Annotated in this window: 54 protein-coding genes, 1 pseudogene, 1 CRISPR repeat array and 1 riboswitch (2 of these 57 cut by a window edge); of the genes and pseudogenes, 19 read left to right on the forward strand and 36 right to left on the reverse strand. The window is 64.1% G+C overall.

Annotation, left to right across the window (positions count from 1 at the left end):
* From U4Y90_RS08495 to U4Y90_RS08510, 5 genes and pseudogenes are all read left to right on the forward strand, one after another.
* Positions 1-864 carry the 3' portion of a methyl-accepting chemotaxis protein gene (locus U4Y90_RS08495; protein ID WP_321794132.1) on the forward strand. It extends 696 nt beyond the left edge of the window, so only the last 864 of its 1,560 coding nucleotides appear in the window; its start codon lies off the left edge, out of view; it ends in the stop codon at positions 862-864.
* Between the two features lie 160 nt (positions 865-1,024).
* Positions 1,025-2,326, forward strand: a complete 1,302-nt coding sequence (locus tag U4Y90_RS08500; RefSeq protein ID WP_321794133.1) for a solute carrier family 23 protein — start codon at positions 1,025-1,027, stop codon at positions 2,324-2,326.
* Positions 2,327-2,830: 504 nt separating this feature from the next.
* A pseudogene (locus U4Y90_RS36085) lies at positions 2,831-3,040 on the forward strand (hypothetical protein); the annotation flags it as partial.
* Positions 3,032-3,217, forward strand: coding sequence for a hypothetical protein (locus tag U4Y90_RS08505; protein WP_415749318.1), 186 nt, complete (start codon positions 3,032-3,034; stop codon positions 3,215-3,217). The pseudogene U4Y90_RS36085 and the gene U4Y90_RS08505, both read left to right, overlap by 9 nt.
* A 78-nt stretch (positions 3,218-3,295) precedes the next feature.
* The gene (locus U4Y90_RS08510) at positions 3,296-3,508 is read left to right on the forward strand and encodes a hypothetical protein (protein WP_321794134.1); all 213 of its coding nucleotides are present in this window, start codon (positions 3,296-3,298) and stop codon (positions 3,506-3,508) included.
* 48 nt (positions 3,509-3,556) lie between these two features.
* Here U4Y90_RS08510 and U4Y90_RS08515 read toward each other — a convergent pair whose 3' ends face one another.
* Positions 3,557-5,206: a Na+/H+ antiporter gene (locus tag U4Y90_RS08515; RefSeq protein ID WP_321794135.1), complete on the reverse strand. Its 1,650-nt coding sequence runs from the start codon at positions 5,204-5,206 to the stop codon at positions 3,557-3,559.
* 381 nt (positions 5,207-5,587) lie between these two features.
* Here U4Y90_RS08515 and U4Y90_RS08520 point away from each other — a divergent pair, with 381 nt between their 5' ends.
* On the forward strand, positions 5,588-6,907 hold the full coding sequence (locus tag U4Y90_RS08520; protein WP_321794136.1) for an EAL domain-containing protein: 1,320 nt from the start codon (positions 5,588-5,590) through the stop codon (positions 6,905-6,907).
* Here U4Y90_RS08520 and U4Y90_RS08525 read toward each other — a convergent pair whose 3' ends face one another.
* Positions 6,908-10,474: an indolepyruvate ferredoxin oxidoreductase family protein gene (locus U4Y90_RS08525; RefSeq protein ID WP_321794137.1), complete on the reverse strand. Its 3,567-nt coding sequence runs from the start codon at positions 10,472-10,474 to the stop codon at positions 6,908-6,910.
* 294 nt (positions 10,475-10,768) lie between these two features.
* Here U4Y90_RS08525 and U4Y90_RS08530 point away from each other — a divergent pair, with 294 nt between their 5' ends.
* The gene (locus U4Y90_RS08530; RefSeq protein WP_321794138.1) at positions 10,769-11,419 is read left to right on the forward strand and encodes a glutathione S-transferase family protein; all 651 of its coding nucleotides are present in this window, start codon (positions 10,769-10,771) and stop codon (positions 11,417-11,419) included.
* On the opposite strand, the gene U4Y90_RS08535 is transcribed toward U4Y90_RS08530, so the two are convergent.
* The 9 genes from U4Y90_RS08535 to U4Y90_RS08575 form a co-directional block, all read right to left on the reverse strand.
* Complete coding sequence (locus U4Y90_RS08535) at positions 11,416-11,661, reverse strand: hypothetical protein (protein ID WP_061174257.1); 246 nt, start codon at positions 11,659-11,661, stop codon at positions 11,416-11,418. The two genes, U4Y90_RS08530 and U4Y90_RS08535, sit on opposite strands and share 4 nt — an antisense overlap.
* A 66-nt stretch (positions 11,662-11,727) precedes the next feature.
* Positions 11,728-11,949 carry a hypothetical protein gene (locus tag U4Y90_RS08540; protein WP_321794139.1) on the reverse strand — a complete coding sequence of 74 codons (222 nt, stop codon included), beginning with the start codon at positions 11,947-11,949 and terminating at the stop codon, positions 11,728-11,730.
* A 65-nt stretch (positions 11,950-12,014) separates the two neighbouring features.
* Positions 12,015-12,926, reverse strand: a complete 912-nt coding sequence (locus U4Y90_RS08545; protein ID WP_321794140.1) for a carbohydrate kinase — start codon at positions 12,924-12,926, stop codon at positions 12,015-12,017.
* 5 nt (positions 12,927-12,931) lie between these two features.
* Positions 12,932-14,185, reverse strand: coding sequence for an AGE family epimerase/isomerase (locus tag U4Y90_RS08550; RefSeq protein WP_321794141.1), 1,254 nt, complete (start codon positions 14,183-14,185; stop codon positions 12,932-12,934).
* On the reverse strand, positions 14,182-15,201 hold the full coding sequence (locus U4Y90_RS08555; protein ID WP_321794142.1) for a LacI family DNA-binding transcriptional regulator: 1,020 nt from the start codon (positions 15,199-15,201) through the stop codon (positions 14,182-14,184). The genes U4Y90_RS08550 and U4Y90_RS08555 overlap by 4 nt, the downstream gene beginning before the upstream one ends.
* Before the next feature lie 201 nt (positions 15,202-15,402).
* Positions 15,403-16,014, reverse strand: coding sequence for a class I SAM-dependent methyltransferase (locus tag U4Y90_RS08560; protein WP_321794143.1), 612 nt, complete (start codon positions 16,012-16,014; stop codon positions 15,403-15,405).
* Positions 16,011-16,802 (reverse strand): PIG-L family deacetylase, encoded by a 792-nt coding sequence (locus U4Y90_RS08565; RefSeq protein ID WP_321794144.1) that lies wholly within the window; start codon positions 16,800-16,802, stop codon positions 16,011-16,013. The genes U4Y90_RS08560 and U4Y90_RS08565 overlap by 4 nt, the downstream gene beginning before the upstream one ends.
* On the reverse strand, positions 16,790-17,827 hold the full coding sequence (locus U4Y90_RS08570) for an acyl-CoA dehydrogenase (protein ID WP_321794145.1): 1,038 nt from the start codon (positions 17,825-17,827) through the stop codon (positions 16,790-16,792). The genes U4Y90_RS08565 and U4Y90_RS08570 overlap by 13 nt, the downstream gene beginning before the upstream one ends.
* 323 nt (positions 17,828-18,150) lie before the next feature.
* Positions 18,151-19,170 (reverse strand): bile acid:sodium symporter family protein, encoded by a 1,020-nt coding sequence (locus U4Y90_RS08575; protein ID WP_321794146.1) that lies wholly within the window; start codon positions 19,168-19,170, stop codon positions 18,151-18,153.
* A 515-nt stretch (positions 19,171-19,685) separates the two neighbouring features.
* On the opposite strand from U4Y90_RS08575, the gene U4Y90_RS08580 reads away from it, so the two are divergent.
* Positions 19,686-20,054, forward strand: a complete 369-nt coding sequence (locus tag U4Y90_RS08580; RefSeq protein ID WP_321794147.1) for a hypothetical protein — start codon at positions 19,686-19,688, stop codon at positions 20,052-20,054.
* A gap of 502 nt (positions 20,055-20,556) precedes the next feature.
* Positions 20,557-21,669, forward strand: a complete 1,113-nt coding sequence (locus U4Y90_RS08585) for a porin (protein ID WP_321794148.1) — start codon at positions 20,557-20,559, stop codon at positions 21,667-21,669.
* A gap of 70 nt (positions 21,670-21,739) precedes the next feature.
* Here the strand turns inward: U4Y90_RS08585 and U4Y90_RS08590 are convergent, their stop codons facing one another.
* Positions 21,740-22,702 (reverse strand): nitronate monooxygenase family protein, encoded by a 963-nt coding sequence (locus U4Y90_RS08590; protein WP_321794149.1) that lies wholly within the window; start codon positions 22,700-22,702, stop codon positions 21,740-21,742.
* Between the two features lie 263 nt (positions 22,703-22,965).
* Between U4Y90_RS08590 and U4Y90_RS08595 the strand changes: the two genes are divergently transcribed.
* On the forward strand, positions 22,966-23,856 hold the full coding sequence (locus tag U4Y90_RS08595) for an alpha/beta hydrolase (RefSeq protein ID WP_321794150.1): 891 nt from the start codon (positions 22,966-22,968) through the stop codon (positions 23,854-23,856).
* Between the two features lie 177 nt (positions 23,857-24,033).
* On the opposite strand, the gene U4Y90_RS08600 is transcribed toward U4Y90_RS08595, so the two are convergent.
* From U4Y90_RS08600 to U4Y90_RS08660, 13 genes are all read right to left on the reverse strand, one after another.
* Positions 24,034-24,945: an MBL fold metallo-hydrolase gene (locus U4Y90_RS08600; protein ID WP_321794151.1), complete on the reverse strand. Its 912-nt coding sequence runs from the start codon at positions 24,943-24,945 to the stop codon at positions 24,034-24,036.
* Entirely contained in the window at positions 24,942-25,538 is a 597-nt protein-coding gene (locus U4Y90_RS08605; RefSeq protein WP_321794152.1) for a DUF1289 domain-containing protein, read from the reverse strand. The genes U4Y90_RS08600 and U4Y90_RS08605 overlap by 4 nt, the downstream gene beginning before the upstream one ends.
* Positions 25,535-26,032, reverse strand: a complete 498-nt coding sequence (locus U4Y90_RS08610) for a YbaK/EbsC family protein (protein ID WP_321794153.1) — start codon at positions 26,030-26,032, stop codon at positions 25,535-25,537. The genes U4Y90_RS08605 and U4Y90_RS08610 overlap by 4 nt, the downstream gene beginning before the upstream one ends.
* A gap of 14 nt (positions 26,033-26,046) precedes the next feature.
* A complete protein-coding gene (locus U4Y90_RS08615) occupies positions 26,047-26,970 on the reverse strand; it encodes a hydroxymethylglutaryl-CoA lyase (RefSeq protein WP_321794154.1) in 924 nt (307 codons plus the stop codon).
* Positions 26,971-27,003: 33 nt separating this feature from the next.
* Positions 27,004-27,945, reverse strand: a complete 942-nt coding sequence (locus U4Y90_RS08620) for a glyoxylate/hydroxypyruvate reductase A (RefSeq protein ID WP_321794155.1) — start codon at positions 27,943-27,945, stop codon at positions 27,004-27,006.
* Between the two features lie 12 nt (positions 27,946-27,957).
* Positions 27,958-29,001 carry a biotin synthase BioB gene (gene bioB, locus U4Y90_RS08625; RefSeq protein WP_321794156.1) on the reverse strand — a complete coding sequence of 348 codons (1,044 nt, stop codon included), beginning with the start codon at positions 28,999-29,001 and terminating at the stop codon, positions 27,958-27,960.
* Positions 29,002-29,005: 4 nt separating this feature from the next.
* Positions 29,006-29,707, reverse strand: a complete 702-nt coding sequence (gene bioD / locus U4Y90_RS08630; RefSeq protein WP_321794157.1) for a dethiobiotin synthase — start codon at positions 29,705-29,707, stop codon at positions 29,006-29,008.
* Complete coding sequence (bioF, locus tag U4Y90_RS08635) at positions 29,704-30,894, reverse strand: 8-amino-7-oxononanoate synthase (protein WP_321794158.1); 1,191 nt, start codon at positions 30,892-30,894, stop codon at positions 29,704-29,706. The genes bioD and bioF overlap by 4 nt, the downstream gene beginning before the upstream one ends.
* Complete coding sequence (locus U4Y90_RS08640; RefSeq protein WP_321794159.1) at positions 30,891-32,207, reverse strand: adenosylmethionine--8-amino-7-oxononanoate transaminase; 1,317 nt, start codon at positions 32,205-32,207, stop codon at positions 30,891-30,893. The genes bioF and U4Y90_RS08640 overlap by 4 nt, the downstream gene beginning before the upstream one ends.
* A gap of 285 nt (positions 32,208-32,492) precedes the next feature.
* Complete coding sequence (locus tag U4Y90_RS08645) at positions 32,493-33,749, reverse strand: dienelactone hydrolase family protein (RefSeq protein WP_321794160.1); 1,257 nt, start codon at positions 33,747-33,749, stop codon at positions 32,493-32,495.
* 331 nt (positions 33,750-34,080) lie between these two features.
* Complete coding sequence (locus U4Y90_RS08650; protein ID WP_321794161.1) at positions 34,081-34,500, reverse strand: YchJ family protein; 420 nt, start codon at positions 34,498-34,500, stop codon at positions 34,081-34,083.
* The gene (locus U4Y90_RS08655; RefSeq protein ID WP_321794162.1) at positions 34,497-35,105 is read right to left on the reverse strand and encodes a glutathione S-transferase family protein; all 609 of its coding nucleotides are present in this window, start codon (positions 35,103-35,105) and stop codon (positions 34,497-34,499) included. The genes U4Y90_RS08650 and U4Y90_RS08655 overlap by 4 nt, the downstream gene beginning before the upstream one ends.
* 13 nt (positions 35,106-35,118) lie before the next feature.
* Positions 35,119-35,796: an SDR family oxidoreductase gene (locus U4Y90_RS08660; RefSeq protein ID WP_321794163.1), complete on the reverse strand. Its 678-nt coding sequence runs from the start codon at positions 35,794-35,796 to the stop codon at positions 35,119-35,121.
* A gap of 118 nt (positions 35,797-35,914) precedes the next feature.
* Here U4Y90_RS08660 and ubiM point away from each other — a divergent pair, with 118 nt between their 5' ends.
* The 3 genes from ubiM (at position 35,915) to U4Y90_RS08675 (ending at position 37,858) form a co-directional block, all read left to right on the forward strand.
* On the forward strand, positions 35,915-37,117 hold the full coding sequence (gene ubiM, locus U4Y90_RS08665) for a 5-demethoxyubiquinol-8 5-hydroxylase UbiM (RefSeq protein WP_321794164.1): 1,203 nt from the start codon (positions 35,915-35,917) through the stop codon (positions 37,115-37,117).
* Between the two features lie 98 nt (positions 37,118-37,215).
* Positions 37,216-37,455, forward strand: a complete 240-nt coding sequence (locus U4Y90_RS08670; RefSeq protein WP_321794165.1) for a hypothetical protein — start codon at positions 37,216-37,218, stop codon at positions 37,453-37,455.
* Positions 37,442-37,858, forward strand: a complete 417-nt coding sequence (locus U4Y90_RS08675; protein WP_321794166.1) for a type II toxin-antitoxin system VapC family toxin — start codon at positions 37,442-37,444, stop codon at positions 37,856-37,858. The genes U4Y90_RS08670 and U4Y90_RS08675 overlap by 14 nt, the downstream gene beginning before the upstream one ends.
* Before the next feature lie 46 nt (positions 37,859-37,904).
* Here U4Y90_RS08675 and U4Y90_RS08680 read toward each other — a convergent pair whose 3' ends face one another.
* From U4Y90_RS08680 to U4Y90_RS08695, 4 genes are read right to left on the reverse strand one after another with little or no spacing between them, the layout of a single operon-like run.
* A complete protein-coding gene (locus U4Y90_RS08680) occupies positions 37,905-39,098 on the reverse strand; it encodes an acetyl-CoA C-acetyltransferase (protein ID WP_321794167.1) in 1,194 nt (397 codons plus the stop codon).
* Positions 39,091-39,873, reverse strand: a complete 783-nt coding sequence (gene can, locus U4Y90_RS08685) for a carbonate dehydratase (RefSeq protein ID WP_321794168.1) — start codon at positions 39,871-39,873, stop codon at positions 39,091-39,093. Before can ends, U4Y90_RS08680 begins: the two co-directional genes overlap by 8 nt.
* 29 nt (positions 39,874-39,902) lie before the next feature.
* The gene (gene aceK, locus U4Y90_RS08690; RefSeq protein WP_321794169.1) at positions 39,903-41,705 is read right to left on the reverse strand and encodes a bifunctional isocitrate dehydrogenase kinase/phosphatase; all 1,803 of its coding nucleotides are present in this window, start codon (positions 41,703-41,705) and stop codon (positions 39,903-39,905) included.
* A 32-nt stretch (positions 41,706-41,737) separates the two neighbouring features.
* A complete protein-coding gene (locus U4Y90_RS08695; RefSeq protein WP_321794170.1) occupies positions 41,738-42,160 on the reverse strand; it encodes a MerR family DNA-binding transcriptional regulator in 423 nt (140 codons plus the stop codon).
* A 105-nt stretch (positions 42,161-42,265) separates the two neighbouring features.
* Between U4Y90_RS08695 and U4Y90_RS08700 the strand changes: the two genes are divergently transcribed.
* Positions 42,266-43,342, forward strand: coding sequence for an MBL fold metallo-hydrolase (locus tag U4Y90_RS08700; RefSeq protein WP_321794171.1), 1,077 nt, complete (start codon positions 42,266-42,268; stop codon positions 43,340-43,342).
* 8 nt (positions 43,343-43,350) lie between these two features.
* Here U4Y90_RS08700 and U4Y90_RS08705 read toward each other — a convergent pair whose 3' ends face one another.
* Positions 43,351-44,946, reverse strand: a complete 1,596-nt coding sequence (locus U4Y90_RS08705) for an ABC transporter substrate-binding protein (protein WP_321794339.1) — start codon at positions 44,944-44,946, stop codon at positions 43,351-43,353.
* A 166-nt stretch (positions 44,947-45,112) separates the two neighbouring features.
* A riboswitch (yybP-ykoY riboswitch) is annotated at positions 45,113-45,285 on the forward strand.
* 88 nt (positions 45,286-45,373) lie between these two features.
* On the opposite strand from U4Y90_RS08705, the gene U4Y90_RS08710 reads away from it, so the two are divergent.
* Positions 45,374-46,384, forward strand: a complete 1,011-nt coding sequence (locus U4Y90_RS08710) for a sodium:calcium antiporter (RefSeq protein WP_321794172.1) — start codon at positions 45,374-45,376, stop codon at positions 46,382-46,384.
* A gap of 74 nt (positions 46,385-46,458) precedes the next feature.
* Positions 46,459-46,791: a CRISPR direct-repeat array (repeat unit 28 nt; unit sequence GGTTGCTCCGCGTGCGCGGAGATGGACC).
* A gap of 294 nt (positions 46,792-47,085) precedes the next feature.
* Here U4Y90_RS08710 and U4Y90_RS08715 read toward each other — a convergent pair.
* The 3 genes from U4Y90_RS08715 to U4Y90_RS08725 form a co-directional block, all read right to left on the reverse strand.
* Positions 47,086-47,385: a flagellar protein FliT gene (locus U4Y90_RS08715; protein WP_321794173.1), complete on the reverse strand. Its 300-nt coding sequence runs from the start codon at positions 47,383-47,385 to the stop codon at positions 47,086-47,088.
* A gap of 14 nt (positions 47,386-47,399) precedes the next feature.
* Complete coding sequence (gene fliD / locus U4Y90_RS08720) at positions 47,400-48,926, reverse strand: flagellar filament capping protein FliD (RefSeq protein WP_321794174.1); 1,527 nt, start codon at positions 48,924-48,926, stop codon at positions 47,400-47,402.
* 184 nt (positions 48,927-49,110) lie between these two features.
* A complete protein-coding gene (locus U4Y90_RS08725; RefSeq protein WP_321794175.1) occupies positions 49,111-50,619 on the reverse strand; it encodes a flagellin in 1,509 nt (502 codons plus the stop codon).
* 245 nt (positions 50,620-50,864) lie between these two features.
* Between U4Y90_RS08725 and U4Y90_RS08730 the strand changes: the two genes are divergently transcribed.
* Both U4Y90_RS08730 and rpsU read left to right on the forward strand, forming a co-directional pair.
* Positions 50,865-51,815 carry an aldo/keto reductase gene (locus tag U4Y90_RS08730; RefSeq protein ID WP_321794176.1) on the forward strand — a complete coding sequence of 317 codons (951 nt, stop codon included), beginning with the start codon at positions 50,865-50,867 and terminating at the stop codon, positions 51,813-51,815.
* A 348-nt stretch (positions 51,816-52,163) separates the two neighbouring features.
* Complete coding sequence (rpsU, locus tag U4Y90_RS08735; RefSeq protein ID WP_008351904.1) at positions 52,164-52,376, forward strand: 30S ribosomal protein S21; 213 nt, start codon at positions 52,164-52,166, stop codon at positions 52,374-52,376.
* A gap of 114 nt (positions 52,377-52,490) precedes the next feature.
* On the opposite strand, the gene U4Y90_RS08740 is transcribed toward rpsU, so the two are convergent.
* From U4Y90_RS08740 to U4Y90_RS08750, 3 genes are all read right to left on the reverse strand, one after another.
* Entirely contained in the window at positions 52,491-52,868 is a 378-nt protein-coding gene (locus tag U4Y90_RS08740) for a hypothetical protein (RefSeq protein WP_321794177.1), read from the reverse strand.
* 16 nt (positions 52,869-52,884) lie between these two features.
* Positions 52,885-53,310 (reverse strand): hypothetical protein, encoded by a 426-nt coding sequence (locus U4Y90_RS08745; protein ID WP_321794340.1) that lies wholly within the window; start codon positions 53,308-53,310, stop codon positions 52,885-52,887.
* Positions 53,311-53,773: 463 nt separating this feature from the next.
* Positions 53,774-54,379: a DNA-3-methyladenine glycosylase I gene (locus tag U4Y90_RS08750; protein ID WP_321794178.1), complete on the reverse strand. Its 606-nt coding sequence runs from the start codon at positions 54,377-54,379 to the stop codon at positions 53,774-53,776.
* Positions 54,380-54,493: 114 nt separating this feature from the next.
* On the opposite strand from U4Y90_RS08750, the gene U4Y90_RS08755 reads away from it, so the two are divergent.
* Together U4Y90_RS08755 and U4Y90_RS08760 are read left to right on the forward strand one after the other, a co-directional pair.
* Positions 54,494-55,411: a BadF/BadG/BcrA/BcrD ATPase family protein gene (locus U4Y90_RS08755; protein WP_321794179.1), complete on the forward strand. Its 918-nt coding sequence runs from the start codon at positions 54,494-54,496 to the stop codon at positions 55,409-55,411.
* Positions 55,412-55,444: 33 nt separating this feature from the next.
* Positions 55,445-55,945, forward strand: partial view of a Cof-type HAD-IIB family hydrolase gene (locus U4Y90_RS08760; RefSeq protein ID WP_321794180.1) — the 5' portion only. Its footprint extends 336 nt past the window's final position; only the first 501 of its 837 coding nucleotides appear in the window; the start codon lies at positions 55,445-55,447; its stop codon lies beyond the right edge, outside the window.

The raw sequence follows: 55,945 nt of genomic DNA on the forward strand, positions 1-55,945 counted from the left end.
CGCGGCGACCTGACGGCGCGCGTCGCTACGCGCCCCGGCGACGACAGCAGCATGCTCGCGAGCCTCGGCAACATGAGCGCGAAGCTCGCGGATATCGTCGGCGGGATCCGTCATTCGAGCGATTCGATCCTGTACGCATCGCGAGAAATCGCGCAGGGCAACACCGATCTGTCGCAGCGCACGGAGGAGCAGGCGGCGTCGCTGGAAGAAACCGCGTCGAGCATGGAGCAGCTCACGCAGACCGTGCGCCAGAACGCGAGCAACGCCGACGAGGCGAGCGGGCTCGCGCGCGGCGCGTCGGACGTATCGGCGCGCGGCAGCGAGCTCGTCGGCGAAGTCGTCGACAACATGCGCGAGCTGGCCTCCGGCAGCAAGCGCATGACGGACATCATCGCCGTGATCGAGGGCATCGCGTTCCAGACCAATATCCTCGCGCTGAACGCGGCCGTGGAAGCGGCGCGCGCCGGCGAGGAAGGGCGGGGCTTCGCCGTGGTCGCCGGCGAAGTGCGCTCGCTCGCGCAGCGCAGCGCGATGTCGGCGAAGGAAATCAAGGAGCTGATCGAAGCGTCGACGGCGCGCGTGGACAGCGGCGCGGCGCTCGCCGAGCGCGCCGGCGCGACGATGGCCGAAGTCACGCAGGCCGTGCAGCGGGTGACGGACATCATGGCGCAGATTTCGTCGGCCTCGCACGAGCAGAGCACGGGCATCGAGCAGGTGAATCGCGCGGTCGCCCAGATGGACGAGGTGACGCAGCAGAACGCGGCGCTCGTCGAGCAGGCCGCCGCCGCCGCGGGCGCGATGGCCGATCAGGCCGAGCAGCTGAAGACCGCGGTCGCGGTTTTCGAACTGGAGCGCAACGTCTGACACGGCGCGGGACGTGACACGTCGCGGGCAAGCGACGGTCAAACGGTCGTAATATCGGCTCGCTTGCCACCCGAGAGCCCGCTCCGTACACTCGCGCCTGATTTTTTCAGATCAGGCGCGCCGCCCGGACGGCGCCTCAACGCCGACAAGGAGCCCGCAGATGTCCGATTCCTATTTCCCGCGCTGGCCCGTCCAGCCGGACGCCCAGGAGGGGCGCGTCGTCGCCCCCGACGAGCGCCTCGCCTGGCCGCAGATGATCGCGATGGGCATTCAGCACGTCGTCGCGATGTTCGGCTCGACCGTGCTCGCGCCGCTCCTGATGGGCTTCGATCCCAATCTGTGCATCTTCATGTCGGGCATCGGCACCTTGCTGTTCTTCGTGCTGGTCGGCGGGCGCGTGCCGAGCTATCTCGGCTCGAGCTTCGCGTTCATCGGCCTCGTGATCGCGGTCACAGGTTACGGCGGCCACGGCCCGAACATGAACATTCCGGTCGCGCTCGGCGGAATCATCGCGTGCGGCGTGGCGTACACGATCATCGGACTGATCGTTGCGGCGGTCGGCACGAAGTGGATCGAAACGATGATGCCGCCGGTCGTCACGGGCGCGATCGTCTGCGTGATCGGGCTGAACCTCGCGCCGATCGCCGTGAAGGGCGTGATGGGCAGCAGCTTCGAATCGTGGATGGCGCTCGTCACCGTGCTGTGCGTGGGCGGCGTCGCGGTGTTCGCGCGCGGCATGGCGCAGCGGCTGCTGATTCTCATCGGGCTCGCGATCGCGTACATCGTCTATGCGGTGCTGACCAACGGCATGGGCATGGGCAAGCCGGTCGATTTTTCGATCGTCGCGAACGCCGCGTGGTTCGGCATGCCGCATTTCACCGCGCCCGTGTTCGAAGCCCCGGCGATGACGCTGATCGCGCCGGTCGCGATCATTCTCGTCGCGGAGAACCTCGGGCACATCAAGGCCGTCGGCGCAATGACGGGCAAGAGCCTCGATCGATACATCGGGCGTGCGTTCGTCGGCGACGGCCTGGCCACCATCGCCTCGGGTTTCGCGGGCGGCACGGGCGTGACGACGTATGCCGAGAATATCGGCGTGATGGCCGTCACGAAGATCTATTCGACGCTCGTTTTCGTGATCGCGGCGCTGTTCGCGATCGTGCTCGGCTTTTCGCCGAAGTTCGGCGCGCTCATTCAGACGATTCCGGGGCCGGTGCTCGGCGGCGTGTCGATCGTCGTGTTCGGGCTGATCGCGGTGACGGGCGCGCGGATCTGGGTCGTCAACAAGGTGAACTTCTCCGATAACCGCAATCTGATCGTCGCGGCCGTGACGCTCGTGCTCGGCACCGGCGACTTCACGCTGAAGCTCGGCGGCTTCGCGCTCGGCGGCATCGGGACGGCCACGTTCGGCGCGATCATCTTCTACGCGTTGTTGCGGCGGCGCGGGTCGGGCGTCGTTTGACGACTTGCGGCAAGCGCTTTCGAATATCGCTGTCCGCGCAGCAAACACTTCCAGGCAGCGACTGACGCGGCGCATCGAAGCGCCGCGCGTTGCAAGCACGCATCCGCATTTCAGACAAGCCATTCGGACTTACCTAGTGTGGCGCATCAATAGGGCTGGCTACAGTCCTTGAGGGCGCCAGACAGGGATTTGATTCGGGCGTCTTCTAAAGAAATTAATCAGGAATGCGTCTGAAAAAAATATGCGGAAGCGAGCTGCCCGATGGGGTTCGGACGGATCGCTGCGAACTTCAGCGGAGCGTGGCGCTCGATTGCTTCAGACGCGTGCAGGCAGAATCCCGCGCGTTCTGATGATGCTCTTCGCCGCGGCGAGTCTGGGCTTCGGGGCCAACAGTTATGGTCAGGCGTACATCGGTGGCGCGACCGCGCATGCCAACAATCTTCCGGCGGCGTCGACAATAACGTGGCGATAGGTTAGGAAGCGAACGCCGATACGACCGTTCCAAGCGGCGCATCTTCGATAGCAATCGGACCCGGCGCGAAAGCGGCCGGTTCGGGCTCCCAGGTTGCGATCGGCGAGGGCGCGGTCGCGAGTGGCGAAAACGCTGTTTCCATAGGCGGTCATCCGTATTCCGATGCCACGGTCGCATCGGGCAATTACTCGCTCGCGTTCGGCTCATCGGCGCAGGCGACCGGCGACGGTGCGATGGCCTTCGGCGGAGACAGCACGCCGGCGTCGGGCGCCAAGGCGTCGGGGCAATATGCGATCGCATTCGGAGCATTGTCGAACGCGGCCGGAATGCATGCCCAGGCGTTCGGCGTCAACGCGAGCGCAGCCGCCGATTACGCGCAGGCATTCGGCATGGGCGCGAAGGCGCTCGGCGTGTCGTAAGTCGCGTTCGGCGCGAACTCCAACGCGGCCAACGCATTCGATGTCGCGCTCGGCAGCGGAAGCATCACCTCGACTGCGGTGGGAACGTCGTCCGTCACGATCGACAATGTCAGTTACGGTTTCGCGGGACAGGTTCCCAACGGTACGGTCAGCATCGGCTCCGCGGGTAACGAGCGCACGCTGACCAACCTTGCCGCCGGTCGAGTCGTGAACGGCGGCCTCACGATGTCGCCGACGCTATCGTCGCCGGACGTCGGCGGCGTGGTCGGCGTCACGTACACGTTCAACTGATCGAACGTCGGGCGCGCGCGAAAGCCAGCGCGCCCGAAGTCGCTGCGCTCACGCCGTCGTCCCGCGTTTCCGGTTCACGATCGCCGTCTCGGAAAGATCCACTTCGCGCATCAGCTTGTTCAGCGTCTCATCGTTGATGTGCTGCAAGGAACGCAGCCTCAGCAATTCGGCCCGCTCGGCGCGCAGCGCAGCCATCTTCAGCCGCGTCTCGACCATCTCGCTCTTCTTCGCCGCCTTGCGCGGCGCTTCTTCGTCGCCTAGCGATTCCAGCCGTCTGCGATACATGCCCATCACGCGCGCGGTCGAATCGGCGCAGCGCGCGGATGCCGCTTCACTCATCTGCTCGATGAGTTCGTCGTGCGTGTCGTCGATCGCGCGGATCGCCGCCTGCGCCGCGCGCCGTCGCGCCATGCGTTCCTCCGCCGCATGCGGATTCTTCTCGCGCTCGATACCGCGCAGCATCAGCGGCAAGCCGACGACGGCGATCAGCAGCGACACCAGAATGACCGCGGAGGCGATGAAGATCGCCAGATCCCGTCCGGCGAGCGTCACGGGCAGCGACAGCACGCCCGCGAGCGTCACGGCGCCGCGCACCCCGCCGATCGTGGTCAGCGCGAGGGTCCGAAAGCCGGGCGCGGCGCTGTCGAGACCTCGCTTCGCCGTTTTGCGGGCCGCCACCCAGCGCAGCGAATAGACCCAGACGAAACGCAGCGCGTAGAGCGCAACCAGCGTCGCGAACACATAGCCGATCAGCAGGCCGACCTGCGCGTTGCTGTCGTGATGGGCCTCGATCAACGCTCGTCCGAGGATGTGCGGAAACTGCAGCCCGAGCAGGATGAACACCATGCCGTTGAAGACGAACTCGATCATCGTCCACGTGCTCGTCATGCGCACGCGCACCGCGCTCGGAATGCCTTCGCGCAGGCTCTGGATGTTCATCATCATGCCCGCCGACACCGCCGCCAGAATGCCCGAGCAGCCCACGTGCTCGGCCATCACGTACGACGCGAACGGAATCAGGATCGTGAGGATGACGCCCGCGGCGGGATCGTCGTCGTCGGAGAATTTCAGCAGACGCGAAGGAATTTCGGTGACCGCCCAGCTGATCGCCGCGCCGATCGCGAGTCCGCCCGCCGCGATGATGAAAAAGCTGATCGTCGCGTCGCGGAGCGAAAACACACCCGTCAGCGCGGCCGCGATCGCGAACTTCAGCGCGACGAGGCCCGATGCATCGTTCATCAGCGCCTCGCCTTCGAGAATGTGCATCAGGTTCGGCGGAATGCGGTTGCGGCCGGCGATGCCCGTCAGCGCGACGGCATCGGTCGGGGAGAGCACGGCGGCGAGCGCGAACGCGACGGGCAACGGCATCGTCGGAATCATCGCGTGCAGGAAGTAGCCGAGCGCGCCGACGGTGATGAACACGAGCCCGAGCGCGAGCATCAGGATCGCGCGGCGCTGCATGTAGAGCTCGCGCTTCGGAATGCGCCAGCCGTCCGCGAACAGCAGCGGCGGAATGAACAGCAGCATGAAGAGCTCGGGATCGAACGTGACATGCAGCGCGAGGCCCGGCCACGCGAGGCACGCGCCGATCGCGATCTGGATGAGCGGCAGCGGCAGCTTGAACGGGAGCAGGCTCAGGCCGAATCCCGAAAGCGCAACTGCCAGCAGAAGAATGAGGACGGTGAAAACGATTTCCATATGTGCGCTACTGCACGACGATGCGCAGCGCATGCGAGCGGCCCGCACACGCGGCGTCTAGCATTGTTTCGATGAGCCGAAAGTTTAGCCTTTGCTCGCGAAGCATTCACGATTCGCGGCTTCGGCTTTCGCACCGTCCCGGTGCGCGTGCACCCGAAATCGCCTGCTGGCGGTGCATGCCGGGCGCAAAAGACCGGCTGGCCGCAGCGCGCTCTGCGCATGGAGCTTGCTTAACCGAAAGCCACGGGACACAGAGAGACTCCCGACGAGATCATCGAGGGCTGTTCTTATGAAAATGGTAAGTGACGGATCCGGCACGGGTCCGCGGAGCAGGGCGCAATCGAGCGTCCTTTGCCGGCGCGTTCAGGTGAGGGCATCGGCATGGTAATCGCAAACCCCGAGAAGACGACGGTTTCCGCGCGCAGCTTCGAGCTTGGCGTGACATCGGGATTCGACCGCTATTCGGTCGAGCATGGCGAGTGGACGCTATCGAGCGTCTTTCAGCCGGTATTCAGTTTGTCGCACATGCGTGCGGTCGGGTACGAGGGCCTGTTGCGCGCGCACGATGCGCTCGATCGGCCGGTGTCACCGCTCGACGTGTTCGGGCAGGCATCGCGCGTCGGCGAAGCGTTGCAGATCGACCGGCTCGCGCAGGCGCTGCATCTCGAGAACTTCAAGATGCTCGGCGCGCGGGACGAATGGCTCTTTCTCAACGTGCATCCGGGCGCGCTGACCGAGCCGTATCACGCGGCCGCGTTGCTCGCGAACCTGAAGCGGCTGCACCTCGAGCCGCGCCGCGTCGTGCTCGAAGTGCTCGAGCAGAGCGCGGAGGACATCGAACGGCTTGCGCTCGCGGTGCAGCAATTCCGCGATCACGGCTTTCTCATCGCGCTCGACGATTTCGGCGCGGGGCACACGAACATCGAGCGCATCTGGCAGCTCGATCCGGATATCGTCAAGCTCGATCGCGTGATGCTCTCGCACGCGGGCCACAACGTGCACGCGCCGCTGTCCGCGCGCTCGCTCAAGCAGCGGCAGAACATGGAGGCGGTGCTGTCGGGGATCGTGTCGCTGCTGCACGAGGCGGGCAAGCTCGTGCTGATAGAAGGCGTCGAGACCGAGCACGAAGCGCAACTCGCGCTCGCGAGCGGCGCGGATTTCGTGCAGGGCTTCTTCTTCGCGCGGCCGCATCCGGGTCTCGCGGACAGCGTGCATGCGCAGAGCGTGATCGGCGAGCTGACCGAACGTTACCGCTTGCAGACCGAAGTGCGTGAAAGGCGCGTCGCCACGCGGCTCCAGCCCTATATCCGCGCGTTCGAGCGCGCGGCCGAGCGGCTCGCGGCGGGCGAGCCGCTCGAAGAAGTGTGCTGGAATTTCCTCGCGCTCGATAACGCCGCGCGCTGCTTCCTGCTCGATCAGAACGGCAGGCAGGCCGGCCGCAACGTGGTGCTGCGCGCCGACCGCGCCGCGCACGAGGCGCGCTTTCTGCCGCTCATCGACGCGCAGGGCGCGAACTGGCTGCGCCGTCCGTACTTCCGCGCGGCGCTCGGGGACCCCGAGCGCGTGCATGTGACGAAGCCGTATCTGTCGATCAACGAGGCGATGCCGTGCGTCACGCTCTCCGTGGAGACGCGCTCGCAGGGCAAGCGCTGCGTGTTGTGCGGCGACATCGACTGGCTGCCCGACGAGGACGGCGAATAGTCACTTCGCGACGACGACCGGAATCCCCTTCAGCGATGCCGCGCCCTTCATCGAATCGATGGCGGCGCGCACCGCTTCGCCCGTCGCCGCTTCGATGCCGATGCGCGTCGCGACGTCGCGTTCGCTGCGCTTGACCATCGCGACATTCGCGAGCTTCACGTGACCGTAGCCGCGCACGCGTTCGAAAAGCGCGGCGAGCGCGTGCACGTCGTTCGCACTGGCGGCGTCGAGCCTGGCGAGCGCGCGTGTCATCGTGATCTCGAAGTCGTCCGCGAGCTGGCGTTCCATGCGGCGTTCGAGCGTCTTGCCGAAGACATCGAGCGCGGTGCCGCGCAGCGCGCGGATTTTCGCGAGACCGCCGAGCACTGGCCACATCCACTGGCCGAACACCTTCTTCTTCGGCGCGCCATGCGATAGCGCGGGCGGCGCGAGGTTGAACTTCACAGCATAGCTCTCGCCCGCCGTGCCTTCGAACTGCGCGCCGAGCGCGGCGCGGAACGCCGGGTCCGCGTGCAGGCGCGCGACTTCGTATTCGTCCTTCACGGCGAGCAGCTTGTAGAACGAAATCGCGATGGCGCGCGCGACGGCTTCATTGCCCGCCGCCGCGTTCACCAGCTTGCGATAGCGCGCGACATACTTCGAACCGCCGTACGCCAGCAGGCGTTCCTCGCGATCGCGGATCAGATCGGGCAGCGACATCCGATCCATCGTGACGCGCCTGGCCATCGCCTGCGCGGTCAGCGCTTCGAGCGCGGCCATGTCCGCCGCCGCGAGACGGCCGATCGAAAACGCCAGCTTGTTCGCCGCGACCGCGACATTGTTCAGCTCGATCGCGCGCATCAAAGCCGCGAGCGACAGCGGCACGAGGCCGAGTTGCCACGCGAAGCCGAGCATCAGAATGTTCGCGCCGATGGTGTCGCCGAGAAAACGCTGCGCGAGCGCTTGCGCGTCGCAACTGCGCATCGCGTCGTGCGCGCCTTCGCCCGCGGCGTGACGCATCTTGTCGAGCAATGCGTCGGCATGAAGATTCGCATCGGGATTCTGCACGAAGCTCGCGTTCGGAATCGCGTGCGTGTTCACGACGATCTTCGTGCGATCGTGCCGCACCGTCTGCAGCGCTTCCGGGCTCGCGCCGACGACCATGTCGCACGCGAGCAGCAAGTCGGCCTGCTGCGTGTCGATGCGCACCTGATTGAGCAACGCGTCGGTGGCGGCGAAGCGCACGAACGACAGCACCGAGCCGCCTTTCTGCGCGAAGCCCATGAAATCGAGCACCGATGCGCTTTTGCCCTCCAGATGCGCCGCCATGCTGATGAGCGCGCCCACGGTCACCACGCCCGTGCCGCCCACGCCCGTCACGAGAATGTCGTAGGGCGCGTTGTCGAGATGACCTTGCGGCAGCGGCAGCGCCTCGACGCGGCCCGCGAGTTCGGCGGGATCGAACGCGTGGCCTTCGGTCTTTTTCAGTTTCGCGCCTTCGACCGTGACGAAGCTCGGGCAGAAGCCGTTCACGCACGAATAGTCCTTGTTGCACGACGACTGATCGATGCGGCGCTTGCGGCCCAGCTCCGTTTCGACCGGCTCGACGGACAGGCAATTCGACTGCACGCCGCAATCGCCGCAGCCTTCGCATACGGCTTCGTTGATGAAAAGGCGCTTGTCCGGATCGGGGAACTCGCCTTTCTTGCGGCGGCGGCGCTTTTCGGCGGCGCAGGTCTGGTCGTAGATGAGCACGGTGACGCCCGGCGTGTCGCGCAGACGGCGCTGCACGTCATCCAGCTCGCCGCGGTGATGAAAGGTCGTGCCGCGCGGAAACTGATCTTCGTGACCTTGATACTTCTCGGGCTCGTCGCTGACGACGACCAGCAGCGCGATGCCTTCCGCTTCTACCTGCCGCGCGATCTGCGGCACCGAAATGCTGCCGTCGACAGGCTGGCCGCCCGTCATCGCGACGGCATCGTTATAAAGAATCTTGTACGTGATATTCGCCTTCGCGGCCACGGCCTGACGAATCGCGAGAATGCCGGAATGGAAGTAGGTGCCGTCGCCGAGATTCTGGAAGACGTGCGGCGTTTTCGTGAACATCGAGTGCGACGCCCAGTCGACGCCTTCGCCGCCCATCTGAATCAGACCGGTCGTATCGCGCTCCATCCACGACGCCATGAAGTGGCAGCCGATGCCCGCCTGCGCGACCGATCCTTCCGGCACCTTCGTCGACGTGTTGTGCGGGCAGCCCGAGCAGAAGTAGGGCGTGCGCTTCACGGCATCGGCGACGTTCGAGAGAATCTGCGGCGCGACGAGATCGACGACCTTGTCGCGGCGATCGAGCGCGGGCTTGTGACGCGCGAGCCATTGCGCGAACACCGGCAGCACGCGCGACGGGCGCAATTCGCCGAGCGCGCTGAGAAGCTGCGCGCCGTCGCGCGCATTCTTGCCGATAACGACCGGCCGCGCACCGTCGACGCGGTTGTAGAGATGATCTTTGATCTGCTGCTCGATGACCGGCCCTTTCTCCTCGATCACGAGCACTTCGGAGAGGCCGTCGACGAACGTTTCGAGCCGCGTCGTTTCGAGCGGATACGACAGGCCGACCTTGTAGATGCGCACGCCGGCGGCATCGAGATCGTCGACGGTGAGATCGAGGCGGCGCAGCGCTTCCATCAGATCGAGATGCGCCTTGCCGCACGTCACGATGCCGATGTTCGCGCGCGGGCTCGGCGCGATCCACTTGTCGATGCTGTTCACGCGCGCGAAGTGCCGCACTGCGTCGATTTTCGCGGCGAGGCGTGCCTCGATCGTGAGACTCGGCAGATCGGGCCAGCGATTGTGCAGGCCGCCCGCCGGCGGCGTGAAATCTTCCGGAGCTTGCCAGTCCAGTTTCAGCGCGTCGAGATCGACGGTGGAGCCGGATTCGACCGTCTCGGAAATCGCCTTGAAGCCGATCCACGCGCCCGAGAAGCGCGACAGCGCCCAGCCGTAGATGCCGAACTCCAGCATGTCCGCGACGTTCGACGGATTCACCACCGGCATGTGCCAGGAAATCATCGTCTGGTCGCTCTGATGCGGCATCGACGACGACACGCAGCCGTGGTCATCGCCCGCGACCACCAGCACGCCGCCGCGCGGCGACGAGCCGTATGCGTTGCCGTGCTTGAGCGCATCGCCCGCGCGATCGACACCCGGGCCCTTGCCGTACCACATCGCGAACACGCCATCGACGGTGCGTTCCGCGTCCGATTCCACGCGCTGCGTGCCGAGCACGGCGGTGCCGCCGAGTTCCTCGTTGATCGCGGGCAGGAACCGCACGTCGTGCGACGCGAGCAGTTTCTTCGCCTTCCACAGTTGCTGGTCGACCATGCCGAGCGGCGAGCCGCGATAGCCGCTGATGAAGCCGGCGGTGTTCATGCCGGCGGCGCGGTCGAGGTCACGCTGCATCAAGACAAGGCGCACGAGCGCCTGTGTGCCCGTGAGGAAGATTCGGCCTTTCGTGGCGCTCAGGTTGTCGGCAAGTTGGTAGTCCGACAGCGCGGGAGGAAAAAATGCATCGGCGGGGACGCGCGCGTTCATGGAATCTCCTGTCGACCAGAGTTGGCGCTTTAGCGCCTTACTCTGGTGCCATGCAAAGCTGGCAATTTTTGTATGTGAGGCAATGCGACATTCTTTGCCGACAAATGCAGAATGTTTTTGCGCACTCGCCGCGATTCCACGCGCATCGAGAAACAACCCCCTTGTTTTTGAGATTCGCGAGAGGAATTTCCTCGATCCGCCGCGGCTACGCGTAAACCCGGGGCGTGACGTCACGCGATCCGCGTCGATTTGGGACTAACCTGAAAGCCTCGAAAGCCGATTAAAACGACGCAGATGAAGCTCTTCTACTGGCCTAAAACACGCGCCTTCCGTGCGCTGTGGATGCTCGAGGAAATGCGCGTGCCGTATGAACTGGAGTTCGTGAACATCCGCGCGGGGGCGCAGAACGATCCGAATTTCTGCCGCGTCAATCCGATGTCGAAGCTGCCCGCGCTTGAAGACGGCAGCGTGCGCGTGGCCGAATCGGGGGCGGTGCTGCTCTATCTCGCGGATCGCTACCCGGAAACCGCGCTCGGCGTGCCGCTCGCCGATCCGTCGCGCGGCCGCTTCCTGCAATGGATGTTTTTCACCGGCTCGTGTCTCGAACCCGCGATGGCCGAGCGCGTGACCGGCGCGCAGGGCAACACCGTGAGCTTCGGATGGGGCGATCTCGCGCGGGTCGAGCACGCGATCGAAAACGCGCTGGAAGAAGGGCCGTGGCTGCTCGGCGACCAGTTCACGGCCGCCGACATTCTCGCGGCGAGCACGCTGCAGATCGCGTTCATCGCGAAGCTGATCGAGCCGCAGGGCATGCTGTTCGATTACGTCGAGCGCTCGCTCGCGCGGGAGGGTTACGAGCGCGCGTCAGCGATCGATCATCGCGAGGCCGAGCGGCTCGCGCTGAATGCGCACGCGGGCGTCGCGCATTCGTCGAACGAGCATTAAGGAAAGGCGCGCGGCTTCGGAATGCCCGCGCCGGCTTCGATATCCGACACCGCGCGCCGATGCGCGAGCTCGACGGCTTCGGCCTTGTCGGCGAGGCCGTCGTCGCCGCCGACGGTCGTCCACGGCTGCACGGCCTTGTCGTGATGACGGATTTCGTATTCCGCGTCCCAGCGCGAGCCCTGGAGCTCGACCGGCCTCACGTGGATGGCGTAGACGCCGTATAGGAAGATCTGCTCCGGCATGATGTCCTCCGATGCAGCCGGGAGGCGCCGCGAAGCGCGAACGCCACGCGCCGCCGAGCCGCGTGGCTACAGTTCGATTTCCCCGAGGATGCGGTGCGCGAGCGCGCGCGCTTCGTTGAGCGCTTCTTCTTCGTTGCCCGATGCGGCTTCCACTTCGTAGAGCGTCGCTTCGGTATCCTCGCCGTCGTCGCGTGCGAGCGAGACCAGGCCTTGGAACTGGCCGCCGTCGATGGCGCGCACGCCGATCGTCGCGGTATAGAGGCCTTTCGTATAGGTGGTGTCTTCCATGATGGATCCGCCTCCGGGCAAGGACGAATCCATGCTAGCACGCTGATATGTAACGCGTGCGACGCTTACTTCAGCAGCGCCTCGACTTCCTCCAGCGATGGCGAATGCGCGCCCGAATGACGGCACGCCGCCGCACCCGCCGCGAGCGCGAACTTCAGATGATCGGGCCAGTCGCCGTGACGCGCCATCAGGCTGTACAGCAATCCGCCGATGGACGCATCGCCCGCGCCGACCGTATCCGCCACTTCGACGCTCGGGGGACGTGCGCTGTATTGCGCCTCGCCTGCGTAGAGCGTGGCTTGCGCCGAGCCGCGCGTGACGAGCACGGTGGCTTGCGGATTCATCGAACGAATTTTGGCGAGCGCGTCCGCTTCGGGCATGCCCTTGAAAAGCATGTGCAGGTCTTCGTCCGACACCTTGATGAGATCGGCGAGGCTCGCCATGTTGCGCAGGATCGGCTCGTAGCCGTGCTCCATCAGGTTGCGATAGTTCGGATCGAAGCTGATCTTCACGCCGTGCTCGCGCAGCTGGCGGGCGAGCGCCGCGAGGGTCGCGCCGAGCGGCTGACGCACGAGGCTGATGCAGCCGAAATGCGCCCACTTCACGCGCTCCATCCATCCTTGCGGCAGCCGCGAAGGATCGAAAGCGAGGTCCGCGCCGTTTTCGCCCATGAAGTAGTACGTCGGCGGCTGCGTCTTGTGAACGATGGCGAGCAAGGGCGGTCTCTCGACGCGCTGCATGAAGCGCATGTCCAGTCCCGAGGCGACGCTCGCTTCCCACAGGTCGTCGGAGAAATTGTCCATGCCGAGCGAGCCGGCGCTGGCCGTCGGCAGCCCGAGCCTCGCGACCGCGCGCGCGACGTTCCAGCCCGCGCCGCCCGGACGCGAAAGCCAGCTCGACACGTCCGTGCGGATCATGTCGGTGAGGATGTCGCCGGCGGAGACGAACTGCGGAAAGGTGGTTTGCTCGCTTGCCATTCTTTTCACCGTGAGGTTTGGGGCGAAGAAAGCGCGTTCAGCACTTCGTAGCACGCGCCCATCGTGTGATAGTCGGTCTTGCCGGCGGGACTTTTCTCGTCGCCGTACTTGCGGTTGTCGCAGGTGAGGATGCGATACCACGCGCCGTATTCGTGATCGACGAAGTGCTTCCAGCTGTAGCGCCACAGCTCGTCATAGCAGTCCCAGAAACGCTCGTGGCCCGTGCGCGCGCCGAGTAGCGCCGCCGCCGCGAAGCTTTCCGCCTGCACCCAGAAGTACTTGTCGTGGTCGCAGATGCTGTCGTCGGGGCCGAAACCATAGTAGAGACCGCCATGACAACTGTCCCACGCACGGTTGAACCCGGCATCGAACAGTTCGACGGCGCGGGCGCTGAGCCACGGCAGCGCGCGATGCCGCTCGAGAATCAGCAAAAGCTTCGCCCATTCGGTCTGGTGCCCCGGCTGGAAACCCCACGGACGGAAAATATTCGAACTGTCCGATTCGTTGTAGTGCCAGTCGACCGACCAGTCCCGATGAAAATGCTCCCAGACCATTCCGTGCGACAGCTTCGCCTGCCGCAGCGTGATGTTGCCGGCGATCTTTTCCGCGCGATCCAGGTAAATGACGTGCCCCGTCGCTTCGTATGCGGCGAGCAGCGCCTCAGTCGCGTGCATGTTCGCGTTCTGCCCGCGATAGTCCGTAAGCTGCCAGTCGGGCGTGGCTTCGTCGGCGTAGAGACCGGCGTCGGCGTCCCAGAAACGCTTTTCCATCAGCACGAAGGTTTCGTCGATCATCGGCTTCGCTTCGTCGATGCCGGCCATTGCCGCGTGCGCGCTCGCGAGCAGCACGAACGCCATGCCGTAGCAGTGGCGCGTGCCGTCGAGCGTGCGCTTCTTGCCGTCGCGCCACTCGATTTCCCAGTCGTAGCCTTCGTTCGCGGCGTCCCAGTGCGCGTCGCGCAGAAACTTGAACGCGTGGCGCGCATCGTCCTGATAACTCGCGTCGCCGAAATGGCGGAAGGCCATCGCATAGTTGAAGACGAAGCGCGTGCTGCTGACGAGATGGCGCGTCGTGCGGTCGTAGACGCTGCCGTCGTCCTTGAAGAAATGAAAGAAACCGCCGGACGGGTCGCGCGCGTTGGGCGCGTAGAAGGCGAGCGTGTCGCGCACGTGCGAAAGCAGGAAGTCGCGGCTGCGGAAGTCGATCGCGCGTTCTGCTGGCGCTCGTTCCGCGATGGCAGGTGAGGCGGTCATGTTCATGGCGTGCTGATGTCCTGTTTCGTGCCCGAGCTCGCGCGAGAAACGAACCTGACGTCGACGAGCGTGTCGGCCTGGCTCGGCGGGCTCGCTGGGTCTTCCAACAGCAATTCGACGCCGCGCCGCCCGAGCGCTTCCTTGTCGACGGTCACGGTCGAGAGCGGCGGCGTGCTTTGCGCGGCGGCCGGAATATCGTCGAAACCGACGAACGCGATGTCGTCCGGCACGCGCAATCCGTGCGCGAGACAGACGCGCATCGCGGCAAGGGCCGCTGCATCGTTATAGGCGAAAACGGCGTCGGGCAGGGGACTGGATTGCGCCTTGGCATCTGCGATCAGGCGTTCCATCGCGTCGGCGGCGGCGAGATCCGCGTTGAGGCCGGGTTGCGTCATGACTTCGAGCGTCGGATCGAAAAGCTGGCCGGCATCGAAATACGCCTTCCGATAGCCGAGCGCTCGCTGCGCGATGCTGTGATGCGCGAGCGATCCGCCGATGAACGCGATGCGCCGCCGTCCTTGCGCGAAAAGATGCTGCATCGCCAGCGAGGCGCCTTTCACGTTGTCGATATTGACAGAGCGGAAGCCCGGCGCGCGCAGATCGATCAGGATGGTGGGCCGCGCGAGCGAATGCAGATGCGCGAGCAGTTCAGGCTCGACGAAGCCCGCGACCGCGATGGCGTCGGGCGCGTGCAGACGCATCTGCTGCGCGAGATCCTGCGTCGGGCCGGCGGTGAGCACGGACGGCACGAGCCGCCGCTCGCGGCACGCTTCTTCGAATCCGTGCAGCACATGCGAGAAAAACGGGCTGACCGCGAAATTATTGTGCTGCCGATGCAGCAGAAAGGTCACGCGGCGAATGCGCGTACGCAACTGTCCGGAGTCGTAACCGAGCTGTTGCGCAATTTCGACGACGCGCTCGCGCGTCGCTTCGGACAAACCTGGTTGATTTTTGAGCGCGCGCGACACTGTCCCTATCGAGACGCTTGCCGCACGCGCGACATCGCGAATGGTGGTGGCCATCGTGGTCTTCTCTGTCTCCGCCTGTTTCCGGCTGTTTTCTGACGACGCGATGTTTATCGCGCGCGGTCAGTTCGCTTGTTCGAGCCGATTGTATAGTAAAAAATTGAAAAACGGCCTTAGAAGAGATTGGAGAAAACCAGTAGAGCCTTGTTGTATATGAGTTTCCTTGCGATTTGTTTGTTTAGTAAAAATCAGGAAACACTAAGATGATGTTTCCCGATCGTGGATCGATCGTTTGTCGGGCGTCCATACGTCGAGGATCAGATCGTCGTCCCAGTAGTGGCTGAGCAACGGAAGACTCATCCGGCCGCGCAGCTTCGCGTGCACTTCGTCGCCGTTTTGAAGCCAGCCTTCGATCGGCCGGCGCCAGTGGCACGCGACGACCGCACCGTCGCGCGACAAGGTGTGGTGTATGTGCTCGACGATATGCCATAGCTGCGGCTCGTCGAGGTAATAGCCGATCTCGCTGATCACGACCAGATCGAACTTGCCGTCCGGCCAGGAGTCGGGCAACAGCATCTGCTCGACCCTCACGTTCTGGCAGTGCGCGACGCGCTGCCGTGTGAGCGCGACGGCTTCCTCGGCGATGTCGGTTGCGATCAGCGCGTCGCAGCGCGGCGCGAGCAGGGCGGTCAGTTCGCCGTTGCCGCAGCCAGGCTCGAACGCGTTCGCATAACGTTCATGCGGAAGCGAGGCGAGCAGAAGTGCCCGCTTGCGCCGCTCATACCAACGATGCCTGATTTTCCAGGGATCATCGTTGCCTCGATACAAATTATCGAAGTACTGCTTAGTATTGTTTTTGGTGTTGATCATATGAGTACGACTTCGAAAGGCCGGGTCAGCCGCGCCAGCACATGTTCGGGCAGGACTGGTGCTTGCCCGGTCGTCGCATCGGGCTCGAGCTGACTCCTAAAAGCCTGGACGGCCCGAAGCTTCCGGGCATGCGTGGCGCTGTCGAGAACGATGCGGCGAGCACGGCTCCATGGCACGCGTGTATCATCCGGCGACGCCCAGTGCCACGTCCAGAGTGGCACTTCGACGCAGGGCAGATCGAGCGCTTGTGCCGCGGAATGAACGGCGCGCCCGGCCGCCTCATGGTCGGGGTGACCATCATAGCGCCATGTGGTGAAAATTATATCGTCCGGTTGAAAATATTCGGACAGCACTCCTGACAAATTGACCTCGATCTGGCTCGGGTCGCCGTCCTGCAGACCGAGTCTGACCACTTGCACCTGACGCAGACGCAGCCGTTGCAGCGCCGCCCTCGTTTCCTGCGGACGCACGCGTGCAAGGCGCTCCGGCGGCCATTCGGACGAATCGGGGTGACTGGCGGTGCCGTCCGTCACGGCGACGATGACGATGTTCCGGCTGATTTCCGAGAGACGTGCGAGCAGCCCGCCGGTGCCGAGTATTTCATCGTCGGGGTGCGGCGCGACTATGACAGCCCGTCCTCCGACCGGCACCAGCTCGGCCGGATCGACTTCGGGCAATGCGTCGAGACGCGCCCACCCTCGCCATGCGGCTTCGGGCGTGCCTTCTCCGGATATCGTGCGGTCGATGGCCGTATCGTCGGTCGGTGCCCGGGTGCTCACACTTGCCATGAAATCCGTCCCTCCTCCAAGACGCGCTCGGCGAGCGCTGCTTCGTCCCGCTCGGCGTGGCTTTGTCGAATGAATACCGGCAGATCGGCCATGAGTTGCGCGAAGTGCGCGTCGCGGCATAGCGGACCCGCGCCCGACGCGCGGCCGGCGCGCTCCACGACGAATGCCGATGCATGTTCCGACGCGAGGCGGGCACGCATTGCGGGCACCATGGCGTCGTTGTGCGGCTCGCGGTCGATGAATGCCGCCGTCTCGCGCAGCAACGCTGCCGCGGCGGACAACGTCGTGTCGATTGCGCCGAGATGGGCGAGTTCGTGCGGCCCGGCGCGACGCTTCGAGGCCCGGGCGACGAATGCCGCGATGCCCGACGCCGCTCCGAGCCAGCACGCGGCAATGCCCGCGCCGCCTTGCCAGAAACCTGGGCGTTCGATATAGGCGCGCGACGCACCGATCAGCCGCGCGGGCACACGCTCGAAATGCACGTCGACGCTCGCGCTCGCCTTCATGCCGACCGCTTGCCATCCGGCATCGGTGATTTCCACGCCCTCCTGCCTCAAATCGACGGCGGCGAGTACGGGTTCGTTCCGCTCGTTCCACGCGGTCACGAGCGCATGCGTGACCGAAGCCGCGCCGGAGCACCATGCCTTCGTGCCCTGCAGCAGCACGGTCCGCGCACCGCTCTCGCCGAGCGCAGATAGCCGCGCGTTCGGCGGCTCGGCGGCCCATACGGCCCATGCGCTTCCGTCCTCGGGTTGCGCGGCGTCCAGTTCGGCGAGTATCGCGAGCGCGTCGGTATGGCCTTCGTAGAGCTTGACCAGCGAAAGGTCGAAGGCGGCGACCGCGCCCAGCGTACGCCAGCGCTGCACCGTGTTGCCGTGACCCGGCAGCGGCAGGCGATCCAGACCGGCACCGATCAACGCGTGCAGCGCGCGGCCAGCGTCTTCCGCGCTGCCGCGTCGAAACGGCATCTCGCCGAGAAAGGCGTGCAAGGCGGAAGCCGTCGCGAGATGTTCGACGTGGTTCATCGCGAGTTCCGCCGTTTGAGAGTGAAGCGTCGTGTCGGCATGGCGCGTTCGGTGCGTTCCTGTTCGTGGTTGAACAGGAGTGTGGCAAGGGACATGCCCGCACGCCATTCAGCCTAAAGGGGTAGGCCAAAGTGTCGGACTTGAAGCAATTGGTCTTCGAGGCTCGATGCGCGCAGTCAGGTTTCCCGGCCTATGCCATTAAGCCGAATCGACGCGGCCGCACAGCCGGGCTCAAATGACGCAAAAAAGGCCGCGCAGGGCGGCCTTCTGACGAAGGGGAAGTGAGAATGAAGCAGCGGACGCCTTGCGCGCCCTGGCGGGAATCAGCGGCGCGCGGGCGCGCCGACGCTCTTGCCCTCGCGCGCCGGTTCTGGCGCGGTCTTGCGCGCGCCCCAGCGTTGCGCGAGAACGGCGCACACCATCAGTTGAATCTGATGGAAAAGCATGAGCGGAAGCACCACCGCGCCGACCGCGTGCGACGCGAAGATCACCTTGGCCATCGGAATGCCGGAGGCGAGACTTTTCTTCGAGCCGCAGAAGATGATCGTGATCTGGTCCGCGCGGGAGAAGCCGAGCCGTTTGGCCGTGAACGCCGTGATGAAAAGCGCGGCCGCCAGCAGCAGGATATTGACCGCGAGCAGTCCCGCGAGCGTGGCCATCGAGATCGAATGCCAGATGCCTTCGTTCACGGCCTCGCTGAACGCTACGTACACGACGAGCAGGATCGAGCCTTGGTCGACGAACTTGAGCATCGCGCGATGCTTGTCGATCCATTTGCCGATAGCTGGCCGCAGCAATTGCCCGGCGATGAACGGCACGAGCAGTTGCAGCGTGATATTGCCCACCGTGTGCCACGGCGAACCGGTCGTCGCACCATGATTGCTCACGACAAGCCCGACGAGCGCCGGCGTGATGAAAATGCCGAGCAGGCTCGAGGCGGACGCGCTGCACACGGCTGCAGGCACGTTGCCCTTCGCCATCGACGTGAACGCAATCGACGACTGTACGGTGGACGGCAGCGTGCAGAGGAAGAGGATGCCGGTGTAGAGCGCTGGCGTGACGAGCGGCGTGAGCACGGGCTTGAGCACGAGTCCGAGCAGCGGAAAGAGTGCGAAGGTGCTGAGCAGCACGACGAGATGCAGCCGCCAGTGCGTCGCCCCGGCAACGATCGCCTCACGTGACAGCTTTGCTCCGTGCAGGAAGAACAGCAAACCGATGGCGATGTCGGTAATCCAGTTGAACGCCACCGCCGCGCTGCCGCGGCAGGGCAGGACGCTGGCGACGATGACGGTGCCGACGAGCGCCAGCGTAAAGTTGTCGGGAAGAAGTTTGGGCCGTGCCATCAGAGAATCTCGTACCTGGATGCGCCGCGCGCCGTGCTCGGCGTTTTCAGCGTCAAGTCGGGAAAAACCATGATTTTCGCTTGTACCCGATTAAATTGGCAAATTCATTTACAGGATGCATTGATTACCGATGCGCATGAAAGCAAGCGATCCTCGCCGCGAACCGGAAGGTTCAAGAAGCAACATTCGCGCCGCGCATCGGTCAATTTCGGCGCATCGAGAACCGTCTGTCCAGCACGATTTTCGTCACATGATTGGGCATCCGAAACGGTGGCCAAACACGAAAAAACTCTGACGTAACATGGTGTTACAACCATCGACCAGGCATAACACTTTTTGGCTCGACTGCCGTCGCGACGCGAAATAAATTGTTGGATACACCGGTTGGCGGGTTTTTGCATCGTCTGGATGCCGAAGCCCGGATGCTCCGACTACGACCGGTTGTCCGCCTGAATCGGAAGTCTTCGCTTTCGGTGCACGGACAGGAATATCGGTCGGATGCAGGCTGTTTCGACATGGCGCTCACTGGCTTTCGCAAGACTACCCGGCTTTTCGCATCCGTAGCGCTCTGCGCGCTCGCGGTGGCGGGTTCGCTCGCGCTGGCCGGGCCGCGCGCCGAGTGGCTGTCGTCGGCGGTATTCAGCGATTCCGCGTCCAGCCGGCAGTCGTTGCGCTACACGACTGTCGCCGCGAAAGACGGCTTGACGCCCGTGAGCGCTGAAGTGCGCCCGGGTCCGCGCGTCGAACAGGCGGTGCCCCTGCGCGGCGCAGGCTCCATTCGCGCCGACATCACGCGCTACAACGAAGAGCGCAGCCTGCCGCGCCCGCCCGGGCGTCCGGCAGACGACGGCCGCGCGCCTACGAACGCGAATTACCGCAACTGATCCCGCGCTCTCACCGGCTTCGGCCGCCGTTCCGCGCCTTCTTCCGCGGAACGAAAAACTATTGGCGCGTCTAGTTCCGCTGTCACGATGACGTAATCTCGCCACAGTTACGCATCGAATTTTCATCAGGCATTCCGATCTTTTTTCCGCGCAAGGACAATGCGCCCTGCGCGGGAAATTGTCGTATTTCGATTATTTCGAAAGACTTTCGACGCTTCGTCAGGCGCGCCGGTGCTCGCTTTGCGAACTATTCGTCGTCGAGAAAGCCGGCCAGGGCGTGCGACACGATGTGTCTGGGCGTGGCCGCTGCCGTTCAGCATTATTCGAACCGCTATACCCGTAATAACCAAAAACATTTTTGACCGGAAAAATGGTCCGTAAAGATGGTGCCGCTCCACACGCGATGCCTTTCTCGCCCACTAAACCGTCACGGTCAGACGAGGCGAGTGCAACGCCCCTCGCCCGCCAAGCTTTCAATTTTCGACAAAAGACAGGAGAGTTCATGAAGTCAACCGTCAACCGTGCGCCGAAGACTACGGTGAGAGCAACGGTCAAGGCCACCACGGTCGCCGCAGCGATGCTCGGCCTCTTCGCAGCGGGCGCGGCACACGCGCAATCGAGCGTTTCGCTGTACGGGCAGGTCGACGAATGGGTCGGCGCTCAAAAATTTCCGGGCGGCGATCGCGCATGGAACGTGAGCGGCGGCGGCATGTCGACGTCGTACTGGGGCTTGAAGGGCGCTGAGGATCTGGGCAACGGCTACAAGGCCATCTTCACGTTGGAAAGCTTCTTCCGCGCGCAGAACGGCCAGTCCGGGCGTTTCCAGGGCGACACCTTCTTCGCGCGCAACGCGTACGTCGGCATTCAAGGCCCGATCGGCACGATCACCGCCGGGCGCCTCACCACGCAACTGTTCGTCTCGACGATTCTCTTCAACCCGTTCGTCGATTCGTACGTGTTCTCGCCGATGGTCTACCACGTGTACCTCGGCGCCGGCACGTTCCCGACGTATCACACGGATCAGGGCGTGATCGGCGATTCGGGCTGGAACAACTCGGTCCAGTACACGTCGCCTGACTTCAACGGTTTGTCGGGCAGCGTGATGTACAGCTTCGGCAATACCGCCGGCGACGGCCGCTCGAAGAAGTACAGCGCGCAGTTCCTGTACTTCCACGGCCCGTTCGCGGCGACCGGCGTCTACCAGTATGTGAACTTCAACAACACGCCCGGCGACCTGACTTCGGTCGACGGCTTCGCGACGCCCGGCTACAAGAGCCAGAGCGTCGGGCAGCTGGGCGCATCGTACGACATGAAGTACGTCAAGTTCTTCGCGCAGTACATGTACACGAAGAACGACTACGAAGGCCCGGGCACGTTCCACGTCAACACGGGGCAGGGCGGCGTGACGATTCCGCTCGGACCGGGAACGGTGATGGCGTCGTACGCGTATTCGCGCAGCAACGGCGGCCTCGACCAGACGCACAAGAGCTGGGCGCTCGGCTACGACTATCCGCTGTCGAAGCGCACCGACGTCTACGCCGCGTACCTGAACGACAAGTACACGGGCCTGTCGACGGGCGACACGTTCGGCGTCGGCCTGCGCGCGAAGTTCTAAGCGACGCGTACGCCAGAACGAAAACACCGCGCCTCGTGCGCGGTGTTTTTTTGCGGGCCTGGAAAAAGAATCAGCCGATCGCGAGGCGCGCCTTCGCGTCGTCGTATTCGCCTTTCAGCCGCCGGACCAGTTCCGCCACGCTCGGCACGTCCTCCATCAGCCCGACGCCCTGGCCGGCGCCCCAGATGTCCTTCCACGCCTTCGCCTTGCTCGTGCCTTCGGCGAAGTTCATCGCGGTCTTGTCGGAGATCGGCAGCGCGTCCGGGTCGAGCCCCGCGTTGACGATGCTCTCGCGGATGTAGTTGCCGTGCACGCCGGTGAAGAGATTCGTGTAGACGATGTCCGCGGCGGTGGCATCGACGATCGCGCGCTTGTAGTCCTCCAGCGCGTGCGCTTCCTTCGTCGCGATGAAGCGCGTGCCCATGTACGCGAGATCCGCGCCCATGGCCTGCGCCGCGAGAATCGATCCGCCATTGGCGATGGCGCCCGACAGCACGATCGGACCGTCGAACATGCGCCGCACTTCGCCGACGAGCGCGAACGGCGACGTCGTCCCCGCATGGCCGCCCGCGCCCGCCGCGACGAGAATGAGGCCGTCGACGCCCGCTTCGAGCGCTTTCTGCGCGTGCCGCAGATTGATGACGTCGTGCAGCACGATGCCGCCGTACGAATGCACCGCGTCGATCATCTCCCTGACCGGCGCGCGCAGGCTCGTGATGAAGATCGGCACCTTATGCTCGACGCACACGCGCACGTCCTGTTCGAGCCGGGCATTCGACTGGTGAACGATCTGATTGACCGCGATCGGCCCGATGACCGCATCGGGATTCGCCGCCTTGTGCGCGGCAAGCTCGCTCTGTATCTGCGTGAGCCATTCGTCGAGCAACGCGGCCGGGCGCGCGTTCAGCGCCGGAAACGAGCCGACGATGCCCGCCTTGCATTGCGCAAGCACGAGCTCCGGATAGCTGACAATGAACATCGGCGAACCGACGACGGGCAATGTGAGGTGCTGCAAGATGGCGGGCAGGGCCATGGAACGAGTCTCCTGATTGTGTCCGAGCAGCGTTCAAACCATTCTAGGAACTGCCGCTCGATTCGGCACGCACGACCATTTTCCGGAAAGCGTGCGCGCTCGGCCAGCGAACGATCGTTCGATTATAAGCAAGGGAGCGAAGCCGGGCCATTCGCCATTTCCCGAGGAAGTCTTCGGTTTCCACATTTGCGGTCCCGCACGGACGTCAGCAATCGCGCGGGCCCGCCTACAATGGTCCGCAACGCCACGAACAAGAAAACATCATGTCTTTCAGCGACTACGAGCCGTTTCGCGTCGATGCGGCGGGCGTCGAGATCGTCGGAATGAAAGGCGGTGACGGGCCGCCGCTGATTCTCCTGCACGGCCACCCGCAAACGCACGAGATCTGGCACAAATGCGCGGGCGACCTCGCGAAGCACTTCACCGTGATCGCCACGGATTTGCGCGGCTACGGCGCGTCGGGAAAACCAAAGAGCGACGCGCAACACACGCCGTACTCGAAACGCGCGATGGCCGCCGACCAGGTCGCGGTGATGCGTCATTTCGGCTTCGAGCGTTTTCTCGTCTGCGCGCACGATCGCGGCGCGCGCGTCGCGCACCGGATGGCGATGGACTTTCCCGATGCCGTCGATCGCCTGATGCTGCTCGACATCGCGCCGACGCTCGCGATGTACGAAGCCACCGATCGCGAATTCGCGACCGCGTACTTTCACTGGTTCCTGCTGATTCAGCCGACGCCGCTGCCCGAGTTGCTGATCGGCGGCAATCCGAACGCGTATATCGATCGCGTGATGGGCAATCGTCATGCGGGACTCGCGCCGTTCGCGCCGCACGCGTTGCAGGCGTATCGCGATGCGCTCGCATCGCCCGGTACGATCTTCGCGATCTGCGAGGACTATCGCGCGTCGGCGGGCATCGACCTCGAGCATGATCGCGCCGATCTCGAACGCGGCATGAAGATCGCATGTCCGCTGCGCGTGCTGTGGGGACGCGAAGGCGTGATCGAACGATGCTTCGATGCGCTTGAAGAATGGCGGCGCGTCGCGCGCGACGTGAGCGGCCGCGCGTTGCCGTGCGGTCACTACATTCCCGAGGAACAGCCCGACATGCTGCTCGCGGAAATGCTCGCGTTCTTCGAAGCCGATGCGCCCTGAAACCCGCGCCGGCATTGGGTCTTACGCCGGTTCAGGTGATCGTTAAAGTTTTGTAGGGAAAGCACCGATGCACGTGAAATAGTGTCGCGCTACGATACGCTGGACGTTGATCACGTCCATATGATTCGCCGCTTGCCGTAGCTGACAAGCGGCTTTCTTTTTGTCCGGCGGTTCCGTTCAGGCCGCCGAAACGGTCTCGCCGCTCACGATCACCGAGCCGCCGCGCGCCAATTCCCCGACGATTTTTTCGACGAGCGTGCGACGTTCGCCCGATGGCGCGAGCGCGTCGGCGGCGGCGCGCATCGAGCGGGCTTGCGCGACCATCGTCACCAGCGCGCCGAAGGTCATCGCGCGCACCTCCATCAGCTTGAACACGATCAGCACCTTGAGCGCGTTCTTTGCGTTGCGCGCGGGATCGGCCTGCAGATAATCGAGCCGCGACGAAGCGACGTCGAGCGCGCGCGCGACATCGGTGAACGGCGCGCCGTGGCCGGGAATGACGACATCGACATCGAGCGTCGAAATCAGGTCGAGCACGGCGCGTTCTTCCGCGAATCCGCTCTCGCCTTCGAGTTCGGGAAAGATCACGCCGAAGCCGTTTTCCCACAGCGCGTCCGCGCTGATGAGCACGCGCGTTTCAGGGCAATGCAGCATCAGCGAATGCGGATCGTGGCCCGGCGCGCCGAGCACGTTCCAGTCGAAGCCGCCGAGCGCGAGCGTCGCGCCGTTTCCGATCGTGCCCGTGAAATCGAACCGGTCGCAGCGCTGGCCGGTTGCGCGGAACGTGAGCGCGTCCTCGTCCCACGCGCGCACGGCGTGCGCTTCGCTCGCGGGAATCAGCGTGCCGCACGCGTACGTGCGCTGAAGCAGCGCGTTGCCGCCGCAATGATCGGAGTGCAGATGCGTGTTGACGATCAGATCGAGCGCGCGCGCGCCGAGTGTCTGCTTCACGAGCGCGAGCGTTTGCGGCGCGTGCGACGCGTAGCCCGTATCGACGATCGCGGTGCCTTCGGCGCTGGCGAACAGCACGTTGTTCGACGAGAGCCAGCCGCGTTCGAAGACGGTCATCGAATCGGGCAGCGACTTCACGCGCGGGTCTCCATCGGCATCACGACGATGGTCGCCGTCGCCTTCATCACCGTTTCGCCGAGCTGATTGCGCGCGCCGCCTTCGAGCTTCACGAGATCGCCGTTCAGGCTCGCTTTCCACTTCGCCTCGGTCACGCGCCAGAACATCGTGAGCACGTCGTTCGCCTTCACCGCGCGCGTGAGCTTGATGCCGAATTCGAGCCCGAGCGGCTGCGCATCGCGCGAGAAGTGCGCGGCGAGCATCGCCATCAGATGCGCGGTCGGCTGCGTGCCCGAAGCGATGAGCGAACCGAAACGGCTTGCGCGCGCGTAGGCGTCGTCGTGATGCAGAGGGTTGAGATCGTTGACGAGCGTCGCGAAGTGTTTGATCGAATCGGGCGGCAGCGCGAGCGTCGCTTCGAACGATTCGCCGATCGTCACGACGCGCGCGCCCTGACGGCGGCTTTCGACACGCGCGAGCACCGCGCGCCTCTCGTCGTCACTGGAGGACGACCACGCGGCGATTTCCTCGATGGTGCGAAAGCAGCCTTCGCAGAAGCCGGTCTGCGGATTCATGCGGCACACATCGTCGCACGGCGACGCCACGCCGGTCATGACTCCGCTGTCTCGCGCAACGCGACGTCCGCGACCGGCGCGCCCGTCAATTCGATCAACTCCTGCGGCGACAGATTGAAGACCGCGTGCGGATGCCCGGCGGCGGCCCAGAGACTGTCGAGCGCGAGCAGGTCTTCGTCGATCAGCGTGACGGGCTCGACCGCGTGGCCGATGGGGCACACGCCGCCGATCGCATAGCCGGTTTTCTCGCGCACGAACTTCGCATCGGCGCGCGCCAAAGCACCGACGCGCGCCGCGACCTTCGCTTCATCGACGCGATTCGCGCCGCTCGCGATCACGAGCACGGGCGCATCGTCTTCCTTGCGGCGAAAGAGGATCGACTTCGCAATCTGCGCAACCTCGCAGCCCAGGCCTGCCGCCGCTTCCGCCGACGTCTTGCCGGTCTCGGGCAGCATCACGACGTCGTGCGGATGGCCGCGTTCCTTCAACAAAAGCGCGACGCGGCGCGCGGAATCGGGTAATTGATCGATCATCGTGTTCCTTTGTCTTAAACGCAGGCGTTTGCGCCATCGCGCTTCTTCGTGAAGATCGCACGGCCGGCGCGCGACGAGCTGGGTTTGCCGATCGCGCGCGAAATGAAATCGCCGATATCGACGAGCTGATCGAGATCGACGCCCGTCTCGATGCCGAGCCCGTTCATCAGATAGACCACGTCTTCCGTCGCCACGTTGCCCGTCGCGCCCTTGGCATACGGACAGCCGCCGAGTCCCGCGACCGATGCGTGAAAGATCTCGATGCCTTCGAGCAGCGCCGCATAGATATTGCCGATGGCCTGCCCGTACGTATCGTGGAAATGCCCGGAAAGGCGCTCGCGCGGAAACGCCTTCTGCGCCGCCGCGAGCACTTCGCGCGTGCGTTTCGGCGTGCCGACGCCGATCGTGTCGGCGATGTCGATTTCATCGCAGCCGAGCGCCTTCATGCGCTCGACGACATCCACGACCGATTCGATGCTGACTTCGCCCTGATACGGGCAGCCGAGCGCGCACGAAATGCTGCCGCGCAGGCGCATGCCCCCGTCCTTCGCGGCTTTCGCGACCGGCTCGAAACGCGCGATGCTTTCCGCGATGCTGCAGTTGATGTTCTTCTGCGAGAACGCCTCGCTCGCCGCGCCGAAGATCACGATTTCGTCGGCCTTCGATTCGAGCGCGCCTTCGAAGCCGCGCATGTTCGGCGTCAGCACCGAGTAGATCGTGCCCGGACGCCGCTCGATGCCGGCCATCACGGCGGTGGCGTCGGACATCTGCGGCACCCATTTGGGCGACACGAACGATGTCGATTCCACATTCACGATGCCCGCGCGCGCGAGCCGGTTCACGAGTTCGATCTTGGTTTCGGTGGGCACGAACTCTTTCTCGTTCTGCAGGCCGTCGCGCGGCCCGACTTCGACGATTTTCACTTTGGCCGGAATCATGGCTGTCTCCCTTTATGTTCGATTTCGATGCGTTCAGTATCCGCGCTTGAAGTCGACGATGCCGCTGATCGGCTCGCCGCGCGCGAGTGCTTTGATCTTGCCGGCGATCTGGACGATGCTTTCCTCGCGCAGCGTTTCCGCCGAGATATGCGGCGTGACCGATACGCGCGGATGCGTCCAGAACGGATGATCCCGCGGCAGCGGCTCCGTGTGGAAGACGTCGAGCGTCGCGGCGGCGATCTGGCCGTTGTCGAGCGCGGCGATGAGATCGGCATCGACGAGATGCGGGCCGCGCGCGACATTCACCAGATACGCGCCGCGCGCGAGCTTGCCGAAGGTGCGTGCGTTCAGAATGCCTTCGGTGTCCGGCGTATGCGGCAGCAGGTTGATGAGCACCTTCGCGCCGTCGAGAAAGGCATCGAACTGATCCGCGCCCGCGAACACTTGCACGCTTTCGATCGTTTTGGGCGAGCGGCTGTAGCCGCGCACGGGCACGCCGTGCTTCAGCAAGCCCTTCGCGACTTCCGCGCCCAGCACGCCGAGCCCGAGCACGCCGACCGTGAACGTCGCGCGCGCATGCTGCGGCAGTTTTTCCCAGCGGCCTTCTCGTTGCAACGCGTCGTACTCGTCGAAGCGGCGCAGGTAGCGCAGCACGCAGTACGTCGCGTATTCGACCATCTGCTGCGCCATGCCGGTGTCTTCGAGACGCACGAGCTTCGCGTTCGGCGGCAGCGTGCCGGGTTCCTTGCGCTCGACATCGAGAATTGCGTCGACGCCCGCGCCGAGGTTGAACACGGCCTGAAGATCGGGCCGATTAGCGAAGAGTTCGCGCGGCGCGCGCCAGACGATCGCGTAATCGGCGCTCGCGGTGTCGCCCGGCTCCCACACGCGCAGGTCCGCATCCGGCAGTTCGCGTTTCAGGCCGCCGAGCCACGCGTCGATATCGGCGCCCTTTTCGTAGAAGATGATTTTCATGACCGCGCCGGTTCAGTTCGCGTGTTGGTGTCCGCAGCCGCGCCCGGTCTCCTGAACGCTGACATTCTGCGCGGCTTCCGCGCGCATGCCGAGGCGCTCGATCAGCTTGCGGTCGGCTTCGGCTTGCGGGTTGCTCGTCGTCAGAAGCTGGTCGCCGTAGAAGATCGAATTCGCGCCGGCGGCGAAGCACAGCGCCTGCAATGCTTCGTCCATCTGCTCGCGGCCGGCTGAGAGTCGCACCATCGCCTTGGGCATCGTGATGCGCGCGACCGCGATCGTGCGCACGAACTCGAACGGATCGAGCGCCTCGACGCCGGTGAGCGGCGTGCCCGCGACCTGCACGAGATTGTTGATCGGCACCGATTCCGGATACGGCTCCATGTTCGCGAGCTGCGAGATCAGCCCGGCGCGCTCCCGCCGCGATTCGCCCATGCCGACGATCCCGCCGCAGCACACGTTGATGCCCGCATCGCGGACGTGTTCGAGCGTGTCGAGGCGATCCTGATACGTGCGCGTCGAGATGATCTGGCCGTAGAACTCCGGCGAGGTATCGAGATTGTGGTTGTAGTAATCGAGGCCGGCTTCGCGCAGTCCTTGCGCCTGATGCGCTTCGAGCATGCCGAGCGTCACGCAGGTTTCGAGACCCATCGCCTTCACGCCGCGAATCATGTCCTTGATCGGCTCCAGATGGCGGTCCTTCGGATTGCGCCACGCCGCGCCCATGCAGAAGCGCGTCGCGCCGTTGGACTTCGCGACACCGGCGGCTTTCAGCACTTCGTCGACGTCCATCAGCTTTTCGGCCTTGAGGCCGGTCTCGTGATGCACCGACTGCGGGCAGTACGCGCAATCTTCCTCGCAGCCGCCGGTCTTGATCGAGAGCAGCGTGGACAACTGCACCGCGTTCGGATCGAAGTGCTCGCGATGCACGGTCTGCGCGCGAAACAGCAGATCGTTGAACGGCAGTTCATACAGCGCGACGACATCGGCGACGCGCCAGCGCTGCATCGGCTGCGGCGTCGTTGTGGAAGTGGTCTCGGCGGCGATTTGCTGTGTCATGGGTTCAATCCTTTCGATGAAGCTGGTGAGTCAGAGCGCCGATATCGAGCGAATCGGCGGCGCGCTTCGCATCGGGCGGCGCGAGATGCGGAATCACGCCGATGAGCGGCGCGTCGATGCGTTGTTTCAAGGAAGCGATATTTTCGTCGGGATAAAGCATGTTCGGGTCGACGCGATTCGCGACCCAGCCCGCGAGCTTCAATCCGCGCGACGCGATGGCCTCGACGGTCAGAAGCGCATGGCTGATGCAGCCGAGCCGCATGCCGACGACGAGCACGACCGGCAGATTCAGCGCCACGGCGAGATCGGCGGTGTCGTGCGCGTCGTCGAGCGGCACGCGAAAACCGCCGACGCCTTCGACCACGACCATATCCGCTTTGGTCACGGCGACGCGATGCGCCTCCACGATACGCGCGATATCCAGCGCGATGCCCTCGCGCGCCGCCGCGATATGCGGCGCGATCGGCTCGCGCATCATGAAGGGCGTGCGGATCGCGTCGGGCAGCGCGACGTTGGCGGCGGCATCGAGTTGATCGGCGTCTTCGTTGTGCAGTACGCCGTCGCGCTCGAGCGCGCCCGAGGCGATCGGCTTCATCGCGGCGGCGCGCAGGCCCGCGCGCGCGAAGCCGTGCAGCAGCGCGGAAGAGACGAGCGTCTTGCCGATTTCCGTATCGGTTCCGGCGACGAAAAACGATAAAGCGGTCATAGCGTATTCAGAGCGTGATCGAGGCGCGCGAGATCGTCCTCGCTGTGCGCGGCGGAAAGCGAAATGCGCAGGCGCGATGTGCCTGCGGGCACTGTCGGCGGACGGATCGCGGGCACCCAGAGGCCGTGCTCGTCGAGCGCGGCGGCGATGTTCAGTGTCTCGTCGTTGCCGCCGATCACGAGCGGCTGCACGGCGGTATGTGAATCGACGGGCATCCAGCGCGTGCGTTTGAGCATCGCGCGCGTGGTTTCGATGAGCGATGCGAGATGCGCGCGGCGTCGATCGCCTTCATCGCCCCCGATGATTTCGATGCTCTTCGACACCGCATGCGCGACCGCGGGCGCCGACGCCGTCGTGAAGATATACGGACGCGCGCGCTGGATCAGCCATTCGACGACGGTTTCATCCGCCGCGACGAACGCGCCCGATACGCCCGCCGCCTTGCCGAGCGTGCCGACATAGACGAGATGCGGCGAACGCAGCGCGTAATGCGCCAGTGCGCCGCGCCCTTGCGGACCGAGCACGCCGAAGCCGTGCGCATCGTCGACGATGAGCCACGCGCCATATTTCTCCGCGAGTTCGACGAGACGCGCGAGCGGCGCGATATCGCCGTCCATGCTGAACACGGTGTCGGTGACGATGAGTTTCGTCGCGGCGCAGTCGCCGGAGGCGTCGAGCATCGCGTCGAGCGCGTCCATGTCGGCGTGCGGATAGATCTGCGTCTCGGCGCGCGAAAGCCGCACGCCGTCGATCAGCGACGCGTGGTTGAGCGCATCGGAGAACACGAGCGTGCCGCGCCCGGCGAGCGCGGTCACGACCGCGAGGTTCGCCATGTAGCCGGTGCTGAAATAGAGCGCGCGCGGGTTGTCGACGAAGCCGCCCGAGAACGCGGCGAGATCGTCTTCGAGTCGCGCGTGCGCGCGCGAATGGCCGCCGAGCAGATGCGAGCCGCCGCTGCCCGCGCCGTACAGCGATGCGCCTTGCGCGAGCGCCGCGCGGATCGCTTCGTGCGCGGCGAGGCCGAGATAGTCGTTGCTCGCGAAGCCGACGATCGCGCGGCCATCGACGGTCATGTGCGCGGAGCATGCGCCATCGATCGTCTTGCGGCGGCGTCGCAGGCCGCGCGCGTCGATATCGGCGAGGCCTTGTTTCAGCGTGTCGTACAGCGTCTGCGATGTGTTCTTCATGCCGTCTCCGTCTCCGTTTCTGTCAGCGTGGCGTCGAGCGTTTCGCGCGTGCGCTGCGCGAGCAGCAGGAGTTCGTCGTCGGAGAGGATGTACGGCGGCATCATGTAGACCGTCGCGCCGATCGGGCGCATCAGTAGTTCGCGCTTCAATGCGTTGGCGAAGAAGCGGCGCGAGAACGTCTTGTCGCCGGTGGCGACATCGAACGCGAAGATCGTGCCGCGATGGCGCAGGTTGCGCACGCGCGCATGTCCGAGCAGCGGCTGCAAGGCTTCGCGCAGCAGCGCCGATTTGCGCCGGTTTTCAGCCAATGCGTTCGCGCTGTCGAACAGATCGAGCGTTGCCAGCGCGGCGCGGCACGCGAGCGGATTGCCCGTGTACGAATGCGAATGCAGGAAGCCGCGCGCGATGTCGTCGTCGTAAAAGGCGGCGTAGATATCGTCGCGCGTCAGGACGATCGAAAGCGGCAGGTAACCGCCGCTGATGCCTTTCGACAAGCACATGAAATCCGGCCAGATGCCCGCTTGTTCGCACGCGAAAAAAGTACCGGTGCGGCCGCAGCCGACCGCGATTTCATCGGCGATCAGATGGACGCCGAATTCGTCGCACAATGCGCGCAATCGCGTGAGATACGACGCGTCGTACATCGCCATGCCGGCCGCGCATTGCACGAGCGGCTCGACGATCACCGCCGCGAGGCTCGACGCGCGTTGCACGAAGAGCGCGCGCATCGCGGCGATCGCTTCGTCGACGCCGACCGCCGCCGGCGACGCGACCACATGCGCGTGACGAATCAGCGGATCGTAAGCGTCCTTGAAAATGGCGACATCGGTCACGCCGAGCGCGCCGATCGTTTCGCCGTGGTAGCTGTTCGCGAGGCACGCGAACTCACGCTTCTCGCCGTGTCCGCGATTGCGCCAGAAGTGAAAGCTCATCTTCAGCGCGATTTCGACCGCCGACGCGCCATCGGACGCGAAGAACGCATGACCGAGCGTACGCTGCGTGAGCGCGGAAAGACGCTCGGCCAATTCGACGGCGGGCGCGTGCGTGCAGCCCGCGAGCATCGCGTGTTCGAGCGTGTCGAGCTGATCCTTGAGCGCGCGGTTGATGTCGTCGTTCGCGTGGCCGAAGAGATTGACCCACCACGAGCTGATTGCATCGAGATAGCGATTGCCTTCGTGGTCATGGAGCCATGCGCCCTTGCCGCGCGCGATCGGCACGAGCGGCGCGCGCTCGTGATGTTTCATCTGGGTGCACGGATGCCACACGGCTGCAAGCGAGCGGGCGACCCAGTCTTGATTGGCTTCTGTGTTCAAAAACGGCTCCCAGGCCCGCGCGCGCGGCGCGGGCCGGATACTTCGGGCAGGCGCGCAACGCCTGCGTTACGGAAAGACTGCGGGGAAAACTGCGCGAGTCAATTATCCCTAAAAGAAGGCCAACCTTCCGTATTCGGAAGGTTTTTTGGGCATGCGTGCGCGCGCAACGGAAATGCGAAAACGCGCTATCGCGTGCAACTTCGGTCAAATGGATGCGTTATCGTGCGATCGACGTAAAAACGCCGGCGCGAAGGCCGGCGTTCTCGACACGCGGAAAAGGTGTTTTCAGCGCGAGGCGGTTTGCGTCTCGGCTGCCCGATCGTTCCAGACGACGCGATTGTTCACCGCGTAGAGCTTGCACGGATCGGCGCTCTGCTTCTGGCAGCTCGCGATGGCGACGGCCATCGGATCGTCGCCGCCTTCGGCCCACGACCACGCGCCCGAATCGGAGACGGCGAACGCGCGGCTCGAATACTGCGAGAGGAAGTTGCGATAGCCGGCGCGACCGTTGTCATCGACGAACGGGACGGCCTGCACCGAATCGAGGTCAGCGAAGTCGGTCGCCTTCGGCATGTTCGGCTCCGAAACCTGATACTGCACCGCGGTCGGCATGCCGATCTGCGCGAGGAACGTTTTCACGCGCGGCCACCAGATCTGCACGCCGTCGCGATCGCCGACCAGGCGGTGCGCGTCGTTCTTGTAGGTGCCGAAGTCGACCATGTTCGCGCGCGCGCCGTGCGCGGTGAACGCGGTGTACATCTGCAAGGACAGGTCGCCTTGCCAGACTGAATCGTTGTCGCCGTAGAGCCACAGCGACGGCAGGCGCACGTTCTGGCCGTAGTCGCCGAACGCGCTGACGAGATTCTTCTGCCAGCCCGCGCATTCGTCCTGACGCAGTCCGCCCGAGAAGTTGATGAGGCCGCGCACGCCCGGCGCCGCGACCGCATCGCGCGCGCCGTAGGCGATGGTCGTCAGGCCGCCATGCGACGTGCCTGCCACGACGATATGCGTCTTGTCCACATACGGCTGGCCGCTCATATAGGCGACGGTCGCGGCGACGTCCTGTGCCTGCGCGAAGCCGTTCGCCTCGACATTGCAGCCATGGCCGGCGTAATCGCCGCCCGAGCCCGCGAAGCCGCGGCGATTCGGCACGACGACGATATATCCATGACGCACGAATTCACGCGCGAGCGCGACGGGACGATTGCGCGGTTGCGCGTGCGAATCGCCGGGGAGCTTGCCGTGATTGAAGACGATCATCGGGAACGGACCGGCGCCGTCCGGCTTGAACACCGTGGTTTCGAGCGAGATGTCGGCTTCGGGAATCTGGATGACGGTTTCGTTCAGACCATTGGCGACGACGGGCAGGCCGGCGTCGAGGGGATCGGGAATGCGCGAGAGCGTCTGGCCGAACGCGGCCGCCTGGAGACCTTCGGACTGACGCACGCCGCCGATCGGTTCGGCGCGCACGGCGGACGTGACGAGCGACGTCGCGAGCGCGCACACCATGCTGCATCCGACCAACCAGGTTCTGATCGCCATCCGTGAACTCCGACTGCGCTTCCAATAAGGCGTTGAAACGGCGTGGCCCCAAACGTCAATTTTGAAGTCACAAACCTATCGCGCTGCTCGTCAAGAGCAGTATCGGCTGCGGGTTCCGGGAGTCATGCCCCGAAAAGGCATGACAATTGGCTTCAAAACGGGGCTTCGCTGCGAGTGTCCGGGCACGGGAATGACTGCGCCCTGACGTGAACACAGATTAACTGTTCAAAATTGCACTGCACAATAAGTGCTACCCCGTAACTGTTTAATCTGAAAGGAGATTCTTAGGAAATTAATACCGTTGGCCATCGCATATTTCTTAAAGAAACATTTACTTTTCTTTTATCTGACCATCGACGTAAATCCATTTCCCGGCGCTGTTTCGCGTGAAGCGGCTGGCTTCGTGCAGCCGATGTGCGCGCCCGCCGACCTTGTAGCGCGCGACGAACTCGACCTCTTCGTGGTCCGCATCGATCGGTGTATGGCGCTTGATCTGCAAGCCGAGCCAGCGCGTGCCGGTATCGGACGCGTCGAGATCGGGCGGACAGGTCGATTCGGCCCAGGTCGCGCGCAGATAGGCGGTGTCGCCGAGCACGTACGCGGTGTAGCGCGAGCGCATCAGTTCCATCGCGTTCGCGGGCTTTTCCTCGCCTTCGATGAAGCGCCCGCAGCACGCTTCGTAACGCGGCGCGCGCGCGTTCGGACGCGAGTCGGGCGTGGCGCCGCCGCACGGACAATCCACCGGCTTCATTGATCGACGCCCGGCATGTCGACGTAACGCGGCTGGCTGCGCACGCGTTCGAGCCATGCGCGGATCGCGGGATAGCGCGACAGATCAACGTTCGCTTCATCCGCGACATGCGTGTATGCGTACAACGCGATATCGGCGACGGTGTAGCGCTCGCCGACGAAAAACGTGCGCGTTTCGAGATGCCGCTCCATCACGTCGAGCGCGCGATAGGAACCCGCGATCCTGTCCGGCAGACGGGCATCGCCGGGATTCTTCTGGAATTGCAGGATGAAGCGCGCCACCGCGACATACGGCTCGTGACTGTACTGCTCGAAAAACATCCATTGCAACACGTGCGCGCGTTCGAGCCGGTCATCGGGCATGAGCGGCGTGCCGTCGGCGAGATAGCAGAGGATCGCGTCGGATTCCGAGAGCGTCGTGTTCTCGTCGATGACGAGCACCGGCACCTTGCCGTTCGGATTCAGCTTTTTGAATTCGTCGGTGCGGGTCGCGCCGTTCATCATGTCGACTTCGTGCCACACGTAAGGCTGGCCGAGCTGTTCGAGGACGAGGCGAACCTTGTGACAGTTGCCCGATGCCGAAACGCCATGTACTTGATAAGTCACGATCACTCCTGGTTCACCATTCGAGCTTCGTGCCGTCGTACTGCACGAAGGTCCCGTTGAATTCCTCGCGCATCGCGCCCGCTTCGGCGATCACCGCGCGCATGCCCGAGACGCTGTGCGCGGCATCGATCGCCGCCGACGGCCCGCCCATCTCCGTGCGCACCCAGCCCGGATGCAACGCGATGCACGCCGAATGCCGCGATTCCAGCGACGCCACCTTCAGCGCCGAATTGAGCGCCGCCTTGCTCGCGCGATACAGCCAGCCGGTCGTGCCGCTCGTCTCGCCGATGCTGCCCATCTTGCTCGACACCACCGCGAGCACGCCGTTCGCGGCATCCGTGAGCGGCAGCAGCACGGGAATCAGTTGCATCGGGCCGCGCACGTTGGTGTGCATCACCTGATCGAAGTCTTCGGCGCCGATCGTTTCGACGCCTTCGGAACGCGGCCCGTACACGCCCGACACGACGATCGCCACGTCGAGCTTCTCCTCGTCCAGTTGCCACGCGAGCGCGGCGATCTGCTCGGGCTGCGTGACGTCGAGCGGGAAGGTTTGCGCGCCCATCGCGTCAAGCGCGGAGAGCGAGGTTTTGTCGCGGGCCGTGGCGAGCACGCGCCAGCCGTCGCGACAATATTCGCGCGCGAATTCGTGGCCGAGGCCGCGTGACGCGCCGACGATCAATACCGTTTTCATGAGCGATGTCTTCCTTGGGATGGGGACCTTGCGACTATAGCGCGCGACCCGCTGTCGCGGATCGCCGGCCGGTCTTTCGGATATCGTTGTGCGCTTTCGAACCAGCAAGACCGGGAAGATGATGCATACCGATGTCGTGATCGTCGGCGCGGGGCCGGCGGGCTTGTGTCTGGCGAATGCGTTGAGCGGCGCGGGCTTGTCGATCGTGCTCGTCGAGCAGCAGAGCCACGATGCGCTGCGTGAGCCCGCGTTCGACGGACGCGAGATCGCGCTGACGCAAAAGTCCGTCGCGTATCTGAAGACGCTCGGCGTGTGGGCGCGCATCGGCGCGCACGCCAAATCGCAGCTCGCCGATGCGCGCGTGTTAAATGGCTCGTCGACGTTCGCGCTGAAGATCGGTCATGCGCTGTCGGGCCACGACGAGCTCGGCTGGCTCGTGTCGAATCATCTGATCCGGCGGGCGGCGTTCGACGCGCTCGAGCATCTTCGCGAGTCGGGCGCGGCCATTCGCATGATGGCGTCGGAACGCGTGATCGATGTCGATACCGATGCCTGCGGCGCGCGCGTGCGGCTCGAAAGCGGCGCGACGATCGCGGCGCAACTGGTCGTCGCCGCGGACAGCCGTTTCTCCGCGACGCGCCGCATGATGGGCATCGCCGCCGACATGCACGATTTCGGCAAGTCGATGCTGGTCTGCTGCATGACGCACGACATGCCGCACGATCACGCGGCCTGGGAATGGTTCGGTCATCGTCAGACGCTCGCGCTGTTGCCGATGAATCCGGATCCGGAGAGCGGCGCACATCGGTCGTCGGTCGTGGTGACGCTGCACGCGCGCGACATCGAGCGATTGAGCCAGCTCGATGCCGATGCATTCGATCGCGAGATCGAGCGACGCTTCGAGCGAAGGCTGGGGGCGATGTCGCTGCGCACGACGCGGCATGTGTATCCGCTGGTGTCGGTTTATCCGAAGCGATTCGTGGCGAAACGTTTCGCGACGGCAGGAGACGCGGCGGTCGGCATGCATCCGGTCACGGCGCATGGGTTCAATTTCGGGCTGGCCGGCATCGAGATCCTGTCCCGCGCGATCCGCGATGCCCGTGCGGCAGGGCTCGACATCGCCGGCGATGCGCTGCTCGCGCGATACGAGCAGAGGCATCGGCAGGAAACCCGGCCGCTTTATCTGATCACGCGGTTCATCACCGAGGTCTACACGCGCGACTCGCTGCCGGCGCGAATCGCGCGCGATGCGCTGTTGCGTATCGGAGAGAAGGTGACGCCGTTCAAGCGGGCTGTGGCGATGTCGTTGGCGGGGCGGTGATTCGTTTGTCCGATTTGTCGGACTATGCCGTCTGGAAAGGTAGTTAGGGTTGCTGAATCATGTAAAGTCAAGCCACTCGCAGTGATGAAGGAGTGAGCATGTTTAAGACTATCCGATCCCCGCTACCACCAGACATCGATCCAGAATGGATCAGGCAATTGCAGGAGCAGGTCGCTCGCCGGCGCAAGATCGAGGCAGAGATTCGAAGGCAGATGGGCAAGCCGGAAGTCGATTCCAGAAAGTTTATCCAGCATCTGATGAATTTTCCGGACATCGGCATGAGCCTGGAAGACCTGCTTCGAGAGGCTGACGAGGGAGGCAAAGATGTTTCTCGCTGATACCAACGTGATCAGCGAGACTTTCAGACGTGGTCGAGAGAACCAGGGCGTCCGCAAGTTCTTCCGTCGCGCGGAAGACGACCAGAACGCCGTTCACCTCTCCGTCGTCACAGTGGGAGAGCTTCGCCGCGGCGTCGAGAACCTTCGCCGAAAAGGTGACGCGCCGCAGTCAGCGAGGCTTCGAATCTGGCTGGACGACATCCTGAAAGAGTACGAGGAGAGAATCCTGCCTGTAGACAAAGAGATTGGTGAATTGTGGGGGCGGCTCCGCGCGCCGCATCCCGAGCCGGCGCTGGACAAGCTTATCGCCGCAACGGCGCTCGTCTATGGTCTCACCGTCGTCACGCGCAATGTCAAGGACTTTAGAGGCTCAGGCGTCAACATGCTGAATCCTTTCGAATAGCCGCCCAACCGGCCCGGCGCGCAACGCCCGGACCGGCCCGAAGCAATCAAACCAGCTCGATCCCCATCGCCGTCGCCTCGCCGCCGCCGATACACAGGCTCGCGACGCCACGCTTCAATCCACGCGCCTTCAGCGCGCCGAGCAATGTCACCAGAATTCGCGCGCCCGAAGCGCCGATCGGGTGCCCGAGCGCGCACGCGCCGCCATTCACGTTGACCTTGTCGTGCGGCAGATCGTGCTCGCGCATGGCGGCCATCGTCACGACGGCGAATGCTTCGTTGATTTCGTAAAGATCGACATCGCCCGCGCGCCAGCCGTTCTTCTCGAAGAGCGCGCTGATCGCACCGACGGGCGCCGTCGTGAACAGCGACGGCTGCTGCGCGAACGTGCTGTGCCCGACGACACGCGCGATCGGCGCCACGCCGAGCCGCGCCGCCGTCGATGCGCGCATCATCACGAGCGCCGCCGCGCCGTCCGAAATGGATGACGAATTCGCCGCCGTCACCGTGCCGTCCTTCGCGAACGCGGGCTTGAGCGACGGAATCTTTTCGATGTTGGCCTTGAACGGCTGCTCGTCGCGCCCGACGACCGTATCGCCTTTCTTGCCCTGCACCGTGACCGGCGCGATCTCCCACTTGAACGATCCGTCGTCGTTCGCCCGCTGCGCGCGCCGCAGCGATTCGACCGCGAACGCATCCTGCGACTCGCGCGAGAACGCATACGAGGACGCGCATTGCTCCGCGAACGTGCCCATCAGGCGGCCTTTCTCGTAGGCGTCTTCGAGGCCGTCGAGGAACATGTGATCGAGCACCTGTCCGTGGCCCATGCGCATGCCGCCGCGCGCTTTCGGCAAGAGATACGGCGCGTTCGTCATGCTTTCCATGCCGCCCGCGACGATCACATCGACCGATCCGGCGAGCAGCATGTCATGCGCGAACATCGCCGCGCGCATGCCGGAGCCGCACATCTTGTTGATCGTCGTGCAGCCGGTCGACAGCGGCAACCCCGCGCCGAGCGCCGCCTGACGCGCGGGCGCCTGGCCCTGTCCCGCGGGCAGCACGCATCCCATGATCGCTTCGTCGATCTGCTCGGGTTTCACGCCCGCGCGTTCCACCGCCGCCCTGATCGCCGCCGCGCCGAGCTGTGCCGCGGTCAGCGAAGCGAAATCGCCCTGAAACGCGGCCATCGGCGTGCGCGCCGCCGACACGATGACGATGGAATCCTGTTGTGTCTCACTCATGTTTCAGCTCCTTGATGACGCCTTGAATGACGGCGGGAACGTCGCCCAGACGCGCCGCATCGGACGCGAGGACATCGTTCTCCGCGGAATGCGCGCCGCTGCGAGTCATCGCGGCAATGCACGACTGATATACCGGATCGATCCGGTCCGCCGCGCCGATCATCATGCCCATGTTGCGCAAGCGGCCGTCGTGCACGCCGTAGGTCCAGCCGTGCACGGTGAGTTCCTGTCCGCGCGCCCATGCGTCGTTGACGATGGTCGTGCGGCAAACGTTGATGGTCTGCTCGATCGTGTTCAGTTCCACGAGACGGCGATGGCGCGCGTCGCCGATCGGCCATTCGTCGAGCAGCGCGGCGTGCTTCTCGCGCACGTCCTCGACATGGCGCAGCCAGTTGTCGGCCAGGCCGACGCGCTGCCCGACGAGTGCCGCGCCCACGCCCGAGCAGCCGTAATGGCCGACGACCATGATGTGTTTCACCTTCAGCAGATCGACGGCGAACTGGATCACCGACAGACAGTTGAGGTCCGAGTGCACGACCACGTTCGCGATGTTTCTGTGCACGAACACCTCGCCCGGCGGCAGGCCGATGATCTCGTTGGCGGGCACGCGCGAGTCCGCGCAACCGATCCAAAGATATTCGGGCGTCTGCTGATGCGCGAGACGCTGGAAGAACTCGGCGTCCTCGGCGAGCTTGCGCTGGACCCATTCCTGATTGTTCGCGAACAGATGGGCAAGCGGAATCGAAGTTTCGTTGTTGTCGGAAGTAGGGTTCATGTTGGCAAGTCAGAGCAGGACGGCGCGCGTCAGGCGGCACGCGCGTCCGGTCGACCGGGCTCGTCGAAACGTTCCGGATAGCGGATGCAGAATCGGACGTCCCGGTCATAGGGAAAGAAATCGGCGAGTTCCCCGCGCAGCAACTGTTCCTTGTGATGCTGCCAGAGCGCGGGATCGAAGAAATCCGCGTGATGGCGCATGAACGCCTCGCGCACGCGCGGATCGCCGAGCAAAAATGTGCCGTACGTTTCGGGAAAAATATCGTGCGGCCCGACGGTATACCACGGTTCGCCGGACAACTCGTCTTCTTCGTTGCGCGGCGGCGGCACGCGGCGCACGTTGCAATCGGTCAGATACTCGATTTCGTCGTAGTCGTAGAACACCACGCGACCGTGCCGCGTCACGCCGAAGTTCTTGTACAGCATGTCGCCGGGAAAGATGTTGGCCTGGATCAATTGCTTGATCGCGTCGCCATATTCCTTGATCCCGTGATCGATCTCGTCCGCGCTGCCGTGCTGCAAAAAGAGATTGAGCGGCACCATGCGGCGCTCGATATACACATGCCGGATGACGAGATTGTCGCCCTCGTATTCGATCATCGAAGGCGCGTCTTTTTCCAGCTCGCGGACGAGCGCGTCGTCGAGGCGCGAGACGGGCAGCGCGACGCTCGAATACTCCAGCGTATCGGCCATGCGGCCGAGGCGGTCGTGGCGCTTCACCAACTGATACTTGTCCTGGATCTTCTGGCGCGTCGTTTCCTTCGGCGGCGGAAACGCGTCCTTGATGAGCTTGAACACGTAAGGAAACGACGGCAGCGTGAACACGATCATCACGAGCCCCTTGATGCCGGGCGCGACGATGAACTTGTCGCTCGAATGCGAAAGATGGTGCAGCAGGTCGCGATAGAAATCGTTCTTGCCCTGCTTCTGCAGCCCGACCGACGTATAGATTTCCGCTTTCGGCTTGCGCGGCATGATCGTGCTCAGGAACTGCACGAACGCCGACGGCACTTCCATGTCGACGAGAAAATAAGAATGCGAGAAGCTGAAGATGATGAGCACCTGCTCGCGCGAAAGCAGCACCGTATCGAGCGCGAGCAGCCCCGGCTTCGTGTGCCGGATCGCGATGGCGAAGGGCAGCAGCGCATCGCCGTTGATGATGCGCCCGACGATATACGCCGCCTTGTTGCGAAAGAACAGCGACGAAAGCACGTGAATCTGGAAGTTCGGCGCGGGCCTGAGATCGCCGAATGCGTCGCGGGTCGCCTCCATCACGCATTGCACGTCGCGCTGCAAGTCCTCGAACGGCGGCTCGAGCTGGAAGTTCGTGACGATGCGTTCGAGCGTCGCGGCGAGGCCGTCCTTCTCCGGGTAATACGCGCGATACGTGGGCTTCGCGGCGGGCTCGTCGTTCTCGATGTACTCGGTCGAAATGGCCGGCCGCACGAAGATGAAATCGTTGTTGAAGTACGATCGATGCAGGATCTTGCAGCACACGGAATTGAAGAACGTCTCGGCGCATTCCGGCTGACGGTGCGTCGTCAGCAAGCCGATGTAATGCAGCTTGATCTGCTGCCACACGTCGTCATCGATGTTCTCGGCGTCGTATTCGTCTTCGAGCGAGGCCACGCATTCCGCGACGCGATCGTCATACGACGCGATGCGCTCTCGCGCCAGTCGCTGCAGCGCGAGCCATTCTCCGCGCTCGAACAGCCCCTTCGCCTTGACCGCGGCTTCGCGGAACACACGGTAATGATGCTCGAAGCCTTCGAGTATCGTCTTGGCGACATCGAAGCCGATTTGCGACGAGAGCAGCTTGGGGAAATGATTCATGTCGGCCCTGCGCTTCATGTGTGAAGGTCACGTCATGCGGCTTTGGGTTTGCGCGCGCGCTTGTCCGTTCCCGCTGCGAGCAGCGCACGGCCCTGCTCCTCATAGGCGGAGAGTTCGGCGAGGGTCGTGTTCAGATCTTCGAGCTGACGCTGGAGCACTTCGCGATGCGCCGCGATCGTGTCGACGAAAGCCTGCAGTTGCGTGGCGGTGCCGGTGGGCGAATCGTACAGATCGAGCAGCGTGCCGATTTCCGACAGCGTGAAGCCGAGCCGCTTGCCGCGCAGCGTGAGCTTCAGGCGCGTGCGATCGCGCGCCGAATACACGCGCCGCAGGCCGTTCGCGCCTTCGCGCTTCGGCGCGAGCAGGCCCTGATCTTCGTAGAAGCGAATGGCGCGCGGCGTGATGTCGAACTCGCGCGCCAGTTCGGTGATCGTGTAGTGCGTCGGTTGAGTCATTGCCGGCCCGCAGCGCAAATGCGCGCGCAACGTTAGAATGGACGTTTACGTTATCGTCAACTTGGCCAAATTGCAACGCGGCGCAAACCCGGAGGCAGGAACCGAATGAACGCACTCGAACACCAGCTCGACTATGTTTTCGCCGATGCACTGCCCGAATCGGGCGGCGTCAAGGAAGTGGCGCCGGGCGTGTTCTGGCTGCGCATGCCGCTGCCGTTCGCGCTCGATCACATCAACCTCTGGCTGCTCGCCGACGAAATCGATGGCGTGAAGGGCTGGACCGTCGTCGATTGCGGCATTTCGAGCGACACGATCCGCGCGAACTGGGAACGCGTGTTCGACGCCGAACTCGGCGGCCTGCCCGTGCTGCGCGTGATCGTCACGCACTGTCATCCGGATCATCTGGGCCTCGCCGACTGGATCTGCAAGGGCGGCGACAAGCACCGCTGGAACGTGCGCCTGTGGATTTCGCTCGGCGAATACGCAATGGGCCGCGTGATGGCCGCCGGCGACGGCTCCAACGCGGGCGGCGAGCGCGCGGCGGCGCATTTCGCGGCGCACGGCATGACCGACGACGCTTCGCTCGATGCGCTGCGCAAGCGCGACAGCTATTACCCGACGCTCGTGCCGTCGATTCCGGCGGAATATCGACGCATCCGCAACGGCGATGTCATCCGGATCGGCGGGCGGAATTGGGAAGTCGTGTCGGGCTACGGACACTCGCCCGAGCACAGCGCGCTCTTCTGCGCCGCCGACAAGCTGCTCGTTTCCGGCGACATGGTGTTGCCGCGCATCTCGACGAACGTATCGGTGTTCGCGGTCGAGCCGGAGGGCAATCCGCTCGCGTTGTATCTTGAATCGCTCGGCCGCTACGAAACGATGCCCGCCGATACGCTCGCGTTGCCCTCGCACGGCAAGCCGTTTCGCGGCGTGGCGACGCGCATCGGGCAACTGCGCGAACATCATCGCGCGCGGCTGGCGGAAGTGCGGGAGGCGTGCGCTCAAAGCCCATGCAGCGCCGCCGATATCGTGCCGATCATGTTCAAGCGCAAGCTCGACATTCATCAGATGACATTCGCGCTCGGCGAAGCGCTCGCGCATCTGAACCTGCTCTGGCTCGACGGAACCTTGAAACGCGAAACCGGCGATGACGGCGTGATCCGTTTCTCGCCGGTTCGATAACGCGGCGACTACTGCACCGAAACCGCGCCGAAGTTCACGCGCCCGAACGGGCTCACGTTATAGCCGCTGACGTTCGCGCGCGTGAGCGCGGCCGCCGTCGGATAGACGAGCGGAATCCACAGCGCCTGATCGTGGATGATCTTCTGCGCATCGACATACGCCTTCGAGCGTGTCGCGACGTCGGCGGTCGACTTGCCGTCGGCGATGAGCTTGTCTAGCTGGCCGTCGCAATAACGCGCGAAGTTGATGCCCGACTTCACCGCATTGCAACTGAAGAGCGGCGACATGTAGTTGTCCGGGTCGCCGTTGTCGCCGGCCCAGCCCATGAACAGCATGTCGTGCTGTCCTTGCTTTGCTGACCGGATCAGTTCGCCCCATTCGATCACCCTGACCTGCGCTTTCACGCCGATCTTCGCTAGATCGGCTTGCAGCAATTCGGCGCCCGCTTTCGGATTCGGATTCAGCACGCTGCCGTTCGGGCGCACCCAGATCGTCGTGTCGAAGCCGTTCGGAAAGCCCGCGTCGGCGAGCAGCTTTTTCGCATCGGCCGATGAGTACTTGTACGCCGCGATGTTCTTGTCGTAGCTCCAAGTATTCGGCGGATACGGATTCACAGCGGGCGTGCCGGTGTTGTCGAACACGGTCTTCATGTACGTCGTGCGGTCGAACGCCATGTTGATCGCCTGACGCACCTTCGGATTGTCGAGCGGCTTCTTCTGCGTGTTGAGCGCGACGAACGCCGTCATGAACGCGGGCGTTTCGCTCACTTTCAGCGACTTGTCCCGCTTCGCGTCGAGCACGTCCTGCGGCTTCGGCGACAACGCGATCTGGCATTCGCCCGCCTTGATCTTCTGCGCGCGCACCGACGCGTCCGGCGTGATGGCGTAGATCAGCCGGTCGATCTTCGGCTTCGTGCCCCAGTACGACGGATTCACGTCATACCGGATGATCGAATCTTTCGTGTAGCTCTTCAGCATGAACGGGCCGGTGCCGATCGGCTTGCTGTTCAGATCGACTTGCTGGTTCGCCTTCAGCAGCTTGTCCGCATACTCCGATGAATAGATCGATGCGAAGCCCATCGTGAGGATCGTCACGAAGGTCGCGTTCGGCTCGTTGAGCTCGAACTTCACGGTGTGGTCATCGACTTTCGATACGGCCTTGATGAGCTTCACGAGGCCCATCGACTGCGCGTGCGGAAAGCCGCTCGCGCCCGCGACCTTGTGCCACGGATTGTCGTCCGACAGCATGCGCGAGAAGGTGAAGACGACGTCGTCGGCATCGAGCGGGCGCGTCGGCTTGAAGTAATCGGTCGTCTGGAACTGAACGTTCGGACGCAGATGGAAGGTGTAGGTCAGGCCGTCGCTGCTCACATCCCATGACTGCGCGAGGGAGGGCACGACTTTCTTCGCGGCTTCGTCGTAGGAGACGAGCGTATTGAAGATGACGTCCGCCGACGCGTTCGTCGTCACGAGCGAATTGAATTGCACGACGTCGAAGCCGTCCGGGCTCGATTCGGTGCAGACGGTGAGCGGCTTGGACATCGCGAGCGTGGGCGCGGCGAGGATCGCCATTGCAGCGGCCGCGGCGAAGAGTTTCAGGCGCATGAGATCTCCCGTGATCTTCATTTTTGTTCGTAGATGAGCGTGGGCCACGCGCAGCAAGCGACGCGCCCGGCGCGGCCAGATTACCGAATGCATCCGCCGCCGACAACGATTCGATCGGCATACGCTTATTCGCGGCTTGCCGAAACGGGGCGCATCGGGCTAAACTTGCGCCGTCTTTGGGGAGTAGCCTTCCTTCGCGAGCGAAGGAGAACGCGTCAACATCCTCGGCCCTGCTGCCGTGGCGCGTTCGACCGGAACGGTTTGGCGAGACCATCGATGCGCTATGTCGTTCTTGGTCGGACGGCGCATGGCGCATCGTGGTTCGCTCGACGTCCGGCCGTGGAAACATCGTGTCCCCACAACTACAACATCCCCGTCCCTCGCGCACGCTTGCGCACTCGCCGCATGTTTCGATGCGAGGTGCCGCATGACGATGCTCTTTCTCGAACTCGCGCTGATGCTCGCGATCATCCTGATCGCGGCGGAGCTTTTCACGAATGCGCTCGAACATCTCGGCGAACGTCTCGGCATCTCCGAAGGCGTGACCGGATCGCTGTTCGCGGCGGTCGGCACGGCGCTGCCGGAGACGACGGTGCCGATCATCGCGCTGCTCGGCGGCACGACGAGCCGCGCGGTCAACGAAGAGATCGGCGTCGGCGCGATTCTCGGCGCGCCGCTGATGCTCGCGACGCTATCCACGTGTCTCATGACGTTCTCGATTCTCAAGTCGCGCGGCCTGAGCGGACGGATCGCACCCGAGCGCAGCGGGTTCGTGCGCGATCTCAACTTCTTCTTGTTCGCGTTCCTGATCGCATGTGGCGCGATGTTCGTGCCGCATCATGCGTGGCAGGTGCGCGCGCTGTTCGCGGCCGGGCTCGTCTCGCTCTATGTCATTTATGTGATTTCGACGTTCAAGGCTTCGGCGCGGCTCGTCGAGGGCGGGCATGGGACGGAAGCGCCCGAGGCGCTGTTCGTTTCGCGGGTCGGCCTGAAGACGTCCTTGGGCGCGATCATGCTGCAGTTCCTCGTCGGCATCGCGTTGCTGGTCGGCGGCGCGAAGGGATTCATTCATGGCGTCGAGGGCGTGTCGCATGCGCTGGGCATTTCGCCGCTGCTGCTGTCGCTCATCATCATTCCGATCGCAACCGAACTGCCGGAGAAGGTGAACAGCATTCTGTGGGCGCGCAGGGGGAAGGACACGCTCGCGTTCGGCAACATCACCGGCGCGATGGTGTTTCAGGGCACGTTGCTGCCGGCTATCGGCATCATGCTGACGCCGTGGGAGCCGCGGGTCGAGGTGCTGACGGGCGTGCTGATCACGCTCGCGGCGGCGGCGTGGCTGCGCTTGAACGCGCGGGTGAACGGGGTCGTGCTTTGGGCGCTGCTCGGGAACGGCGTGTTGTATGCGGCCTATCTCGTGTTGACGTTGGGACAGTGAAGTCGGCTACGAGCGATGCGGGCGGAGGTGACTTTTCGGGTTTTTCGTCTCGAGTCATGCGGTTATGATCGAGGGGTTGCTCCGCGTGCGCGGAGATGGACCCGCGATCTGGTCGAAGAAGAGCCCCGGCTGCGAGGTTGCTCCGCGTGCGCGGAGATGGACCGTACTCCTGCGCGGTCGGCGCCGATACCCACTTGGTTGCTCCGCGTGCGCGGAGATGGACCCTCTTCTCTCTCTCAATGGGCCATGCCTAATGGGGTTGCTCCGCGTGCGCGGAGATGGACCTTCGTCGACGAGGAGTTCGCGCCATTTCCTGCTGGTTGCTCCGCGTGCGTGGAGATGGACCCAGAAAAATCACACCCTATGATTTTTCGAAATCAGTTCCTCCGCGTGCGCGGAGATGAACCCCAGCCACTGTCGAAGTTCGGCGACCCGTCGAAGGCTCCTCCGCATATGCGGAGATCGACCATAGCCCCCGCGCTCGCACCATCGCTCGACCGTGGTTCCTCCGCATACGCGGAGACAGACGGTTCTGCATCGGCTACCCGATACCCACCACCCGAATCCCTCCACCCTTCACCGAACTCCAAAAACAAAATGCCCGCCGAAGCGGGCATCGAAGAGCGAAGCAGCGCGCTGATCAAACCAGCACGTCGTTCTTGTTGTTCTTGGAAGGATTAACGGCGCGTCGAAAGAAAACTTTAGAACCGCGCCGCCTGATGATATCGGCTGGCGGCTTTCGCGCCGTCCATCGAGCGGCGATACGTCGCGCCGAGCGTCGTCTGCGCATCGCGAGCGCGCGCCGACACCGCGTCGATACTCGCCTGGATCTTGCGGATGACCTCCAGCGCATCCGCCGGCTGTGGCGCCTGCAACGCCATCACGAGCGGCGCGCGTGCTTCGGCGAGTTCGGCGGCGCGCGCCCATTCGTTCTTGCTCGCCGCTTCTTCGATCGCCTCGGTCAACGACCACGCGTTGTGAATCAGTTCCTGCTGGTTCATGTCGGTATCCGCCCTTACTTCGAGTTCGTGGCCATCGCGCCCGCGCTATTGGTGCCGCCGAAGAGCGCAGTCAGATAGCTCGACTGCTGCGACATCGACGACATCAACGTGTTGAGCGCCGTGAACTGATTGTTGTAGTCGGTCGTCAGTTGCTGCGTGTACGTGGTGAGCTGCGTCTGCTGATCCTTGATGCTGCTGAGATCGTTATTGAGCGCGGTCGTGCGCGTATCGATGATGCCGCCCGTCGCCAGATAGGATGTCAGGCTGTTGTTCAGCTGCGCCGCGACGCCGTCCGTCGAATTGAAGAGCGATGCGACGGTGCCGGACTTGTTCGTCAGCGCGTCGGTGAGCGCGTCTTCGTCGGTGCTCAGCGAGCCGTCCGGCTGCAGCGTGATGCCGATCGAAGCGAGATTGACCTTGCTCGTGCCCGTGCCGATGCCCTTGCTGATCATGCCGGCGAGCGTGTTCTTGATCGTGTTCATCATCGAGTCGCCGAGCAGCGCGCCCTGCGAGCTGGCCGTCGAATCGTAGGACGTCAGCGAGGCTGCCGTGCTGATGAAGTTGTTGTAAGCCGTGACGAACGAATCGATGGCCGTTTTCTGCCCGCTCACGTCCTGACCGATCGTGAGCGTCTGCGTCGTGCCGACGGAATCCGCGGTGAGCGTCATGCTCACGCCGGTGATCGCTTCCTTGATGGTATTGCTGGCGCTCGTGACGTCCGTGCCCGCGATCGTGACGTGCGAGTCCACGCCCGCGCTGGATTGCGTCCAGCCGTTCGTACTGTTGATGATCGTGTGCTCGGGCACCGTGACCGTCTTGGTCGAATCGTTCGGATCCGGATCGGTCGTGGTGGTCGACGAACTGACCGCGAGCTTGTTGATCGCCGAGCTGCTGTCGTCGGCATTGACGGACACGTTGATGGCGTTCGCGAGACCCGTCGACGAGGAGCGCAGCACGAGGTGCGCGCCGTCCGTGCCGTTGACGATGGTCGCCGTGACGCCCGGATTATCGGACGCCGAGTTGATCGCCGAGACGATGCCCGAGAGCGTGTTGTTGGTGCTGTCGAGCTTGATCGTGCTCGACTTGTCGCCGACCTTGAGCGTGATCGAGCCGGTGCCGAGACTGTCGGTCGTCGAGAAGACGCCCGACGTGAGCGACTGCGCGGAAGCCATGTTGGTCACCTTGACCGAATAGCTGCCCGCGACCGCGGTGGTGTCGGCGGTGGCGGTAAGGCCCTTGCCGTCCGCGGTGGCCGTGAAAGAGCCGAGCGTCTTGCCGTTGGCGAGGTTCGTGATCGAGCTCTGCAGCAGCGAGAGCACGGACTTGAGCGTGCCGATCGCGGTGAGCTGCGTGTTGTCGGAGGTCTGCTTGTTGTTGAGCGCGTCGGTCTGACCGGCGACCTTCGCGTTGACGAGCGCGCTGACGAGCGAGTTCACGTCCATCGTCGAGTTCGTGGACCCGCTGATGATCGACTGCGCTGCCTGCTGGACGGCGCTCGTCGGATCGACAGTGGATCCCGTTGTCGTGGATACGGTGGTCATGTGTGCTCCGGTCGTTGCTTTTCGCGATCGTCGTGAATTGGGCGGGAGTCGTCATCTCCCGAAAACGCGCACAGGGAGGCGAGCTCCCGGTGCGCTGACTGCTGTGCTGCTGATGCAAAACTTTGTTACGGCCGGCGCGCATTGTACTGATAACGCGCGCCGGCTACAGCGTCGGCGAAACGGCTTAGCCGAGGAGCTTCAGAACTTGCTGCGGCATCGAGTTCGCTTGAGCCAGCACCGAGATACCAGCTTGTTGCAGCACCTGAGCCTTCGACAGATTCGCGGTTTCCTGCGCGAAGTTCGCGTCGGTGATTTGCGACTGAGCGGACGACAGGTTGGTCGACTGTTGCGTCTGGGTCGATGCGATCGACGAGAAGCGGTTCTGTGCAGCGCCGAGACCTGCCTGGATGCTGTTCACCGTGTTCAGCGCGTTGTCGATCGATTCGATCGCGACGTTCGCGCCGTTCGCCGTCGTCAGGTCGATGTTCGACACGGCGATCGGGTTGTTGGTCGCGTTCGCCGTGGAGATGGCTGCGCGGCTTGCCAGTTCGTTGGTCGTGCCGAAACCGGTCGGGGCCGTCGTGCCGAGTGCGCCGGCTGCGGTGAAGCCGATCGTCGAGCCGGCGCCGGCCGAGCCTGCCGTCACGGTGAACAGCGAGGCAGCGCCGCTGCTCAGCGCGTTGCCGCTCTGGTCGGTGAACTTGAAGCCGCCGCTGCCGTCCGCGAGAATGTTGATCGACGTGATCGCCGCGGTGGCGCCGGTGGCTTTCGTGCCGTCCGCATTCAGCGCAACGCCGGAGACCGTGCCGAGGTTCTGGTTCGCCGTGGCGTACGTGCCGGCGCCCGTCGCGCCGTTCGTCGAGCTGATGGTTGCCAGAGCCGTCGCCGCGGTGCCCTGCGCCGTCGCCTGAACCGTCGTTGCGAATGCGCCCGTGCCCGACAGCGTCAGCGGCTTCGGATTCGACGCGGAACCGGTGGTGCTCGAACCGAACAGCGACGTCGTCACGCTCGACGACAGAGCCTGGTTGTTCTGGTCGGTGAAGCTGAAGCCGCCGTTGCCGTCGGCCAGCACGTTGATCGACGTGATCGCCGGGGTCGTGCCGGACGCTGCCGCCGCGCCTGCGCTGTCGAGGCTGATGCCGCTGATCGTCGAGATCGTCGTGCCCTTCTGCGGCACGCCGCCGCCGAGCTGAGCAGCCGACACGCCCTTGCTCAGGTCGATGCTGATCGTCTGACCGACGTTCGCGCCGACCTGGAAGCTGACCTGGCCAGCCGAACCGTCGAGCACGTTGGTGCCGTTGTAGGTCGTTTGCGAAGCGATACGGTTCACTTCAGCGATACGCTGCGTCACTTCCTTCTGGAGTGCTGCCTGGTCGGTCGACGACAGCGAGCCGCTCGAAGCCTGCACGGCCAACTGGCGAATACGCTGCAGGTTGTCGGTGATCTGGTTCAGGCCGCTCGATGCCGTCTGCGTCATCGACACGCCGTCGTTCGCGTTCGAAACGCCCTGGTTCAGGCCGTTGATCTGCGAGGTCATGCGCGAAGCGATTGCCTGGCCGGCTGCATCGTCAGCAGCGCTGTTGATGCGCTTGCCCGACGACAGGCGGGTAATGGCCGACGACAGCGCGCTTTGCGTGTTGTTCAGGTTTTGCTGGGCAACCAGCGAGTTGATGTTGCTATTGATACCGATCATTTTTTGCTCTCCTGGGAGACTTTTGTCTGGCTTAGGCTTTGGCACCGAGTGTTGCCTGGCGGTCCTGCGCTCGGTGATAGCCGGCCGCCTACTTGTGGTTATCGGGCCCCTCGAAAAAAACTTAAGGCCCGCGCAAACGATTTGTGTAATGAATGCCGCCGTAAGCCTGCGCAGCCTCGCCCGGCAAGGCGCCTGTTTCGCGCGTATGCTTTTCGGTCCGTTCATCTCGCGCATTCGGAGCACACATGCAGACACGCAGCATCGGCACATCGGACCTGAAAGTCGCGCCGCTCGTCTTCGGCGGCAACGTGTTCGGCTGGACCGCCGACGAGCGCACGTCGTTCTCGATCCTCGACGCGTTCGTCGATCACGGCCTCAATTTCATCGATACCGCGGATGTCTATTCCGCCTGGGTCGACGGGCATCAGGGCGGCGAATCGGAGACGATCATCGGCAAGTGGTTCAGGGAAAGCGGCAAGCGCCATCGGGTCGTGCTCGCGACGAAAGTCGGCAAGCTCTCCACCCGCGCCGGGTTGAAGGCGGCGAACATCGCGGCCGCCGTCGACGATTCGCTGCGGCGTCTCAAGACCGACTACATCGACGTGTACTTCTCCCATTACGACGACGAGAACACGTCTCTCGCCGAAACCCTCGACGCGTATCAGAAGCTCATCAAGGCGGGAAAGGTGAGGGTGATCGGCGCGTCGAACTACACGGGCGAGCGTCTCGACGAGGCGCTGAAGATCGCGAAGGCTTCGGGCTTGCCGGCGTATCAGATTCTCCAGCCCGAATACAACCTGCATGATCGCGAGGGCTACGAAACGGATCTGGAGCCGGTGGCGCAGCGGCACGAAATCGCCGTCGTGCCGTATTACGCGCTCGCGAGCGGCTTCCTGTCGGGCAAATATCGCTCGAAGGAAGACACGCTGCATAAGGCGCGCGGCTCGCGCGTCGAAAAATATCTGACCCCGCGCGGCCTGAAGATTCTCTCCGCGCTCGACGAAGTCGCGAAGCGCAACGACACGACGCCGGCAACGGTCGCGCTCGCGTGGACGATCGCGCGCCCGAGCGTGACGGCGCCGATCGCGAGCGCCACGTCGGTCGCGCAACTGGAAAGCCTCGCCGCCGCGACGCGCCTGCAACTCGCCGCCGACGACCTCCATCTGCTCGACGAAGCCAGCGCGTGGCAGAAATAAATCTGTTGCATCAACGAGTTGGATGACTCGCGATAGTTGGCAGCGGCGCGGTGTTCTGGTAACATCGCGCCCGAATCGAGAAATGTGCCCGATTTTCCTGCCTTCGCCGCTCAGAATGACAACGTCAACAAGCAGCGGCGAACGGCTCTGAAACGCGCCTTCGTGTGGTTCTTTCGAAAGCGCATGCCGCTTCCGCGGCTGAATCTCAACGCTCTCTTTTCCGGCCTCCGTGGCCGCTTTGCTCGTGTCCGCCGTGCCGTTTCGAGACCGGCGGACGATCGGAGTGCCGGGGCGCGGCAGCTCATATCGTCGCGCGCTTGAAAATACGTTTAGCAAACCAGGATTTACATGACCACTATCGTCCTCAAAGAAAACGAGCCGTTCGATGTCGCGATTCGGCGTTTCCGCCGCACCATCGAGCGCAATGGCCTCATCGCCGAACTGCGCGAGCGCCAGTCCTACGAAAAGCCGACCACCGAGCGCAAGCGCAAGAAGGCAGCGGCGGTCGCGCGTCTGCGCAAGCGCCTGCGCAGCCAGATGCTGCCGAAGAAGATGCACTAAGCGTCTTGTTCGGGCGAGAATTTCCGAATTCTTGCGCTGAACGGCAAAACGGCGGTGCGACCCGTGAGGGCGCACCGCCGTTTCGTTTGTGCTTGCCGTTTTTCGCCGCTGCGCTCACACGAACGCGTGGCGCTTGCCGAGTGCCGCGAGCAGCTCGGGCCACTCGTCGATATCGGCGTAGTCGTGGACTTCTTCCAGCTCGATCAACAGATCGATGATGTTCGGGTCGTACGCATTCACGTTCGATGCGAAGAGCGCCCTTAACAACTGGCCGTCCCGGGCGTGCCGATAGTACGAAATGCCGACGCCTTCCAGTTCCGGCTCGTACTGATCGTCGCGCACGAGCGAACCTATCGCGCACTTGCGGCCTTCCGGACTGCGCAGCCGGCACGAACCGTTGTCGTCTTCGGAGACCGCGCGCTGCCTCAGCAAATGCTCGCTGACGCGCTCGTAGATCTCTTTCGGGCTCAACATCGTGATAGGGCTCAACATCACAACACCTGCAGTATCAAGCGGCCGTTTTCAGAAGCTCGGCGGACAGCCCGAACTGACGCGCGATCGACGCCAGTCGCTCGCGCCATTCCCACTTGCCGAAGACGTCATGCACGTTCTGCAGGCACGACAGCAACTCGACGGTGTTCGGGTCGAACACGTTGATGCGGGCGCGCAGAAGCGCTCGTTTGAGCGCCGCGACGCCGACCTCCATGTAATCCGGAACGTGTTCGGGCGGCTTCGCAATGTAGCGAATGGGGACGCCTTCCATCGCGGTGACATAGTCGCGTGGCTTGATGAAGCTCCCCACGGGACAGCCGCCGCAGTATCCGCGATAGGCGCCGCCGCCCTGCGGTAGCAAGGCCGCTTGCCCTTGTCCGAAAAGATGCTGGACCGCGCTGTTGAAAATCTCCTGATGGGTCAGGAAGTTCAGGCTTTTCATGATCTTCTCCCCTGCGCCCCTGCGCAGCGGCCATGCGTTCAAGTATTCGAGAACCTGCACCTGCTTCACCGGAGCGGTGGCGTCGTTGCGAATGTGCGCAAAATGAATCGACGCTTTGTCGCCCGGACCCTGCTTCGAGCACGGCGGTTTCCCGGCCTGGCGCGTGTTCTCACAGCGCCCTAAGTGCTCGCGTCGGATTTCGACACTCAGTGAACGATCCGTACACCGTCTGTTATAACGGTTCGGCCCGGTAAAAAGGTGCGCCAGCGCACGCGAGGACGCCATTCTTACATGAGCCGCACGTTCGTGCAGTGCGGAAAACCCGGCCAAAAACCTTGCAGTTCGGGCGATTGCGCGTGCTTCACTGCAAAAAAACCGGCCTCCATAAGGACTTACCCTGACATTCGCGTTTTGCGCTCAAATACGTTGTCAAAAAGCAAAAAAATTCCTCATGGGAATGTGCTCAATGTGTGGATTTAGCGACAACTCTTCGTTTTGTCTTAGGTTTTCCTCGCGACACGCAGCCGACTGCGTGATCGTTCACCATGCCGGTTGCCTGCATGAACGCATAGCAGATAGTCGTGCCGACGAACTTGCAACCGTACTTTTTGAGCGCCTTGCTCAAAGCGTCGGATTCAGGTGTGGACGCGGGCGTGGGGTTTTTGGCGTCGCGGGGCGTGTCGATGGTTGCGCCGCCGACGAACGACCACACGAAATCCGCGAACGAGCCATGCTCCTGCTGGATCTGCTGCACGGCGCGGGCATTGAGCACGGCCGCTTCGATCTTGGCCCGGTTACGCACGATGCGCGCGTCCTGCACGATCCGCTCGACGTCCTTTTCGGTGAAGCGCGCGACCTTGTCGATGTCGAAGCCCGCGAAGAGCGCGCGATAGCCCTCGCGCTTGTTGAGGATGGTCGACCAGGAAAGACCCGCCTGCGCGCCTTCCAGGACCAGCATCTCGAACAGATGCTGGTCGTCGCGTGACGGCACGCCCCATTCGTCGTCGTGGTACCGGATCATCGCGTCGGTCGTGGCCCAGGCGCAGCGGGTGTGGTCGGTGTCTGCCATTGGAGTCCTCATCATTATTTCTGGATCGCGTCAGCATAGCGGAACGGTCGCGCCGCGCCATCTATGCCATTCGGCCAATTGGCGTGCGCCGCGGGCGCCGGTAAGCTTGCGCCCATGACCACATTTTCGACTTCGGCATCTGATGGCTTCCTGCTCGGCATCGACGGCGGCGGAAGCGGCACGCGCGTGATTCTCGCCGACGCGCACGGCAACGAACTGGCGCGCGCGAGCGGCGGACCTTCGGGGCTCGGGCTCGGCGTCGAGCGCGCGTGGCAATCCATCGGCGACGCATGCGGGCGCGCGTTCGAGGCCTCCGCCCGCCCTTTCGACTGGCGCGACTGCACGCTCGGCTGCGGGCTTGCGGGCGTGAACAACGCGGACTGGTTTGCGGCATTTCTCGCCGCGGCGCCGGACGTGCGCGCATTGAGCGTCGAAAGCGATGCCTACACGACCGTGCTCGGCGCACATGGCGGCGAATCCGGCGTGATCGTCGCGCTCGGCACGGGCAGCGTCGCGGCGTCGCTGGACGCGGCGGGCGTGTGCCGCATCGCGGGCGGCTACGGCTTTCCGAGCGGCGATGAAGCCAGCGGCGCGTGGCTCGGTTTGCGCGCAGTGGTTCATCTCCAGCGCGTGCTCGACGGCCGCATGCCGGAAGACGGATGGTCGCGCGCGCTTCTGGCCAAAACGGGCGCGACGGATCGCGACAGTCTCGTCGTGTGGCTTTGCGCCGCGAATCAGACCGCTTACGCGACGCTCGCGCCCACGGTGTTCGAGTTCCGCGACCACCCTGATGCGGCGAGTCTGCTCGATCGGGCCGGGCAGGAGATCGCGAGGCTCGTCGCGGCGCTCGATCCTCCCGGCGTGCTGCCCGTCGCGCTGTGCGGAGGGCTTGCCGCGCCTTATGAACCATTAGTGCCGGCCGCCTTGCGCGAGCGCGTGCGGGCGCCTCGGGCCGATTCGGCTGCGGGTGCGCTAGAACTGGCGCGGCGCGCGGCGTCCGCTTTCAGGGCCGCCGGCAACCCGGCGCGATAAAATAGCGACCTTTGCGGCACGATAAAGGCAGTCATGTACTCGGTCATCGCTACTGATCTCGATGGGACGCTTCTGAACAGCGACCACCAGCTCGATCCCTTCACCGCCGAAACCGTCCGCACGCTGGCGGCGCGCGGCGTGCCCATCATCATCGCGACGGGCCGGCACTACTGCGACGTCGCCGGCATTCGCGACCTGCTCGGCGTCGACGCCTATCTGATCACGTCCAACGGCGCACGCGTGCATGCACCCGGCGACGAACGCATCTATTCCCGCGATCTCGATCCCGGCGCCGTGCGCCGTCTGGTGCAGCCGGAGCTCGCGGGCAGCGAGCGCGTCATCGTCAATCTGTTCGCCGACGACGCGTGGCTCATCGACCGTCACGCCCCCGAACTGCTGGTCTTTCACCAGGATTCGGGCTTCAAGTACGAGGTGATGGATCTGCGCGAGCATCATGGCGAGAACATCGCGAAAGTTCTGTATATCGGCGAACCGGCCGATCTGAAGATAACCGCCGCGAACCTCGAGCGCGAA

It is taken from the genome of Caballeronia sp. J97, from assembly GCF_905220305.1.
Classification (GTDB): domain Bacteria; phylum Pseudomonadota; class Gammaproteobacteria; order Burkholderiales; family Burkholderiaceae; genus Caballeronia.

Coding starts and splice junctions, on each gene's coding strand:
- can (WP_321794168.1), bottom strand. CDS start 39,873: ATGAACCCTACTTCCGACAACAACGAAACTTCGATTCCGCTTGCCCAT.
- U4Y90_RS08745 (WP_321794340.1), bottom strand. CDS start 53,310: ATGAAAAGCCTGAACTTCCTGACCCATCAGGAGATTTTCAACAGCGCG.
- U4Y90_RS08515 (WP_321794135.1), bottom strand. CDS start 5,206: ATGGAAATCGTTTTCACCGTCCTCATTCTTCTGCTGGCAGTTGCGCTT.
- U4Y90_RS08730 (WP_321794176.1), top strand. CDS start 50,865: ATGCAGACACGCAGCATCGGCACATCGGACCTGAAAGTCGCGCCGCTC.
- U4Y90_RS08595 (WP_321794150.1), top strand. CDS start 22,966: ATGTCTTTCAGCGACTACGAGCCGTTTCGCGTCGATGCGGCGGGCGTC.
- U4Y90_RS08540 (WP_321794139.1), bottom strand. CDS start 11,949: ATGGAAGACACCACCTATACGAAAGGCCTCTATACCGCGACGATCGGC.
- U4Y90_RS08560 (WP_321794143.1), bottom strand. CDS start 16,014: ATGATCAACACCAAAAACAATACTAAGCAGTACTTCGATAATTTGTAT.
- U4Y90_RS08525 (WP_321794137.1), bottom strand. CDS start 10,474: ATGAACGCGCGCGTCCCCGCCGATGCATTTTTTCCTCCCGCGCTGTCG.
- U4Y90_RS08505 (WP_415749318.1), top strand. CDS start 3,032: ATGGCCTTCGGCGGAGACAGCACGCCGGCGTCGGGCGCCAAGGCGTCG.
- aceK (WP_321794169.1), bottom strand. CDS start 41,705: ATGAATCATTTCCCCAAGCTGCTCTCGTCGCAAATCGGCTTCGATGTC.
- ubiM (WP_321794164.1), top strand. CDS start 35,915: ATGATGCATACCGATGTCGTGATCGTCGGCGCGGGGCCGGCGGGCTTG.
- U4Y90_RS08530 (WP_321794138.1), top strand. CDS start 10,769: ATGAAGCTCTTCTACTGGCCTAAAACACGCGCCTTCCGTGCGCTGTGG.
- U4Y90_RS08645 (WP_321794160.1), bottom strand. CDS start 33,749: ATGGCGATCAGAACCTGGTTGGTCGGATGCAGCATGGTGTGCGCGCTC.
- bioF (WP_321794158.1), bottom strand. CDS start 30,894: ATGAAGAACACATCGCAGACGCTGTACGACACGCTGAAACAAGGCCTC.
- U4Y90_RS08700 (WP_321794171.1), top strand. CDS start 42,266: ATGAACGCACTCGAACACCAGCTCGACTATGTTTTCGCCGATGCACTG.
- U4Y90_RS08710 (WP_321794172.1), top strand. CDS start 45,374: ATGACGATGCTCTTTCTCGAACTCGCGCTGATGCTCGCGATCATCCTG.
- U4Y90_RS08575 (WP_321794146.1), bottom strand. CDS start 19,170: ATGGCACGGCCCAAACTTCTTCCCGACAACTTTACGCTGGCGCTCGTC.
- U4Y90_RS08500 (WP_321794133.1), top strand. CDS start 1,025: ATGTCCGATTCCTATTTCCCGCGCTGGCCCGTCCAGCCGGACGCCCAG.
- U4Y90_RS08715 (WP_321794173.1), bottom strand. CDS start 47,385: ATGAACCAGCAGGAACTGATTCACAACGCGTGGTCGTTGACCGAGGCG.
- U4Y90_RS08620 (WP_321794155.1), bottom strand. CDS start 27,945: ATGAAAATCATCTTCTACGAAAAGGGCGCCGATATCGACGCGTGGCTC.
- U4Y90_RS08570 (WP_321794145.1), bottom strand. CDS start 17,827: ATGAACCACGTCGAACATCTCGCGACGGCTTCCGCCTTGCACGCCTTT.
- U4Y90_RS08585 (WP_321794148.1), top strand. CDS start 20,557: ATGAAGTCAACCGTCAACCGTGCGCCGAAGACTACGGTGAGAGCAACG.
- U4Y90_RS08565 (WP_321794144.1), bottom strand. CDS start 16,802: ATGGCAAGTGTGAGCACCCGGGCACCGACCGACGATACGGCCATCGAC.
- U4Y90_RS08755 (WP_321794179.1), top strand. CDS start 54,494: ATGACCACATTTTCGACTTCGGCATCTGATGGCTTCCTGCTCGGCATC.
- U4Y90_RS08610 (WP_321794153.1), bottom strand. CDS start 26,032: ATGATCGATCAATTACCCGATTCCGCGCGCCGCGTCGCGCTTTTGTTG.
- U4Y90_RS08725 (WP_321794175.1), bottom strand. CDS start 50,619: ATGATCGGTATCAATAGCAACATCAACTCGCTGGTTGCCCAGCAAAAC.
- U4Y90_RS08550 (WP_321794141.1), bottom strand. CDS start 14,185: ATGAACATGACCGCCTCACCTGCCATCGCGGAACGAGCGCCAGCAGAA.
- bioD (WP_321794157.1), bottom strand. CDS start 29,707: ATGACCGCTTTATCGTTTTTCGTCGCCGGAACCGATACGGAAATCGGC.
- bioB (WP_321794156.1), bottom strand. CDS start 29,001: ATGACACAGCAAATCGCCGCCGAGACCACTTCCACAACGACGCCGCAG.
- U4Y90_RS08545 (WP_321794140.1), bottom strand. CDS start 12,926: ATGGCAAGCGAGCAAACCACCTTTCCGCAGTTCGTCTCCGCCGGCGAC.
- U4Y90_RS08605 (WP_321794152.1), bottom strand. CDS start 25,538: ATGACCGGCGTGGCGTCGCCGTGCGACGATGTGTGCCGCATGAATCCG.
- rpsU (WP_008351904.1), top strand. CDS start 52,164: ATGACCACTATCGTCCTCAAAGAAAACGAGCCGTTCGATGTCGCGATT.
- U4Y90_RS08555 (WP_321794142.1), bottom strand. CDS start 15,201: ATGGCCACCACCATTCGCGATGTCGCGCGTGCGGCAAGCGTCTCGATA.
- U4Y90_RS08590 (WP_321794149.1), bottom strand. CDS start 22,702: ATGGCCCTGCCCGCCATCTTGCAGCACCTCACATTGCCCGTCGTCGGT.
- U4Y90_RS08580 (WP_321794147.1), top strand. CDS start 19,686: ATGGCGCTCACTGGCTTTCGCAAGACTACCCGGCTTTTCGCATCCGTA.
- U4Y90_RS08740 (WP_321794177.1), bottom strand. CDS start 52,868: ATGTTGAGCCCTATCACGATGTTGAGCCCGAAAGAGATCTACGAGCGC.
- U4Y90_RS08695 (WP_321794170.1), bottom strand. CDS start 42,160: ATGACTCAACCGACGCACTACACGATCACCGAACTGGCGCGCGAGTTC.
- U4Y90_RS08680 (WP_321794167.1), bottom strand. CDS start 39,098: ATGAGTGAGACACAACAGGATTCCATCGTCATCGTGTCGGCGGCGCGC.
- U4Y90_RS08615 (WP_321794154.1), bottom strand. CDS start 26,970: ATGATTCCGGCCAAAGTGAAAATCGTCGAAGTCGGGCCGCGCGACGGC.
- U4Y90_RS08750 (WP_321794178.1), bottom strand. CDS start 54,379: ATGGCAGACACCGACCACACCCGCTGCGCCTGGGCCACGACCGACGCG.
- U4Y90_RS08670 (WP_321794165.1), top strand. CDS start 37,216: ATGTTTAAGACTATCCGATCCCCGCTACCACCAGACATCGATCCAGAA.
- U4Y90_RS08660 (WP_321794163.1), bottom strand. CDS start 35,796: ATGAAAACGGTATTGATCGTCGGCGCGTCACGCGGCCTCGGCCACGAA.
- U4Y90_RS08650 (WP_321794161.1), bottom strand. CDS start 34,500: ATGAAGCCGGTGGATTGTCCGTGCGGCGGCGCCACGCCCGACTCGCGT.
- U4Y90_RS08535 (WP_061174257.1), bottom strand. CDS start 11,661: ATGCCGGAGCAGATCTTCCTATACGGCGTCTACGCCATCCACGTGAGG.
- U4Y90_RS08675 (WP_321794166.1), top strand. CDS start 37,442: ATGTTTCTCGCTGATACCAACGTGATCAGCGAGACTTTCAGACGTGGT.
- fliD (WP_321794174.1), bottom strand. CDS start 48,926: ATGACCACCGTATCCACGACAACGGGATCCACTGTCGATCCGACGAGC.
- U4Y90_RS08705 (WP_321794339.1), bottom strand. CDS start 44,946: ATGCGCCTGAAACTCTTCGCCGCGGCCGCTGCAATGGCGATCCTCGCC.
- U4Y90_RS08520 (WP_321794136.1), top strand. CDS start 5,588: ATGGTAATCGCAAACCCCGAGAAGACGACGGTTTCCGCGCGCAGCTTC.